We start from the raw sequence: 54,407 nt of genomic DNA, 5'->3' as shown, positions 1-54,407 counted from the left end.
GTAGACATCTCCGTCGACCGGGGTCTCACCGATCTCGACGAAGCCGTGCTTCGCGAAGAAGTCGACTTCGAAGGTCAGGCAGAATACCCGCCGCACCCCGAGCCATCGGGCGGTGTGCAACAACTTGTCCAGCACCTGATGTCCGACGCCGACGCCCTTGAAGTCGGGATCGACGGCGAGTGTGCGGACTTCCGCGAGGTCTTCCCACATCACGTGCAGAGCGCCGCAACCGACGACCGTGGCGTCCTCGTCGCGTTCCGCGACCCAGAACTCCTGGATGGACTCGTAAAGAGTCACGGTCGCCTTGTCGAGAAGGATGCCGCGCTGGACGAAAGGATCGACGAGACGGCGGACCGCGGCCACATCACTGGTGCGGGCCCTGCGTACGGTGACGGCTTTGGCGGAGGCCGCTGAAGCGGCCGGAGAAGCAGACGGCGACATGGGGGGGACGCTATCGCTCCCCGGCCTCGGATCCCTCGGCACCCTTGTCGACCACGGCCTCTTCGGGCGGGGCGGGAACCGGGTTGTCACGCTGGACGATACGGATGGCGTCGTTCAGCGCCTCGCGCTGGTCCTGCGACATCATGCCGAAGAAGGCGACGAGGGCGGCGGCCGGGTTGTCGCTCTGGGCCCAGGCCTCGTTCATCAGCGCGGCCGAGTAAGCGGCCCGGGTGGAGACCGCCGTATATCGATAGGCACGGCCGTCGACTTCCCGGCGCACCCAGCCCTTCTGATGGAGATTGTCCATGACGGTCATGACGGTGGTGTAGGCGATGGACCGTTCCTGCTGGAGGTCTTCCAGAACTTCCCGGACGGTCACCGGACGGTTCCATTGCCAGACGCGCGTCATGACGGCGTCCTCAAGCTCTCCCAATGGACGGGGCACAGTGCCACCATAGTTCGCAAAGAGTTGATAAGCGGCCATTTACGTGAGGAAACGCAACAACCAAAACAAAAAGGACGCGCGACCTCGGAAGGTCGCACGTCCCGGTGGTGCGGGGTGTCGCCGGCGCGGAGAGCGGGCCTCAGGAAGCGGGCGTGCCGTCCGACTGGCGGGTGGACTCGGCGCGGGCGAGGGCGGCGTCCACGACCGCGTCCTCCTTGGCCTTGTTCGGGCCGCCCTGGCTCTTGACGATCACGACGACGAGAGCGGTGAAGAACGCGGCCATCACGACGGGGGGCAGGAGCGCGGATACGTAGTCCATGCCGTCCAGAGTAGCTATCCGGCGACCCGCTCCTCGGGCGGGGGCGGCGGTACGGGGCGTCGGCGCGGCGGGAAGACCTCGGAGGGCTTGGGCACCGGGCGGTCGCCGGGCGGGGGGCCGGACGGCGGGTTCGGCTTCGGCTCGCCGGCTGCCGCGCGCCCGCCGGGGAGGGCGAGCAGCCGCGCCCGGGGGGCGAGCGCCGCGCCGACGCCGACGCGGGTGGCGGGGGCGGTGGAGCCCGTCGCCTGGGAGACCCGGGCGAGCCGGGCGCGTACGGAGCGCTCGGCGAGGATCTGGCAGCGGGCGAGCAGCTCGGCGGCGGCGGGGTTGGCGCGCAGGGCCCGCAGGGCGGCGAGGTCGTCGACCCCGGGGTCGTACCCGGCGGTCAGGGCGTCCCGGAGGAGGCCCAGATAGCCGGCGAGGGACCCGGGGAGGGCCTCGCGGTAGCGGGTCAGGTCGTCGAGGAGGAAGGCGCGCAGCCGGCCGGCCTCGCGTACCGCCTCGTCCACGGATTCGGCCAGGCGCAGGCAGTCCTGGACGTCCTCGTCCTGGAGGGGGGCAGGGTTGAGGGCGATGGCAAGGGCGCCTCGGAGCACACGCAGCTCGTCCGCACTGAATGCCATGCCGCCGCGAGATCCGTATGGCGTGGGCATGGGGCGACGATACGCGCTAATCGGACAATTTTCTCTTAGCGATCATTCCGGCGCGCCGGAATGATCGCCACCGGGAGAGCCGGGGACGGCCCGCCCCTCACATCCGGGAGACGTTCCGCTCGTACACCAGCCGCAGGCCGATCAGGGTCAGCCAGGGCTCGTGCTCGTCGATCTCCGTCGACTCGCCGAGGACCATCGGGGCGAGACCGCCCGTGGCGATGACGGTGACGTCGGAGGGGTCGCCGTTCGGGCCGACGAGTTCGCGCTTCATCCGGGCGACGACGCCGTCGACCTGGCCCGCGTAGCCGAAGATGATGCCCGACTGCATCGCCTCGACCGTGTTCTTGCCGATCACGTTCCGCGGACGGGCCAGCTCGATCTTGCGGAGCATGGCGCCCTTCACGCCCAGCGCCTCGACCGAGATCTCGATGCCCGGCGCGATCGCCCCGCCCGCGTACTCGCCGCGCGCGGTGACCGCGTCGTACGTCGTCGCCGTGCCGAAGTCGACGACGATCGCCGGACCGCCGTACAGCTCGACCGCCGCGGCCGCGTTGATGACGCGGTCCGCACCGACCTCCTTGGGGTTGTCGGTGATGACCGGGACGCCCGTCTTGACGCCCGGCTCCACCAGGACCGCCGGCACGTCCCCGTAGTACCGGCGGGTCACCTCGCGCAGCTCGTGCAGCACCGAGGGGACCGTCGCGCAGATGGCGATCCCCTCGATGCCGTCGCTCAGCTCGACGCCGAGCAGCGGGTGCATGCCCATGAGGCCCTGGAGCAGGACCGCCATCTCGTCGGCGGTCCGGCGCGGGTCCGTGGAGATCCGCCAGTGCTCGACGATCTCCTCGCCGTCGAAGAGGCCGAGGACCGTGTGCGTGTTGCCGACGTCGATGGTGAGCAGCATCAGGCCCGCACCTCGCGCAGGTCGAGGCCGATGTCGAGGATCGGGGAGGAGTGGGTGAGCCCGCCGACCGCCAGGTAGTCGACGCCGGTCGCCGCGTACGCCGCCGCGTTCTCCAGCGTCAGCCGGCCCGAGGACTCCAGGACGGCGCGGCCCGCGACGATCGCGACGGCCTCCTCTGTCTCGGCCGGGGTGAAGTTGTCCAGCAGGATCAGGTCGGCGCCCGCGTCCAGGACCTCGCGGACCTGGTGCATCGTGTCGACCTCGACCTCGATCGGCACCTCGGGGAACAGCTCGCGTACGGCCTTGAAGGCCTGCGCCACGCCGCCGGCCGCCACCACGTGGTTGTCCTTCACGAGGGCCGCGTCGGAGAGCGACATGCGGTGGTTGACGCCGCCGCCGCAGCGCACCGCGTACTTCTCCAGGGCGCGCAGGCCCGGGGTCGTCTTGCGGGTGTCGCGGACCTTGGCCTTCGTGCCCTCCAGGGCGTCCGCCCACGCGCGCGTGGCCGTGGCGATGCCGGAGAGACGACAGAGGATGTTGAGCGCGCTGCGCTCGCCGGTGAGCAGGTCACGGGTGCGGGCGGTGACGCTGAGGAGCGTCTGCCCGGCCTCGACGCGCTCGCCGTCCTCGACGTGCCGCTCGACCTCGAACTCGTCCGCGCACACGATCGACAGGACGGCCTCGGCGACCCGCAGACCGGCGACGACACCGGCCTCGCGGGCGGCGAAGTCGGCGGTGGCGACGGCGTCCTCGGGGACGGTCGCCACGGTCGTCACGTCCACGCCGCCGTCGAGGTCCTCGGCGATCGCGAGGTGGGCGATGTCCTCGACCTGTACGGGGTCGAGGCCGGCGTCCGCCAGCAGCTCGGCGAGCGCGGGGTCGAGCCCGCACTCGAACTCCTCGGCACCGCCGCAGCCGCAGCCGTCGCCGCAGCCGCCGGCCTCCGCGTCCGCGGTGGGGGCGCTGATCTGGATCAGAGGGACGTCCACGGGCTCGGGACGACTCTCCTCGGGCGTGCTCGGCGTGGTCACTTACGGCTCCCTGGGGCGTCGGCGGTCGGGGGGAAGTCAGCGGTGTCGGTGGTGCGGACGTCGAGGGTCCGCTCCGGGGTGAGGCGGACGACGAGGTGCCGCCGCCAGGCCGTGTCGTCCCGGTCGGGGTGGTCCTCGCGCCAGTGGCAGCCGCGGGTCTCCTCGCGGCGACGGGCGGCGGCGACCAGGACACGGGCGACGCACAGCAGGTTGGTGGTCTCCCAGGACTCCACGCCGGGCTCGGCCGACTTGGTGTCGTCGCTGCCGCCCGCCAGGGCGTCGCTGTGCAGGGCGTCGAGGGCCTCGGCGGCCTCCCGCAGGCTGCCCGCGGAGCGGAGCACGCCCGCGCCGGCCGTCATGACCCGCTGGATACGGGTGCGGGCACCGGCGACCGGCAGGGGCAGGGTCACCGGGACCGGGTGCGGCACGGCGGCACCGGGCACGCGCGGCGCGGCCGCCGTGATCTCCTCGGCGATCCGCTCGGCGAAGACCAGGCCCTCCAGGAGCGAGTTCGACGCGAGCCGGTTGGCGCCGTGGACGCCCGTGCAGGCGACCTCGCCGCACGCGTACAGACCCGGGACCGTGGTCCGGCCGCGCAGGTCCGTGCGGATGCCGCCGGAGGCGTAGTGCGCGGCGGGGGCGACCGGGATCGGCTCGGTCACCGGGTCGATGCCGTGGAGGCGGCAGGCCGCCAGGATCGTCGGGAAGCGCTCCGCCCACATCTCGGCGCCGAAGTGGCGGCCGTCGAGGTACATGTGCTCGGTGCCCTGCTCCTGCATCCGCCGCGTGATCGCCTTGGCGACGATGTCGCGGGGCGCGAGCTCGGCCAGCTCGTGCTGCCCGAGCATGAAGCGGACCCCGTCGGCGTCGACCAGGTACGCGCCCTCGCCCCGGACCGCCTCGGAGACCAGCGGCTGCTGGCCCTCGGCGCCGGCGCCGAGGAAGAGCACCGTCGGGTGGAACTGGACGAACTCCAGGTCGGAGACCTCGGCCCCGGCGCGCAGCGCGAGCGCGACCCCGTCGCCGGTGGAGACCGCCGGGTTGGTGGTGGCGGAGAAGACCTGGCCCATGCCGCCGGTGGCGAGGACCACGGCGGGGGCGTGGACGGCTCCGACGCCGTCGTGCTGGCCCTCGCCCATGACGTGCAGGGTCACACCCGCCGTCCGGCCCTCGGCGTCCGTCAGGAGGTCCAGGACGAGCGCGTGCTCGATGAAGCGCACTCCCCCGTCCCGTATCGCCTCGACCAGGGCCCGGGAGATCTCCGCGCCGGTCGCGTCGCCGCCGGCGTGCGCGATCCGGCGGCGGTGGTGGCCGCCCTCACGGGTCAGCGCGATCTCGCCCTCGGCGGTCTTGTCGAAGTCGGCGCCGGTCGCGATGAGGCGGCGCACGGCCTCGGGGCCCTCCGTGACGAGCAGCCGTACGGCCTCCTCGTCGCAGAGCCCGGCACCGGCGACGAGGGTGTCGTCGAGGTGCTGCTCGGGGGTGTCGCCCTCGCCGAGCGCGGCGGCGATGCCGCCCTGGGCCCAGCGGGTGGAGCCGTCGTCGAGCCGGGCCTTGGTGACGACGACGGTACGGAGCCCGGCGGCGGTGCAGCGCAGGGCGGCGGTGAGGCCCGCGACGCCCGAGCCGACCACGACGACATCGGCGTCGATGGCCCAGCCCGGCGCGGGCGCGTGCAGCCGTATTCCGGTCACTTGGTGGCTCCGAAGGTCAGGGGGATGTTGTCGATGAGCCGCGTGGTCCCCACCCGCGCGGCGACGGCGAGGACCGCCTCGCCGTCGTGGTCGTCGGCGACCTCGGTGAAGTCGGCCGGGTCGACCAGGGCCAGGTAGTCGAGGGTGAGCGGCGGCTCGGCCTTCGCCGCGTCGTCGAGGACGGTGCGGGCCGCGGCCCGGACGGCTTCGGCGCCGCCGCGCTCGGCCGCCTGCGCGACCGCGTGGGCGTCGGCGGCGGCCCGGGCCTCGCCGAGCCGCGAGAGCGCCTCCGCGCGGTTCTCGGCCCGGCCCTGGGCGCCCGGCAGGGAGGTGGCACGCGCGCGCAGCGCCTCCTGGGCGGCGAGCCGGTCACGGGCGGCGAACAGCGCGCCGGACAGCGCGAGGGCCGTACGGCGCTCCTCGGCCGACAGGTAGCGGTTACGGCTGGAGAGGGCGAGGCCGTCGGTCTCGCGGACGGTCTCCACGCCGACGATCTCGACCGGGAAGTTCAGGTCGCGGGCCATGCGGCGGATCAGGGCCAGCTGCTGGGCGTCCTTCTGGCCGAAGAAGGCCAGGTCGGGCGAGGTGAGGTGGAGGAGCTTGGCGACGACGGTCAGCATGCCGTCGAAGTGGCCGGGCCGGGAGGAGCCTTCGAGGCGCTCGCCCATGGGGCCCGCGGTGATCCGGACCTGCGGCTCGCCGCCCGGGTAGACCTCGTCGACGGAGGGCGCGAAGACGACGCTCGCACCGGCGTCGAAGGCCAGCTCCAGGTCGGCGTCGAGGGTGCGGGGGTAGCGGTCGAGGTCCTCGCCGGCGCCGAACTGCAGCGGGTTGACGAAGACGGTGACGACGACGAAGCCCCGGGCGCCGACGCGCTCGCGGGCGGCGCGGATCAGGGTGGCGTGGCCGTCGTGGAGGGCGCCCATGGTCATGACGACGGCGTTTCCGCCGGGCAGGCCGTGGTGGGCGGCGGCGTCCTCGAGGTCCTCGACCGTGGGCACCAGCTCGGCCGGCTGGTGGCGGACGGGCCTGCCGCCGTCGGCGCTCTTGCGGGCGAACAGGGTCATCACTCTTCTCCTCGCGGCCCGTCGGCTGCGGTGGTGCTGTCGGCGGCGAGCACGCCCAGCAGGTCCTCGGCCAGCTCGGGCTTGAGCAGGCCGTGCGCGAGCGCCCGGTCGGCGGTCGTGCGGGCCATCGCCAGATAGCCGGCGACGGTGCCGGGCGCGTGCTTGCGCAGCTCGGCGACGTGGGCGGCGACCGTACCGGCGTCACCGCGCGCGACGGGTCCGGTGAGGGCCGCGTCCCCGGACCGCAGGGCGTTGTCCAGGGCGGCGCCGAGGAGCGGGCCGAGCATCCGGTCGGGCGCGGCGACGCCGGCCTTGCGGAGCAGCTCCATCGACTGGGCCACCAGGGTGACCAGGTGGTTCGCGCCGAGGGCCAGGGCCGCGTGGTAGAGCGGGCGGGCGTCCTCGGCGATCCACTCGGGCTCGCCGCCCATCTCGATGACCAGGGCCTCGGCCGCGAGCCGCAGCTCCTCGGGCGCGGTCACCCCGAAGGAGCAGCCGGCCAGGCGCTGGACGTCCACGGCGGTGCCGGTGAAGGTCATCGCGGGGTGCAGGGCGAGCGGAAGGGCGCCGGCCCGGCGGGCGGGGTCGAGGACCCGTACGCCGTACCGCCCGGAGGTGTGGACGAGCAGCTGTCCCGGCCGTACGGCTCCGGTGTCGGCGAGGCCCTCGACCAGACCCGGCAGGGCGTCGTCCGGGACCGTCAGGAGGACGAGGTCGGCGAGCGCCAGGACGCGGGCGGGCTCGACGACCGGGACGTCGGGCAGGAGCTCGGCGGCGCGGCGCCGGGAGCGGTCGGAGACCGCCGAGACGGCGACGGGGCGGTGGCCCGCGAGCTGGAGCGAGGCGGCGAGGGCGGGGCCCACACGGCCCGCGCCGACGACTCCGACGGTGAGCCGGGCGGGACGGTCCTCGGGGCGGGGCTCTGGTCGCGGCTCTGGCGCTGCTGATGCGTTCACGATGGGGACGGCCTTCCGTTCCAGTCCTCGGCGGGTACCGGACGATTTCTGGTCATGCTACGCCAGCGTTTCGCGCTCCTCCCGTGGCTGTCCACAGGGTGTGGGCGGCGGTGTGATGATCGCCCCATGGACATGAACGCAGATGTGGATCCCGCGGATTCCGGGGATTCCGCGGACGAGGAAGCGCTCCGGCCGTACCGGGCGAAGCTCTGGGCCGGCGCCGAGCGGAGGCTGTGGCACACCTCCGTCGAAGGGACGGTCGGACAGCGGCTGCGCGAGCTCCTCGACTGGGCGGAGAGCGAAGGCCACGCGGACGACCCCGTCGACATGTACGGCAACGGGATCGTGGAGGAGGTCGAGCGGCGTGTGGCCGAGGAGCTCGGCCTGCCCGCCGCCGTGTTCTTCCCGACCGGCACGATGGCCCAGCAGGTCGCCCTGCGCTGCTGGGCCGGGCGCACCGGCAACCCCGTCGTCGGCCTCCACCCGCTCGCCCACCCCGAGGTCCACGAGGGCGGCGCGTTCGGGGCCGTCTCCGGGCTCCGTACGGTCCACCTGACCGACGCGCCGCGGCTGCCGACGGCCGAGGAGGTGCGCGACCACCCGGAGCCCTTCGGGACGCTGATGCTGGAGCTGCCGCTGCGCGACGCCGGCTTCGTCCTGCCGTCCTGGGACGAGCTGACGGAGGTGGTCGAGGCGGCCAGGGAGCGGGACGCGGTCGTCCACTTCGACGGGGCGCGCCTGTGGGAGTGCACGACGCTTTTCGGCCGTGGTCTGCCCGAGATCGCGGGGCTCGCCGACAGCGTGTACGTCTCGTTCTACAAGTCCCTCGGCGGCCTGTCCGGGGCCGCGCTCGCGGGTCCCGAGGACGTCATGGAGGAGGCGCGGGTCTGGCGGCACCGGTACGGAGGCCTGGTCGCCCAGCAGTACCCGGCGGCGCTCTCCGCGCTCCGCGGCCTCGCCGTCGAGCTGCCCCTGCTGCCCTCGTACGTGCGGCACGCGCGCGTGGTGGCCGAGGCGGTGCGGGAGGAGTTCGCGGCGGCGGGCGTCGTCTGGTCCCGGGTCCACCCGGAGGTCCCGCACACCCACCAGTTCCAGGTCTGGCTCCCGTACGACCCGGAGGTCCTGACGGCCGCGGCCGCCGCCCAGACCGAGGCCACCGGGACGGCCCTCTTCCGCCGCTGGTTCAGCCCCGGCGCGGGCGGCCCGCCGGGCGTCGCCGTGACGGAGCTGACGGTGACGCGGCCCGGGCTGGAGTGGGCGGCGGAGGACGTACGGGCGGCGGTACGGGACTTCCTGTCCCGGTTCGAGGGCTGAGCGGCCCCGTCAGCAGGAGCGGGGGCGCAGTCGGCGGCGCAGGGCGGTGAGAAGGGCCCCGCGGGCCGGGCGGCCCGCGAGCACCCGCTCGAAGCGGCGGCGGTCGCGGACGGAACGCAGGACGGCCAGGTCATGGGTGCCGGGCGCCGGCGGCAGCGGCTCGCCGAGCCGGTCGGCGCGGTACGTGTCGAAGAGGTACTGGTGCAGCGCGTTCATGACCTCACCGTGCGCCGCGCCCCGGCGGTCCGGCGCGCCGATTGACGGCACCCGTCAAACGGCGCGACACCACCCCCGCCGCACCCCGCACCATGGGGGCGTGAGCGTGACGATCGACATCACCGGACTGCCGCAGGAGCTCATCGTCTTCTGCCCCTCGCCCCTGGCCGAACTGGGCGCCGCCCTGCATGCCCTCTCCGAGCCCGCGCACCACCCCCGGCTCCACGCCTGGACGACCACGACCGCCGCCGCGCTCGAGCCCGAGCTGGCCGACCGGCTCCACGAGGCCGACTTCATGTGGAACTCCACCCGCGCGGACATCCTGCTGCCGGCGCGGCCCCGGGAGACCCTCACCGAGGAGCTGGACGACCTCGACCGCCTGGACGACGAGACGTTCGTGGGCGCGGCGCTGGAGATCTCCTGCAACAGCAAGTACAAGAACGGCGCGCCCTCTCCGCTCGTCGACGAGCGGATGCGCCGCCGCGCCCTCGACCTGGCCGCCGCGCGCGGGCCCCGGCAGGCCACCGTCGTGGAGCGGATGCTGGCCGACCCGCCCGGCACGCGCGCGTGGATCCGGCGGCTCCTGGAGGACTGCGACGAGGCGTTCTTCGCGGACACCTGGCGCCGGGTCAGCGTTCAGCTCGCCGCCGACGCCCGCCACAAGACCGAGCTGATGCGCCGCAAGGGCCTCGCCGAGGCCGTCTCCGCCGCCTCGTCGGCGATGACCCTGGAGGAGGACGAGCGGGGTTCCCGGATCGTCGTCGACAAGCTGGTCCAGGGGCGTACGAGCGCCGAGGGCGCGGGCGTGACGTTCGTGCCGACCGCCTTCGGCTGGCCGCACCTCTTCGCTCCGTACGCACCCGGCTGGCACCCGGTCGTCCAGTACCCCGTGCCCACCCGCGACCTCGGCGGCGCCGCCGCGACCGAGGACGTCAAACTGCGCCTGGAGGCCATCGCCCACCCGATGCGGATGCGGCTCTGCCGCAGCCTGGCCCGCAGCTCGCACACGACGAGCGAGCTGGCCGACGCGTACAACATCACCGCCCCGGAGGTCTCCCGGCACCTCGCCGTCATGAAGAAGGCCGGGCTGATCACCACCCAGCGCCGCGGCCGGTACGTCCTCCACCAGCTCGACGTGTCCGTCGTCGCCCGGCTCGGCAGCGACTTCCTGGAGAGCGTGCTGCGCTAGGGGGTGTCCGGCCCTGATCTGCCGGGAAGGCCCTGGCGGGACCGGCTCAGGCCGCGCCGCCGCCCGCGCGGACCAGGCCCGACTCGTAGGCGAGGACCACGACCTGGACCCGGTCGCGCAGGCCCAGCTTGGTCAGGATCCGGCCCACGTGGGTCTTCACCGTCGCCTCCGAGAGGACGAGCCGCGCCGCGATCTCGCCGTTCGACAGGCCCTGCGCGACCAGCATCATCACCTCGCGCTCCCGGTCCGTGAGGCGCGCGAGCGCGGTGTCGACGGCCCGCGTCTCCGTGCCCGTCGACGGCAGCATCGGCGAGAAGCGGTCGAGGAGCCGGCGGGTCGTCGAGGGCGCCACCACCGCGTCGCCGCTGTGCACCGAACGGATCGCGCCGAGCAGCTCCGCCGGCGGCACGTCCTTCAGCATGAAGCCGCTCGCGCCCGCCTTCAGGCCCGAGAACGCGTACTCGTCGAGGTCGAACGTGGTCAGGATCAGCACCTTCGGCGCGTCCGGCTGCGAGCAGATCCGCCGGGTCGTCTCCACCCCGTCCAGCTTCGGCATGCGCACGTCCATCAGGACGACGTCGACCGCCGTGGCGCGCAGCACCTCAAGGGCTTCGACCCCGTCGCCCGCCTCCGCCACGACCTCCATGTCCGGCTGGGCGGCGAGCACCATACGGAAACCGGTACGCAGCAGCACCTGGTCGTCGACGAGCATCACGCGGATGGACATGTCAGGAAGATCCTCTTCTAGTGAGCGGGCTTGAGGGGAAGCAGGGCGCTGATCCGGAAACCACCGCCGGGGCGCGGCCCCGCGTCCAGCGTGCCGCCGACCATGCCGACCCGCTCGCGCATCCCGATCAGACCATGGCCGCGCCCGTCGGCGCCGCCGTCCTCGTACATCTCCTGCGGAGCGCCGCGGCCGTCGTCCTCGACGAGCAGTCCGAGGCCGTCGTCGAAGTAGACAAGACGGACGCTCGCGCCGACGTCGGGACCGCCGTGCTTGCGCGTGTTGGTGAGCGCCTCCTGCACGATCCGGTACGCGGTGAGCTCGACGCCGCTGGGCAGCGGGCGCGGGCTCCCCTCGATCGCGAAGTCGACGGTGAGGCCGGCGCCCCGGACCTGCTCGACGAGGTCCTCGATCTGCTGGACGTCGGGCTGGGGCACGTACTCGCCGGCCTCCTGGTGCTCGCCGGTGCGCAGGATGCCGAGGAGGCGGCGCATCTCGGCGAGGGCCTGCCGGCCCGTGGTGGAGATCGTCTCCAGGGCCTGCTTGGCGGTCTCCGGGGAGGAGTCCATGACGTAGGCGGCGCCGTCGGCCTGGACGACCATCACCGACACGTTGTGCGCGACGACGTCGTGCAGCTCGCGGGCGATCCGGGCGCGCTCGGCGGCGACCGCGACCTTGGCCTGGGCCTCGCGCTCCTGCTCCAGGCGGGAGGCGCGCTCCTCCAGCTGCGCGAAGTAGGCGCGGCGGGTGCGGAGCGAGTCGCCGAGGACCCAGGCGAGCGCGAACGGCACGGTCATGATGACCGTGAAGAAGATCGTCGCCGCGACGGAGTCGATGCCGTCCATGGGCCATCTCAGCTGCGAGAGCGTGGAGGCGCTCAGTCCGCCGACGAGGGCGAGGCGGGAGGCCCAGCGGGGTCCGTCGTGCGCCGCGACCGTGAAGACGATCACGAGCATGGCGAAGTCGGCGATGAACGGTTCCAGGCCGAAGACGAGCTGGACGAGGCCGAGGGCGACCGTCAGCAGCAGCATCTTCTCCGGGGCGCGTCGGCGCAGGGCCACGACCAGGGAGAAGAGCACGGCGACCACCCCGAACGCGAGGGGGTTGCCGACCGCCGGGTAGGTCGTCCCCACCCACAGCAGGGAGAACCCGAGGAGGACGACGGCCCAGAAGGTGTCGACGCCCGTCGGGTGTCTGCGGATGAAGTCGTAGAGGCGCTGCACGTCACCCAGAGTAGGGAAAGCCGATAGGTGCAGGGATCAACCGTTGGGCCGATCCTTGACGACGGGCCCGTACTCCCCGAGGTGGAGACTGGGGCGCGTGACGGATGACGTGACGGGTGAGACGTGTCAGTGGCAGGGGTGGCGCGAGGCCACGGAACGGGCGCTGTACGGCCCCGGGGGCTTCTATCTGCGCCCTGAGGGGCCCGCAGGGCATTTCCGCACGTCGGTGCATGCCTCCGCGCTGTTCGCGGGGGCCGTGGCCCGGCTGCTCGGCGAGGTCGCGGAGGAGCTGGGGACGGCCGAGGTCGATCTCGTGGACGTGGGCGCGGGCCGGGGCGAGCTGCTGACGGCGGTGCTCGCGGCGACCGAGGGGGCCGCGGGGCCGGGCCTCGCCGTCCGGGCGTACGCGGTCGAGCGTGCTCCCCGTCCGGCGGGGCTCGACGAGCGGGTCGTCTGGACGGACCGGCTGCCGGAGCCGGGGAGCGTGCGCGGGCTCCTCTTCGCGAACGAGTGGCTCGACAACGTGCCGGTGGACGTGGCCGAGGCCGACGCGGCGGGCGTCGCCCGGTACGTGGAGGTCCGCGCGGACGGTACGGAGCGGCTCGGCGCGCCCGTCGCGGGCCCCGACGCGGAGTGGCTGGCCCGCTGGTGGCCGCTGCGGGAGCCCGGCGCGCGGGCCGAGATCGGGCGGCCCCGGGACGAGGCGTGGGCGGCGGCGGTGGGCTCGCTCGCGGCGGGCCGCGCGGTGGCCGTCGACTACGGGCACGTACGGGACTCCCGGCCGCCCTTCGGCACCCTGACCGGCTTCCGGGCCGGCCGCGAGGTGCCGCCGGTCCCGGACGGCGGCTGCGACGTGACGGCCCACGTGGCGGTGGACGCGTGCGCGGAGGCGGGCGCGAGGGCCGGGGGCTCGGGCGCGAGGGCCGGGGGCTCGGGCTCGGGGGGCGCGGGCTCGGGCTCGGAGCCCGCGGGCGGCGCAGGCGCGGGTGGCGGCGCGGAGCTGCTCACACAGCGGGACGTCCTGCAGCGGCTCGGGGTGTCCGGGGGGCGTCCGCCGCTCTCCCTGGCCTCGACGGATCCCGCCGGCTACGTCCGCGCGCTCGCCGCCGCCGGCGAGGCCGCCGAACTGACCGCCCGCGGCGGACTGGGCGATTTCCACTGGCTGGTCCAGCGGGTCCGGCCCGCCGCCGGGTGACCCGTGGGCGGGGGACGCGGGGCAGGGGATACTGTCCCGCATGACGGAGACGACGGTCGGAATCGGCGGCGCGGCGGAGAGCACCGACATGGTGCTGAACATCGGCCCGCAGCACCCCTCGACCCATGGCGTGCTCCGCCTCCGGCTCGTGCTCGACGGCGAGGTCGTCCAGCAGGCCGAGCCGGTGATCGGCTACATGCACCGCGGCGCCGAGAAGCTCTTCGAGGCGCGTGACTACCGGCAGATCATCATGCTGGCCAACCGTCACGACTGGCTCTCCGCCTTCTCCAACGAGCTCGGGGTCGTCATGGCCGTCGAGCGGATGCTGGGCATGGAGGTCCCCGAGCGCGCCGTGTGGACCCGTACGCTCCTCGCCGAGCTGAACCGGGTCCTCAACCACCTCATGTTCCTCGGCTCGTACCCCCTCGAACTGGGCGGGATCACCCCGGTCTTCCACGCCTTCCGGGAGCGCGAGGAGCTCCAGGCCGTGATGGAGGAGGTCTCCGGCGGCCGGATGCACTACATGTTCAACCGGGTCGGCGGCCTCAAGGAGGACCTGCCCGCCGGCTGGCTGGGGCGGGCGCGCCAGGCCGTCGCGGACGTCCGGTCGCGGATGGACGTGTACGACCGGCTGGTCCTCGGCAACGAGATCTTCCGGGGCCGTACGCGCGGGGTCGGCGTCCTGTCGCAGGCCGCGGTCCACGCGTACGGGGTGTCCGGGCCGATCGCCCGCGCCTCGGGCGTCGACTTCGACCTGCGCCGTGACGAGCCGTACCTCGCCTACGGGGAGCTCCAGGACACGCTGCGGGTCGCCGTACGCGAGGAGGGCGACTGCCTGGCGCGCTTCGAGTGCCTGCTCGACCAGACGCACAACGCCCTGGACCTGGCGGACGCCTGCCTGGACCGGATCGCCGATCTGCCGCAGGGCCCGATCAACCAGCGGCTGCCGAAGGTGCTGAAGGCGCCGGAGGGCCACACGTACGCCTGGACGGAGAACCCGCTCGGCGTCAACGGCTACTACCTGGTCTCCAAGGGCGAGAAGACGCCGTACCGGCTGAAGCTCCGCTCGGCGTCGTTCAACAACATCCAGGCGCTGGTCGAGCTGCTGCCTGGGACGCTCGTCGCCGACATGGTCGCGATCCTCGGCTCGCTGTTCTTCGTCGTCGGCGACATCGACAAGTAGGCGGGCCGACCTGGCGGGCCGGGCAGGTACGCCGGGCTCAGGCCCGGCGCATCACGACGTAGTCGCGCTCTTCCTTGCCGGGGCGCAGGCGGTCCACGACCTTCCAGCCCCAGCGCGTGTACCGGTCCGTCAGTTCCGGTACGTCGAGGGTCATGAGCAGGGCCGGTCCCGGCGACCCGACCACGAGCAGCCCGTCGTGGAGGGCGCGGCCGATGCCCAGCCCCTGGCTGCCGGGCGCGACGACCAGCTCGACGAGTTCGAAGGTGGGCTCGTCGCCGGACAGCGCGGTGTCGGTCCATCCGGCCGCGAAGCCGAGCAGGGCGGCGCCGGCATCGTCCGGGTCGTCCGCGGCGTACGCGGCGGCCGCGCAGAAGTCGTCCCTCCGCACGGCGTTGTCGAGCAGCCGGTCCACGGTCCGTACGGCGCCGAGCGGGGGCTCGTGCCAGGGGGAACCGCCGAAGGCCTGGGCGCACAGGGCGATCAGCTCCTCGCGGCGGCGGACCGCCTCGGCCGCCGTGAGGAGGGCGAGGCGGTACGTCACGAGTTGACCGCGCCGCGCAGCTCGGCCACGTCGAGCTGCTCCGTCTCGTCGTGCGCGGTCAGGTCGATGACCTCACCGATCGTCCGGGGCGCCGCCGGCGCCGGAGGCGCGAGCGGGGCGAGCGGGGCGAGCGGGACGAGGAACGGGGTCTCGGCGGCCAGGGCCTCTTCGAGGACCTCCTCGCCCACGACGTCGGCGAGGTCGGTGTTCTGCACGGCCTCGATGGCCGCCGCCACCTTCTGCGTACCGAAGAAGTCGAACCCGCCCTCGGGGCGCGGGACAGGCCTGCGGGCCGCGTACGGGACGATCGCCGCGGCCCGCGGGACGGCGGGCACGCGCGCGATCCCGGTGGGCGCGACGGGCACGGGGGCGGGGGCATCGGCGGGCGCGGAGGCACCATCGGCCGCGGGGTCCGCCGCCGAGTCCTCCGAGGAGGGCGCGGCGGTCAGTGCCGCCGGCTCCGGGGCGGGCCCGAGGGCGGGGGCGGCCGTACGGCTGTGCTGCTCGGTCCCGGCGGCCGCCGCGTGCTTCCCCTGCGGTTCCTCCGTCTCACGGGCCCGCTCGGCGAGGTCCCGCTCGCGGGCCGCCTCGGCGGTGCGCCGGGCGTGCTGGGCCGCGGCGTTGCGCGGAAGGTCCCGCAGGGCCTGGGCGGCCTTGCGGTACGCCTCCGGGGTGGGCGCGGACCCGGCGGCGGGCAGGGCCTTCGCCCCGGTGCCGGCCGCCTCGGCGGTGGTGGTCGCCTCCAGGGCGAGGACGCGGCGGCCCTCCAGGGCGCTCGCGCGCTCGGTCTCCGCGGTGGCGTACCGGCGGAGGAGGTCGGCGTGCTCGCCGCGCAGCCCGGCGAGCTCGACGCGCTTGGCGCGGAGCTTGGCGTCGAGCCGGGTCCGCAGGCCGCGGGACTCCTCCAGGTCGGACTCCAGCTCGGCGACCCGCTCCTCGGCCTTCCACTGGTCGGCGGTGCGGGCCCGGTTCAGCTCGGCGACGCGGGCGCCGGCGCTCCGGTCCCAACTGCGCATGAGGACGGCACCGGTGACGGCCGCGGCCGCGGCGGCGACCGCGAGCAGCCGCACGACCAGGAGGTCTCCGGGCAGCCAGACGACCGCGGCGCACACGACCGCGGCGCCTGCGACCGCGGAAGGCGGCAGCAACTTGTGCAGAGGCGGGGAATGGCGGTGGCGTCCACGTGGCATGGCCTGAAATTTACCGTGCGTAGGCGCCATGTGGGGTGTCGGCCCGGCAATCTCTTGGCCACTTCTCGCCAGAAGAAGTGGTGATGCACCCTTCCGGTTCCGTTTCGGGCCGACTCCCCTCACCCGGGACCTACTTGTTGAGCAGCCCCTTCGCCGTCAGATAGTCCTTGGCGACGTCTTCCGGCTTCGCCCGCTCGGCATCCACCTTGCGGTTGAGTTCGGCGAGATCCGCTGTCGTCAGGACCTTGGTGACCTTGTCGAGCGCGGCCGCTATCTCGGGTGCGCCGGCGTCCTTGGCGTTGACCACGGGCAGGACGTTGTCCGCGTTCTGCAGCTTCTTGTCGTCCTCCAGGAAGACGAGCCCGAAGGTGTCGATCGTGGCGTCCGTGGTGGTCGTCAGGACGAGCTGGTCCACCCCGTCCTTGACGGCCTGCTTGGCCTGCGGGGTCCCGACCCCCTTGGGGTCGATGCCGGCCACGTCGATCCCGTACGTCTTCTTCAGACCGGGCGCGCAGAACGGCCGCACCGCGCATTCGTCACCGGCCGCGATCTTCACCTTGAGCTTCGCGCGGCCGAGATCGGAAAGGGTCGTCAGCTTGTTCTTCTCGGCGAATTCCTTGGTCACCGCGAAGGCGTTCTGATCGACGGCACCGCCCACCGCGAGCACCTTCAGACCACGCGGTTCGGCGAGCTTCCGCAGCGCCTCGACCGTCGCGTCCGCGTCACCGGAAGCCACCGGCTTGTCCTCGGGTGCCTTCGGACCGTTCACCTTCGCGTTGAGGAATTCCGCGATCGTCGCCGCGTATTCCGGTACGACGTCGATCTCGCCGCTCTCCAGGGACGGCTCGTACAACTCGCGATTCTTCACGGTGGTGACCGATACGGAGTATCCGGCGGCCCGCAGCGACTGGGCGTACAGCTCGGCCAGCACCTTCGACTCGGTGAAGGCCGCCGCGCCCACGACCAGCGAGCCCTTCTCCCCGCCCGCGGACGCGCCGGAGCCGCCGGCGTCCTTCTTCTTGCCCCCCTCCAGGCTGTCGCCGCCGCACGCGGCGAGCGCGACGGCCAGCGCCGTCGTCCCCAGCACCGCACCCGCGATACGCGAGACCCTGTTCACAAGACCACCCATCTCCGTCATCAACTTCAGCAGGTCGTTCGGTCGTTCAGTCGTTCAGCTCTTCGGTCCGCGCGCACGGATCGCCGGGCCCGACAGGAGCCGGTCCGCTCCCGCGAGCACCGCCTCCACCAGGAGGGCGAGCAGGGCCACGAGCACGGCGCCCGCGACCACCTGCGCCGTGTCGTAGAGGGCGAAGCCGGCCGTGATGATCCGGCCGAGGCCGCCCTGACCGACCATCGCCGCGACCGTCGCCGTGGCGATGACCTGCACCGCCGCCGAGCGCACCCCGGTCATCACCACCGGCCGCGCCAGCGGCAGTTCGACGCGCCGGAAGACCTGGCCGCCCGTCATCCCCATGCCCCGCGCGGCCCGCACGGCGGACCGGTCCACCTCCCGCATCCCCACGTACGCGTTGGTGAGGAGCGGCGGTATCGCGAACAGCACGAGGGCGACGACGGTCGGCACATAGCCGGCGTTCCGCAGGGGCGAGACCATGAACAGCGCGAGGACCGCGAAGACCGGGACCGCGCGGCCCACGTTGGACACGTTCACCGCGAGCGCCCCGCCCCGGCCGAGGTGGCCGAGCCACAGCCCGAGCGGCAGCGCGACGGCCGAGGCGATCAGCAGGGCCGCCCCGCTCACGTACACGTGCTCCGCGAGCCGCTGCCCGATGCCCTCCTCACCGGTCCAGTGCGCGCCGGTGGTGAGCCAGGTCCAGGCGCCCGTGACGATCCCCATCTCAGGCACCCCCCGGCGCGGTCCGTATCCGGGCCCACGGCGTGAGGAGCCGCTGGAGTCCCAGGAGCAGCAGGTCGGCGGTGACGGCGAGCAGCACGCACAGCACGGAGGCGGCGAGCACCTGCGCCTTGAAGAAGGTCGGCAGCGCGTCCTCGATGAGATTGCCGAGCCCGCCGCGGCCGACGACCGAGCCGACCGTCGTCAGCGCGATCGTGGAGACCGTCGCCATCCGTATACCGGCCATCAGCACCGGCAGCGCCAGCGGGAGTTCGACCTGCCAAAGCAGGCGCCACGAGCCGTACCCCATGCCCCGGGCGGCCTCGCGCGTCTCGGCCGGCACGGCGTCGAGCCCGGCCAGGGTGTTCCGCACGAGGATCGTCAGCGCGTACAGCACGAGGCCGGTCACGACGAGCGCCGCCGAGAGCCCGAAGACGGGCAGGAGCAGAGAGAACATCGCGAGCGACGGCACCGTGTACAGCAGGGTCGTCAGCCCGAGGACCGGGCCCGCGAACCGCGGCTTCGCCCGCACGAGCAGCGCCAGCGGCACGGCGACGAGGAGCGCGAGGAGCACGGACACGACCGTGATTCCCACATGCTGGAGGGTCGCGTCCGTCAGTTCCTCGCTGCGCGTGCGCAGATACTCCCCGCATATCCAGTCGTTGGTGACCAGACAGTTCGGCGTGCTCATCCGCCCCTCCCCCCGGGTCGTCCGCTCGCTCCGAACGTATGTCTGACGACCCTAACCCCCGGCACCGACAATCACCGGGATCCGCCACAATGCGGCAACACGCCCTTCACACACCCCCGGCGGCCAGGGGCCAGAATGGGGAACCATGATCCGGTTCGAGCACGTGACCAAGCGGTACGCGGACGGCACCACGGCTGTCGACGACCTCTCCTTCGAGGTCGCCGAGGGCGAACTCGTCACCCTGGTCGGGCCGTCCGGCTGCGGCAAGACGACCACGATGATGATGGTCAACCGGCTCGTCGAACCGACCTCCGGCCGCGTCCTCGTCGACGGCCGCGACATCGCCGACGTCGACCCGGTCGCCCTGCGCCGCAAGATCGGCTACGTCATCCAGCAGGTCGGGCTCTTCCCCCACCGCACGGTCCTCGACAACACCGCGACGGTCCCCGCCCTCCTCGGCTGGAAGAAGGCCGCCGCACGCGCGCGTGCCGCCGAACTCCTCGACCTCGTCGGCCTCGACCCGGCCGTCCACGGCCCCCGCTACCCCGCCCAGCTCTCCGGCGGACAGCGCCAGCGCGTCGGCGTCGCCCGCGCGCTCGCCGCCGACCCGCCCGTCCTCCTGATGGACGAGCCCTTCGGCGCCGTCGACCCCGTCGTCCGCGAGCGTCTCCAGAACGAGTTCCTCGCGCTCCAGGCCACCGTCCGCAAGACCGTCCTCCTCGTCACCCACGACATCGAGGAGGCCGTCCGCATGGGCGACCGCATGGCCGTCTACGGGCAGGGCCGCATCGAGCAGTTCGACACCCCCGCCACCGTGCTCGGCTCCCCCGCCACCCCGTACGTCGCGGACTTCGTCGGCAGCGACCGCGGGCTCAAGCGGCTCGCCGTCACGCCCGTCACCGAGGCCGACCTCGACTCTCGGACAGAAAGCACCGAGCGGTACGCCGGGGGCCCCGAGGGATACGAGGGCGACGCCCAGGTACCCCTCGGGTCCTCCCTCAAGGACGCCCTCGCCCTGCTCCTCCAGCACGACACCGGCCGCCTCACGGTGACCGACGCCGCCGGCCGCCCCCTCGGCGTCCTCACCCCGGAGGGAGTGCACCGCGCCCTCCGCAGGGCCACGGTGGAGTAGACGTCAGGAGGGGCGGCGGGGCGTCGACTTCAGCAGGGGCGGCCGGGCGTCGGCGTCAGGCGGCGCTGAGCCGCCCTGCCATCCAGACCAGCCCCGGCGGGATCTCCCGGTTCCACGTGTTGAAGTTGTGGCCGCCGCTCTCCAGCGTGATCGACGAGACCCGCGCCGGGCTCTTCACCTTCTTGACGAAGTCGAGCGTCCCCTTCAGGTTGCCCTCGCCCTGCTTCGACGTCGTCACCAGGAACGACGACTTCCCCTGCGGCAGGTGGTCCAGGCTCCACAGCAGGTTCCCCCGCTTGCGCAGCTGGTCGTCGCCGTGGAAGAGGTCGCCCGTCGTCACGTCCTCCGCCGCCTTGTAGTACGCCGAGAACCCCGCCCCCGCCGCGTACCGGTCCGGGTGGTGCAGCGCGATCTTCAGCGCGCAGTACCCACCGGTCGAGTTCCCCATGAAGCCCCAGTTCCGGGCCTTCGTCCCCACCCGGTACGTCTCCGAGACCGCCTTCGGCAGGTCCTCCGCGAAGAAGGTCTCCGTCTGCGGGCCGCCCGGGATGTCCACGCACTCGGTGTCCCGCGGCGGCGCCACCGTCGGACGCAGCATCACCAGGATCATCGGCTGCATCTTCCCGGCCTTCGCCTGGGTGTACGCCGTCCTCGGGTACTTCAGCCCCTTGATCAGGTTCTCCGCGGTGCCCGGGTACCCGGTGAGGACCACCGAGGCCGGGAACGTGCTCTTCGCGTACCGCTTCTGGAAGTACTCCGGCGGCAGGTAGACGTAGGCCGGCGAGGTGATCCCCGACCGCTCCCCCGCGACGACGACCTTCTGTATCTGGCCGCCGACCTCCGGTCGGGACCCGCCCGGCACCTTCAGCCCCTGCTTCTCCAGCACCCGCACGTCCTTCGCGGCGGCCGAGTGGTCGACGACCACCCCCATGTCCTGCTCCTGCCCGAACAGGTCCGCCCAGGAGCCGTAGAAGAGGAAGGAACGGTTCGCCGCAAGACCCACGGCCGCGAACAGCGCCACCTGGGTCACGAGCAGTAGCCCTACCCGCCCCACGACCGCACGCCAGCCGCGCCGCGCGAGCCGCGGCCAGAGCCAGACCGTGACGAGGAACAGCGCCACGGCCAGCACGACGGCCAGCACGAGGACTTTGTTGCTGATGAGCCCCATGAGACGACCGAGCCTTCTTTCCAAGAATTTCCTGTGAACCGATGAACCCGGCTCCGCGCGACTCCGTCATAGAGAGCGCACCAGCCGGTACGGCCCGCCGAACGCGCCGCAGGGCCCGGCCGGAGTCAGAGACCCCTCGCAGGACCACGGGAAGTACGGGAAGCCATGTCTGTCACGGTAGATGGGGACAAATCGCGATTGGTTCCGGTTCAGGTACGCCGGATTCTGCGCGGCCCCCGCCCCGAGAAGGTCCCCGCCCTCGTCGGCACGGCCTGCACCCTCATCGGCCTGATCGACATCGCCGCCGGAGTCTTCCCCCGCTTCCGCGCCAGCCGCATGCACGCGGTCGCCGAAGTCCTCCCCGGCACCCTCGGCCCCCTCTCCGCCGCCCTCTCCCTCAGCGCCGGCGTCCTCCTCCTGCTCCTCGCCCACGGCCTCAAGCGGCACAAGCGCCGGGCCTGGCGCGCCGCCGTCGTCCTCCTCCCCATCGGCGCCGCCGCCCAGTTCGTCTGGCGCCACTCCGTCCTCGGCGCCCTCTTCTCCCTCGCGCTCCTCGCCCTCCTGCTGCGCCACCGCGACGAGTTCGCCGCCCTCCCCGACCCGCGCAGCCGCTGGCGGGCGCTCGCCAACTTCGTCGTCATGGGCGCCGGATCCATCGCCCTCGGCCTCGTCATCGTCAGCGCCCACCCCCGCCGCGTCGTCGGCGACCCCAGCCTCACCGACCGCCTCGAACACGTCCTCTACGGGCTCCTCGGCGTCGAAGGCCCCGTCGCCTACACCCGCGGCGTCGACTGGACCGTCGGCTACTCCCTCGGCGCCCTCGGCATGCTCACCGCCCTCACCACCATCTACTTCGCCTTCCGGCCCGAGCACCCGGCCGCCCGCCTCACCGACGACGACGAGACCCGGCTGCGCGCCCTCCTCGACCAGCACGGCGGCCGCGACTCCCTCGGCCACTTCGCCCTCCGCGACGACAAGGGCGTCGTCTTCTCCCCCAGCGGCAAGGCCGCCGTCTGCTACCGCGTCGTCTCCGGCGTGATGCTCGCCAGCGGCGACCCCATCGGCGACGTCGAGGCCTGGCCCGGCGCCATCGAACGCTTCATGGACGAGGCCAAGGCCCACTCCTGGACCCCCGCCGTCATGGGCTGCTCCGAGACCGGCGGCCAGGTCTGGACCCGCGAGACCGGCCTCGACGCCCTCGAACTCGGCGACGAGGCGATCGTCGACGTCGCCGACTTCTCCCTCTCGGGCCGCGCCATGCGCAACGTCCGCCAGATGGTCAAGCGCATCGAACGCAACGGCTACACCACCCAGGTCCGCCGCGTCCGCGACCTCGACGACGAGGAGCTGGAACGAGTCCGCCGCGCCGCCGCCGACTGGCGCGGCACCGACACCGAGCGCGGCTTCTCCATGGCCCTCGGCCGCATCGGCGCCCCCGGCGACGGAGACGCCGTCATAGCGACCGCCCACAAGGACGATCCCGACGACCCGGCCCACCCCGCCTCCCCCTACGGGGACCTGAAGGCGATCATCCACTTCGTGCCCTGGGGCCCGGACGGCATGTCGCTCGAACTCATGCGCCGCGACCGCTCCGCCGACCCCGGCATGAACGAACTCCTCATCGTCGCCGCCCTCCAGGCCTCCCCGGCCCTCGGCATCGAGCGCGTCTCCCTCAACTTCGCGATGTTCCGCTCCGCCCTCGCGCGCGGCGAGAAGATCGGCGCGGGACCCGTCCTCCGTGTCTGGCGCGGACTGCTCGTCTTCCTCTCCCGCTGGTTCCAGATCGAGTCGCTCTACAAGTTCAACGCCAAGTTCCGGCCCCGCTGGGAACCCCGCTTCGTCGTCTACCGCAACAGCCGCGACCTGCCCCGCATCAGCCTCGCCGCCATGCGCGCCGAAGGATTCGTCACCGTCTCCCTCCCGCGCCCCTTCCCCCGCCGCCGCCCCGTCCCGGCCCCGAGGCCCTGCGCCCACATCGTGCCCACGCTCCCCGCCCCCTCCCCGACGGCCACCAAGCACGAGGTCCACGCGGCCTGATCCACCCGCCTGATCCCGCCCCGGAAGGCCCTGGGCCCTACGCTGGACACATGAGTACGACGATCGACCGTGGCACGGCCCAGGGCCTTCCGGAGTGGGACCGCTGCGCGGTCATGGGCGTGGTCAACGTGACCCCCGACTCCTTCTCCGACGGCGGCCGCTGGTTCGACACCACGGCCGCCGTCAAGCACGGCCTCGACCTCGTCGCCCAGGGCGCCGACCTCGTCGACGTCGGCGGCGAGTCCACCCGCCCCGGAGCCAGCCGCGTCGACGAGGAGGAAGAGCTCCGCCGCGTCGTCCCCGTCGTCCGCGGCCTCGCCGCCGAAGGCGTCACCGTCTCCGTCGACACCATGCGCGCCGCCGTCGCCGCCCGCGCCGTCGAAGCCGGAGCCGTCCTCGTCAACGACGTCAGCGGCGGACTCGCCGACCCCGGCATGGTCCCCGCCGTCGCCGCCGCCGAGGTCCCCTTCGTCGTCATGCACTGGCGCGGCTTCAGCCAGGGCATGAACGACCTCGCCGTGTACGACGACGTCGTCGCCGAGGTCGTCGCCGAACTCCGCACCCGTCTGGACGCCGTAATCGCCGGCGGCATCGCCCCCGAGCGCATCGTCGTCGACCCCGGCCTCGGCTTCGCCAAGCTCGCCCCCCACGACCTGGCCCTCGTCGCCCACCTCCCCGAGCTCCGCGCCCTCGGCCGGCCCCTCCTCGTCGCCGCCTCCCGCAAGCGCTTCCTCGGCCACGTCCTCACCCGCGACGGCGCCACCCCGCCCCCCGCCCGCGAGCGCGACGCCGCGACCGCCGCCGTCTCCGCCATCGCCGCCCACGAGGGCGCCTGGGCCGTCCGCGTCCACGAGGTCAGGGCCACCGCCGACGCCGTACGCGTCGCCAGGGCCGTCGAGGGAGCCGCGTGAGCCGGCCGGACGAAAGGGGAGCCGCGGGCCGCGCCGCCGACGAAGCCGCCGTCGAAGCCGCCAACACCGCCTTCTACGAGGCGATGGAGACCGGCGACTTCGAAGCCGTCTCCGCCCTCTGGCTCGACGACGGGGCCACCCCCATCACCTGCGTCCACCCCGGCTGGCCCGTCCTCACCGGCCGCGGCGAGGTGCTCCGCTCGTACGCCCTGATCATGGCCAACACGGAGTACATCCAGTTCTTCCTCACCGACCTCAGGATCTCCCTGGCCGGCGCGACCGCCGTCGTCACGTGCACCGAGAACATCCTCAGCGGCGGACCGGCCGAGGACGGGGCCGAGCTCGGCCCCCTCGTCGGTCAGCTCGTCGTCGCGACCAACGTGTTCCGCGACACACAGGACGGCTGGAAGATCTGGTCCCACCACGCCTCCCCCGTCCTCACGGAGACCGAGGACACGGACAGCGAGGGCCCCGGCGTGGACGGCACGGAACCCACGGCCTGACCCACCCTTGGCCCCCCGACGGCAAGCGCTGTCGGTCCCCGCAGGTAGATTCGAAGTGGACACCCGGCCGTCCGCACCCGGCTGCGTGGCCACCCGAACTACGACAGCAGGAGTGATTCGCGTGGATCGTGTCGCGCTGCGCGGCCTCAAGGCCCGGGGCCACCATGGCGTCTTCCCCAAGGAGCGCGAGGAGGGCCAGACCTTCATCGTGGACCTGGTCCTCGGCCTGGACACGCGCCCGGCGGCCGCCGACGACGACCTGGCGAAGACCGTGCACTACGGCATCGTCGCCGAGGAAGTCGTCGACGTCGTCCAGGGCGAGCCCGTCGACCTCATCGAGACCCTGGCCGAGCGCATCGCCCAGCAATGCCTCAGCCACGCCGGGGTACAGGAAGTGGAAGTCGTCGTCCACAAGCCGGACGCCCCCATCACCGTGCCCTTCGACGACGTGACCATCACGATCACCCGGAGCCGACGATGAAGCCGACACAGAGCGACCCCACCGTCCAGCCCGTACCGGCCTCCGTCGTCGCCACCGTCGACGCGGCCGACACGACCCTGTCCAACCCCCGCTGGGCCGTCCTCGCCCTCGGCGCCAACCTCGGCAACCGCCTGGAGACCCTCCAGGGCGCCGTCGACGCCCTCGGCGACACCCCCGGCCTCCGGGTCAAAGCCGTCTCCCCGGTCTACGAGACGGCCCCCTGGGGCGTCGAGCCGGGCACCCAGCCCTCGTACCTCAACGCCGTCGCCCTCGTGAAGACGACGCTGCCGCCCTCCTCCCTCCTGGAGCGGGCCCACGCCGTCGAGGAGGCCTTCCACCGCGTCCGCGAGGAGCGCTGGGGCGCCCGCACCATCGACGTCGACATCATCACGTACGCCGACGTCGTCTCCGAGGACCCCGTCCTCACCCTCCCGCACCCCCGCGCCCACGAGCGCGCCTTCGTCCTCGCCCCCTGGCACGACGTGGACCCCGCCGCCCAGCTCCCCGGCCGCGGCGCCGTCGCCGATCTCCTCGCCGTCCTCGGCAGTGCGGGCGTCACTCCCCGTGTCGACCTGGAACTCCGTCTGCCCGAGTAGTCGTTAGGCTCGTGGCAGACCGCCCCGCGACCACGTGAAGGACACCCGGTGAAACAACTGCGGCTGAAGGTGCTCACCGGACTGTTCCTCGTGGCGGGCATCCTCTCCTGGGGCGCCGCCCGCCTCTGGGACTCCGTCGGCACCCTCCCCAGCGTGCCGATCGCCGCACCGATCGTCCTCGCCGTGATCGCGGTCGTCCTCACCGCGACCGCCCTCTCGATCCGCATCCGCCTCAAGGCCCAGCGCGAGCGCCGCCCCGGCGCCAAGGGCGTCGAGCCCCTGATGGCGGCCCGCGCGGTGGTCTTCGGCCAGGCGAGCGCCCTGGTGGCCGCCCTCGTCGCCGGCATGTACGGCGGCACGGGCGTCTTCCTCCTCGGCTCCCTCGACGTCCCGGCCCGCCGCGACCAGGCCCTCTACGCGGCCCTCGCGGTCGTGGCGGGCATCGGCGTCATCGCGGCGGCCCTCTTCCTGGAGCGCGTCTGCAAGCTCCCGGAAGACTCCGACGGCAACGGCGAAGGCCCGGGCAAGGCCCGGGCCTGAAGGCTCCAGCTCAGCGGCAGAGCTCGTCGAGATCGTCGGAGAAGGTCGCGAACTCGACCTGCGCCTCAGTGATGATCTCCCGGGCGGTACGACGCGGAGAGGTCGCGTGCCGCTCTGCGAGCTCGGCCAGGGCCGCGTCCGGCCGAGCTTCCCGCTCCAGGTACAGCGCCGCCTCCGCCGGTCCGAAGCCATCGGCCAGCACCCACAGGAAGTCGGACAGATTCCGGGCGACCACCCCGCGCTCGCCCTCGGAGCCCATGAACACCACGGGCTGCTCTGCCAGCGGTCGCCCCGGCCGCACACACCAGATCGCGGCGAGGCCGCCGGTCCCGTCCTGCCCGAAGACGCGGTAGTCACCGCCGTCGAGCTCGTGGTTGCCGGTCCAGTGTCGGAGCCAGTCCGTGGTCTCCTCGGCGGAGTCGAAGGCGTCGTACGGCTCGAAGTCGACGCCCTCGCCCTCGTCGCCGTAGACGAACTCGGCTCGGGCGACATCGGCAAGCGCAGCGGGAAAACGGCGGTCGTCGCAGATCGTCTCCATCATCCGCGCAGGCTAGCCGCCCGCACCGACATATCCGCGCTGCGGGCTCCACGAGGCCCTACCAGGGCTCACGCACGAGATGCCCGTTCACCAGGAAGGTGGGGTGGGGGGCGCCCCAACACGTCCGCCGCGTGCGTCCAGCCGTCCGGCGTGGCCAGCAGCAGATCCGGACTGGCAGTGAACGCCATGTGGTCCGTGACCACCTCGACGGCTTTACGGGCTTTCACCGCCGCCACGTCGACGACCGTGGTCTGCACCGTCCGGTCGCCGTCGAGCGTCCACATCGCGCGCCCAGGAGCCACGTCCTTCGCCTGGACGCAGCTGTCCACCAGGTTCACCAGCATCTTGCTGGTCAGCCCGTACCCCATACCGGTCCCCCTTGATCAGCGATCGACTCCACTGATCGGGGGACGGTATGGAGCAACGCGGACAGCCCGCTACGAACGGGCCAGTATCAGGGACATTGCCTCGGATCGTGTAGTAGCGTCACGAAGTTGCCCACGTACCGCCGAGGTCGTCGTCTTCGCGCCCGGCTTACGGACACCACGCAGAGCCATGCACATGTGCTCCGCCTCGATGACGACGATCGCACCACGAGCATCGAGGATCCGCATCAGCGAGTCGGCGATCTGCGTCGTCAGGCGCTCCTGGACCTGCGGACGGCGGGCAAAGACGTCGACGAGGCGAGCCAACTTGGACAGCCCGGTAATTTTGCCCGATTCAGCTGGAATGTAACCGATGTGAGCTACGCCATGAAATGGCAGCAAATGATGTTCACACTGAGATACCAGTTCGATGTCCTTCACCAGGACCATCTCGTCGTGCCCGAGGTCGAACGTCGTTGTCAGGACATCCTCGGGCGTCTGCCACAGCCCTGCGAAAAGCTCCTTGTACGCCCGCGCCACCCGCGCCGGCGTCTCGCGCAGGCCCTCACGGTCCGGGTCCTCGCCGACCGCGATGAGGAGCTCTCGTACGGCGTTCTCGGCGCGCTTCTCGTCGAACTCGCCGATCGTGCCCTCGCCGTCCAGCGTCACCGGGTCGGTCATCTCTGTGCCTCGTTCCGTCTGACAGGTGTGCGCGAAAAGCCGCGCCCCCACAGGCTAAAACCTGTGGGGGCGCGGCATCCATTCCGGGGTCTCCGGCTGGTCACTCCTCGGGGGTGTCCACCGGGGCGATGTCGATGCCCTTCGTGGTGTCGACCGCGGGGGTCGCCGTGCCGTTCGCGCTGTTCGTCAGGGCCAGCTCCTTGGGGGAGAGGACCGGCGGACGCGTGGAGGGCGTGCGGCGGGAGGAACCGGTCCAGGCCGGGCGGGCCGGACGCTTGACGATGGGGGCGAAGATCTCGGCGATCTCCTCCTTGCCCAGCGTCTCCTTCTCGAGCAGCGCGAGGACCAGGTTGTCGAGAAGGTCACGGTTCTCGACGAGGATCTCCCAGGCCTCGTTGTGCGCGGTCTCGATGAGCTTCTTGACCTCTTCGTCGACCAGCGCCGCGACCTCTTCCGAGTAGTCCCGCGGGTGCGACATCTCGCGCCCCAGGAAGGGCTCGGTGTTGTCGCCGCCGAACTTGATCGCGCCGAGACGCTCGGTCATGCCGTACTGGGTGACCATCGCGCGGGCCGTGGCCGTGGCCTTCTCGATGTCGTTCGCCGCGCCCGTGGTCGGGTCGTGGAAGACGAGCTCCTCCGCCGCGCGCCCGCCCAGCATGTAGGCCAGCTGGTCGAGCATCTCGTTGCGCGTGGTGGAGTACTTGTCCTCCTCCGGGAGCACCATCGTGTAGCCCAGGGCACGGCCGCGGGACAGGATGGTGATCTTGTGGACCGGGTCGGAGTTCGGCGAGGCCGCCGCGACCAGGGCGTGACCGCCCTCGTGGTACGCGGTGATCTTCTTCTCCTTGTCCGACATGATCCGGGTCCGCTTCTGCGGGCCCGCGACCACTCGGTCGATCGCCTCGTCCAGAGCCTTGTTGTCGATCAGCTTCTGGTCGCCGCGGGCGGTGAGGAGCGCCGCCTCGTTGAGGACGTTGGAGAGGTCCGCACCGGTGAAACCGGGGGTGCGGCGGGCGACGGCGCCGAGGTCGACGTCCGGCGCGACCGGCTTGCCCTTCTGGTGGACCTTGAGGATCTCCAGTCGGCCCAGCATGTCCGGACGGTCGACGGCGATCTGCCGGTCGAATCGGCCGGGGCGCAGGAGGGCGGGGTCGAGGATGTCGGGACGGTTCGTGGCGGCGATCAGGATGACGCCGCCCTTGACGTCGAAGCCGTCCATCTCGACGAGCAGCTGGTTGAGCGTCTGCTCGCGCTCGTCGTGACCGCCGCCGAGGCCGGCGCCGCGGTGGCGTCCGACGGCGTCGATCTCGTCGACGAAGACGATGGCGGGCGCGTTGGCCTTGGCCTGCTCGAAGAGGTCGCGGACGCGGGAGGCGCCGACGCCGACGAACATCTCGACGAAGTCGGAGCCGGAGATCGAGTAGAACGGCACCCCGGCCTCGCCGGCGACGGCGCGCGCGAGGAGCGTCTTGCCGGTTCCGGGCGGGCCGTAGAGAAGGACGCCCTTCGGGATCTTGGCGCCCACGGCCTGGAACTTCGCGGGCTCCTGGAGGAATTCCTTGATCTCGTGGAGTTCCTCGACGGCCTCGTCCGAGCCTGCGACGTCGGCGAAGGTGGTCTTGGGCGTGTCCTTGGTGATGAGCTTCGCCTTGGACTTGCCGAACTGCATGACGCGGGAGCCGCCGCCCTGCATCTGGTTCATCAGGAAGAGGAAGACGACCACGATGAGGACGAAGGGGAGGAGCGAGAGCAGGATCGAGACGAAGGGCGACTGCTTCGTCGGGGAGACGGTGTAGCCCTTCTCGATCTGCCCGGCCTCGAACTTCTCCTGCAGCTTGTCCGCGACGTCGACGCCCTGGGAGCCGATGTAGCTGGCCTGGACCTTGCTGCTGTTGTCGATCTTCTGACCGTCGACGAGCTCGATCTTGATGATCTGCTCGTCACCGGTGGTGACCTTTGCCTGCTTGACCTGGTTCTTGTCGATCGCCTGGACGACCTTGCCGGTGTCCACCGTCTTGTAGCCCTCGGACGAGCCGACGACCTGCATCAGCACGACCACGGCGAGGACGGCCAGCACGATCCACATGACCGGCCCACGGAAGTATCGCTTCACGTCCATCCATACGGAGCGAGAACGCCCCGTCCCTCCTGCCCGTAGGAAAATGCTGCTGTGAGAGCTGCTGTGTGAAAAAGCTGTTCTTCGGACGGTACCTCAGCATCGTCGCCCGCGACCGCCTTCCCGTGGTTCAACGGGGGGAAGGCGGTGCGGGTTCCCCGTCCGGCCGGTTGTTCAGCCGCCGTAGACGTGCGGGGCGAGCGTGCCGACGAACGGAAGGTTCCGGTACTTCTCCGCGTAGTCGAGGCCGTAGCCGACGACGAACTCGTTCGGAATGTCGAAGCCGATCCACTTGACGTCGATGGCGACCTTGGCGGCCTCGGGCTTCCGCAGGAGGGTGCAGACCTCCAGGGAGGCGGGCTCGCGGGAGCCGAGGTTCGACAGCAGCCAGGACAGGGTCAGGCCGGAGTCGATGATGTCCTCGACGATCAGGACGTGCTTGCCCTTGATGTCGGTGTCGAGGTCCTTGAGGATCCTGACGACTCCGGAGGACTGGGTGCCGGCTCCGTAGGAGGAGACGGCCATCCAGTCCATGGTGACGGGGGTGGACAGGGCGCGAGCCAGGTCCGCCATCACCATCACCGCGCCCTTGAGGACACCGACGATGAGCAGGTCCTTGCCCGCGTATTCCGCGTCGATCTTCGCGGCCAGCTCTGCCAGCTTGGCGTCGATCTCTTCCTTGGTGATGAGCACCGACTGGAGGTCGGTGCCCATGTCCTTCTCGTTCACCCGGGTCACTTTCGTTGCAGCGTGCGTCAGCCTTGCCGGATGACAAGTCTGCCACCCTGACGGCGGGCTTCGACGCGACCGGGCAGGTTGATGGCGCCTTGGCCGCGCCAGCCGGTGATGAGCCGGTCGACTTCCTCGATGTGGCGGGCGAAGAGGGAGCCGGCGGGGGCGCCCTCGGCGATGACGGCGCGGCGCAGGACGCGGCGGCGTACGGCGGGGGGCAGGCCGAAGAGCTTGGCGCACTCTAGGGCGCCCGCCTCGTCGCGTACGGCGGTCTCGGCGTCGGCGGCCCAGGTGTCGAGGGCGTCGGCGTCGTCCCGGGAGAGCTGGGCCGTCCGGGCGAGGGCTTCGACGACGCCCTTGCCGAGGGCCTTCTCGAGGGCGGGGAGGCCTTCGTGGCGGAGGCGGGAGCGGGTGTAGGCGGGGTCGCTGTTGTGGGGGTCGTCCCAGACGGCGAGTTCCTGCGCGATGCAGGCCTTGCGGATCGTCTGGCGGTCGAGCTGGAGGAAGGGTCGCCGGTAGCGGCCGGCGGCGCCGGAGACGGCGGCCATGCCGGACAGGGAGCGGATGCCGGAGCCGCGGGCGAGGCCGAGGAGGACGGTTTCCGCTTGGTCGTCGCGGGTGTGGCCGAGGAGGATCGCGGCGGCGCCGTGGCGCTCGGCGGCGGCGTCGAGGGCGGCGTAGCGCGCGTCGCGGGCCGCGGCCTCGGGTCCTCCTTCGCGGCCGACGGTGACGGTGACGGCCTCGACGGGGGTGAGGCCGAGGGCGGTCATGCGTCCGGCGACCTCGGTGGCCCGGGTGTCGGAGCCGTCCTGGAGGCCGTGGTCGACGGTGATGCCGCCGGCGCGTACGGGGAGTTTGCGGGTCTCGAAGGCGAGTGCGGAGGCGAGCGCCATCGAGTCGGCGCCGCCGGAGCAGGCGACGAGGACGAGTGGCTCGTCCGGGGTGGTGGGGTCGGTGGTGTGGTCGGTGAGGACGTCGTGGAGTACGCGGCGGACCGCCAGGCGTATCGCCGCGACCGCAGGATGGGGACCCATGTCCGGTGCCCTTCGTGATGGGGTGGGGTGCCTCGGTCGGAGTCTTAACGGTCGGAAAGGGGGGTTCGGTCACTCAGAGTGCGTCGATGGTGACAGAAACCCGGCCGTTACCCGAGCATTGCACGCCTCACCCCATGCCCAGGGTCCCTCGGATGGGTGATTGGCGGGTTGTTCTCCCGTGTCACTGCGCCGTCCGGCGCTCCTGTCTCACGAGTCTGCCTTACGGTGCACCCTCGCGATCCAGTCGGCGGGGGCGGCGATCTCGGACTTGGTGGGGAGCGTGTTGGGGGAGGTCCACACGCGGTTGAAGCCGTCCATGCCGACCTGGTCGACGACGGCGCGGACGAAGCGCTCGCCGTCGCGGTACTGGCGCAGTTTGGCGTCGAGGCCGAGGAGCTTGCGCAGGGCGAGGTCGAGGCGGGACGCGCCGCGGGCCCGGCGCTGCTGGAACTTCTCGCGGATCTCCGCGACGGAGGGGACGACCTCGGGTCCGACGCCGTCCATGACGTAGTCGGCGTGGCCTTCGAGCAGGGACATGACGGCGGTGAGGCGGCCGAGGATCTCGCGCTGCTCGGGGGTCTGGACGATCTCGACGAGGGAGGGGGCGGGTTCGCCCACCTCGCCCTCGGGGCGGCCGCCGGCGAGGGCCTGGGCGGCTTCGCGGAGGCGTTCGACGAAGGTGCCGGGGTCGACGTCGGTGGCGGCGAGGAAGGACTGGATCTCGCCCTGGAGGTGGTCGCGGAGCCAGGGGACGGCGGTGAACTGGGTGCGGTGGGTCTCCTCGTGGAGGCAGACCCAGAGCCGGAAGTCGTGGGGCGTGACGTCGAGTTCGCGTTCGACGTGGACGATGTTGGGCGCGACGAGGAGGAGTCGTCCGCCGCCGTTGGCGCCGGCGGGGAGTTCGCGGGTGGCGGGGGCGAAGGTCTCGTACTGGCCGAGGATGCGGGAGGCGAGGAAGGACAGGAGCATGCCGAGTTCGACGCCGGTGACCTTGCCGCCGACGGCGCCGAGGACGGCGTTTCCGGGGGTGGTCGCGCGGCGTTCCTGCATCTTGTCGAGGAGCGGGGTGAGGAGTTCGCGGAAGCCTGCGACGTTGGCCTTGATCCAGCCGGCGCGGTCGACGACGAGGACGGGGGTGTCGTGGACGTCGGCGCCCTCGGGGAGCATCCGGGTGTAGGCGCGGACGTGTTGCTCGGAGGCTTTGGCGTGCTTGCGGAGTTCGGCGACGACCTCGCGGGCCTCGTCGCGGCTGACTTCGGGTCCGGGCCGCACGAGGCGGGTCGCGGTCGCGACCGCGAGGTTCCAGTCGACCATCCCGGATGTGCCTGCGCCACCGATGCTCGTCATGCGTCAACCGTACGGTCTCGGCGCCCGATCGGTGCGGGTTCGGAGCGGGTCGGGCGTCGGTGGGGTGCGGGTCGGGCGTGGGTCGGTCGGTGCTCAGCGCCGGCCGGCGAGGGCGGCGGAGAGTCGGTCGAGGGCGGGCTGTGCCTCGTACGGGGAGAGGGTGCGGCCGGCGAGGAACGCGAAGGCGAGGAGCCGTCCGTCGGCGGTGACGACCGTCCCGGCGAGGGTGTTGACGCCTGTGAGGGTGCCGGTCTTGGCGCGGACGAGTCCGGCGCCGGCGGTGGCGGGCGCCGTGTCGAAGCGGCCGGCGAGGGTGCCGGTGAAGCCGCCGACGGGCAGGCCGGTGAGGACGGGGCGGAGGGCGGGGTGTGCCGGGTCGGCCGCGCGGGTGAGGAGGGCGGTGAGGAGGGCGGCGGAGACGCGGTCGCGGCGGTCGAGTCCGCTGCCGTCGGCGAAGCGGGCGCCGGTGAGGGGGAGGTCGAGCCCGGCGAGTTCGTCCCGTACGGCCTGGCCGGCGCCTTCGAAGCTCGCGGGCAGGTCGTGGGCGAGGGCGGTCTGCCGGGCGAGGGCCTCGGCGAGGTCGTTGTCGCTGAGGGTGAGGGTGCGCTCGGCGAGGTCGGCGAGGGGGGCGGAGTACGTACGGGCGAGGGGGGCGGCCTTCGGGGCGGGGCCGGCGCCGGGGGTGGTGGCTTCGGCGGTGGCCTTGGCGGGCCGGCCCGTGTCCTCGGTGGCCTTGGTGGCCTTGGTCGGTGCTCCGGTGACCTTGATGCCGGCGTCGGTGAGGAGGGCGGCGAAGGCGGTGGCGGTGTCGCCGGCCGGGTCGGCGGTGCGGGGCGCGGGGCCGCTGCCGCTCGTGTCGAGGCGTCCTTCGCGGGTCATGAGGGCGGTGACGGGGGCGAGGTTCTCGTTGGGTCCGATGGGGTGGAGCTCGGTGCCCTCGTAGAGGCTCGTGTCGTAGGCGAGCCGTACGGAGGTGTGGCCGCGGGTCTTGAGGGCGCGGGCGGTGTCGGCGGCGAGGCGCTCGAGGCGGGCCGGGTCGAGGGTGGGGTCGCCGCCGCCCGTGAGGGTGACGGTGCGGCCGTCGGCGGAGGCGGTGACGGTGGTGGGGATGCGGTGGTCGGGGCCGAGGGCGGAGAGCGCGGCCGCGACGGTGGCGATCTTGACGGTGGAGGCGGGCGTCATGGGGGTGCCGGCGCCTTCGCCGTACAGCTGGGTACCGGTGGCGGTGTCGACGACGGAGGCCGTGCGGAGCGGGCCGAGGCCGGGGTCGGCAAGGAGCGGTACGAGGGTGGCGGCGAGGTCCGCGGGGCGGGCCGCGGGGCGGCCGGCGGCGGCCGGGGCGTGGAGCGCGGGCAGGACGCCGGGGGCGCTGGGGGCGGGCGCGGGGCGGTGGGGCTTGGCCTTGGCGGGGGGCGGGGGCGGGGCGTGATGTGCGCCACCTGCCGCGGGGGCGGCGGCGCGGGCCCGCTCGGCCGTACGCTGGCCCGAGTCCCACGGGCCTGCTGCGGTCACCGCCACGGCGGCCAGGGCCAGTCCGAGGGCGGCGGAGCCCGCCGTGAGCTGCCACAGCCTCGGCTCGGGCATTGCTGACCAGCCCCTTTCGCGATCACGGTCGTCCGTGAGGGACACTTAATCACCGCGCGTCGTCGCGAGCATTCACTTGTGTTGATTCAGGAGGAGCCACCCGTGGAGTTCGACGTTCTCATCGAGATCCCCAAGGGATCGCGTAACAAGTACGAGGTCGACCACGAGACCGGTCGCATCCGTCTGGACCGTCGCCTCTTCACGTCGACGGCCTACCCGACCGACTACGGCTACGTCGAGAACACCCTCGGTGAGGACGGCGACCCGCTGGACGCGCTCGTCATCCTCGACGAGCCCACGTTCCCGGGCTGCCTGATCAAGTGCCGCGTCATCGGCATGTTCCGCATGACGGACGAGGCGGGCGGCGACGACAAGCTGCTGTGCGTCCCGGCCACCGACCCGCGCATGGAGCACCTGCGGGACATCCACCACGTGTCGGAGTTCGACCGCCTGGAGATCCAGCACTTCTTCGAGGTCTACAAGGACCTGGAGCCGGGCAAGTCGGTCGAGGGCGCCGACTGGGTCGGTCGCGCCGAGGCCGAGGAAGAGATCGAGAAGTCCTACGCGCGCGCCAAGGAGCAGGGCGGCCACTGAGCCCCGCGTCCTGATGGCCCCGACGGGCTGATCTTCTGATCGTGCGAAAGGCGGTGCACCCCTCCGGGTGTACCGCCTTTCGCACGTCTGTCGCACCTTCGTACCTTCGGACCTTCATACTGGAATCCACGATTCCCTGGGGATGAGGCGGAAAGAGTGGTGGCGGAGCCGGAGGGCCCCGAAGAGGCTCCGGAGGACCGGAAGCCTCAGTCGGACGAGGCGCGGAGCGCGTTCGTCCCGCCGGCCGGGGTGGAGCAGCCGGCACCGCCCGAGGAGGAGCATCCGACCTCCGAGTTCTCCCTGCCGTCCGGTCTGACCCCGGAGCCGCCGCCGGAGCAGGAGGGTTCGGCGTTCGCGACGCCCGCCACGTACTCGGCGAAGAGCTCGCCGCCGGTGTTCACCCCGGCGTACGGGGTGCCGATGGTGCGGCTCTCGCAGGACGCGCCGTGGCAGGACCGGATGCGGACCATGCTGCGGCTGCCGGTGCACGAGCGGCCGGTGCCGGAGGCGGCCCGCAAGGAGGACGAGTCCGGTCCTTCGGTGCCGCGCGTCCTCGACCTGACCCTGCGTATCGGCGAGCTGCTGCTCGCGGGCGGGGAGGGCGCGGAGGACGTCGAGGCGGCGATGTTCGCGATCTGCCGCTCGTACGGTCTGGACCGGGTCGAGCCGACGGTCACCTTCACCCTGCTGTCCGTCACGTACCAGCCGTCGCTCGTGGACGACCCGGTCACGGCGAACCGGACGGTACGGCGGCGGGGCACGGACTACACGCGGCTCGCGGCGGTGTACACGCTGCTCGCGGACATCAACGCGCGGGCGCACGAGGTGACGCCCGAGGAGGCGTACCGCAGGCTCGCGGAGATCCGGCGGAACCGGCACCCGTATCCGGGGTGGGTCCTCACGGCGGCGGCGGGAGTGCTGGCGGGTGCCGCCTCGGTGCTGCTCGGCGGCGGGCCGACGGTCTTCTTCGTGGCCGCGCTGGGCGCGGTGCTCGGCGACCGGCTGGCCTGGCTGTGCGCGGGACGCGGGCTGCCGGAGTTCTACCAGTTCCTGGTGGCGGCGATGCCGCCGGCGGCGATGGGTGTGCTCCTGACGCTGCTCCACGCGGACCTGCGGCCCTCGGCGGTGATCACCGGTGGTCTGTTCGCGCTGATTCCGGGGCGGGCGCTGGTGGCGGCCGTGCAGGACGGTCTGACGGGCTTCTACATCACGGCCTCGGCCCGGCTCCTGGAGGTCGCGTACTTCTTCGTCGCGATCGTGGTGGGCGTGCTGTCCGTGCTGTACGTCGCCGTGCAGTTCGACGCGCAGCTGAACCCCGAGGGGGCGCTGCGGGCGGTGGAGCGGCCGGTGACGCAGATCCTGGCGTCGATGGTGCTGTGCGCGACCTTCGCGATCCTGTTGCAGCAGTCGCGGGCGACGGTGCTCTTCGCGACGCTGAACGGCGGGGTGGCGTGGGTGATCTACGCGTCGATCGCGGTGACGGCGGAGGGGTCGACGGTGATGGCGACGGCCGTGGCGGCCGGCCTGGTGGGGCTCTTCGGGCAGCTGATCGCCCGGTACCACCACACGTCGTCGCTGCCGTACGTGACGGCGGCGATCGGGCCGCTGCTGCCCGGTTCGGCGACGTACTTCGGGGTGCTCGCGATCGCCCAGAACAACCTGGACCAGGGCTTCGCCTCACTGGCGAAGGCGGCGGCCCTGGCCCTGGCGATCGCCATCGGGGTGAACCTGGGGAGCGAGCTGGCGCGCCTCTTCATGCAGGCCCCCGGTGCGGCGGCGGCCCGCAGGGCCGCGAAGCGCACCAGGGGCTTCTAGAACCTGTCTAGCGCTTGGCGTGGCGGCCGCGGGAGGACGGGGGGTTGGGGGTGCCGGGGGCGTCGTGGCCGCCGTGGGTCCCGTGGCCGCTCGGGTCTCCGTGCTCGCCCTCGGCCTTGGCCTTCTTGGACTGGGAGCGGGCCCGGAGGAACTCGATCACGATCGGGATCACGGAGATCAGGACGATCCCGACGAGGATCATCTCGATGTGCTGGTGCACGAAGTCGATCTTGCCGAGGGAGGCCCCGAGCAGGGTCACGCCCGCGCCCCACAGCACGCCGCCGATGATGTTGAACGTGATGAACGAGCGGTAGTTCATCCGGCTGACGCCGGCGATGATCGGCGTGAACGTCCGCACGATGGGGACGAAGCGGGCCAGGATCAGCGACTTCGGGCCGTGCTTCTCGAAGAACTCGTGCGCCTTCGCGACGTTCTCCTGCTTGAAGAGCTTGGAGTCGGGTCGCTTGAAGAGGGCCGGGCCCACCTTTCGGCCGAACAGGTAGCCCACCTGGTCGCCGATGATGGCGGCGGCCACGATCAGGGTGCACACCAGCCACAGCGGCTTGTCGAGCTTCTCGGTGGTGACGAGCAGCCCGGTGGTGAAGAGCAGCGAGTCGCCGGGCAGGAAGAAGCCGATGAGGAGTCCGGACTCGGCGAAGACGATGACGAGGACACCGATCAGACCGAACTCTCCGATCAGATAGTCCGGGTCCAGCCAGCTCGGTCCGAGGGCAAGCGTGTTCACGGGTTCCGGGCTCCTGCGGTCAGTGGGGGCATGGGGGCATGGGGGGACGGCTCGCCCCAAGCTATCAACGTGGACGGCAGGCGACCGGTTCCACCTGGCGCCCACGGGATGCGGAGCGGGCCCCCGGGCCCGAGGGTGGGGGGCCAGGAGGTGTATGCCGATGGGCATCGAGGAGTACGGAGGCGGCCAGGAGCCGCATCCCGACGTGCTGGTCGTGACGACGAACGACGTGCCGGGCTTCGAGGTCAGACAGGTCATCGGTGAGGTCTTCGGGCTCACCGTGCGCTCGCGCCATCTGGGCAGCCAGATCGGCGCGGGCCTGAAGTCGATGATCGGCGGCGAGCTGAAGGGTCTGACGAAGACCCTGGTGCAGACCCGGAACCAGGCGATGGAACGTCTGGTGGAGCAGGCCCAGTCGCGCGGCGCGAACGCCGTGCTGATGTTCCGCTTCGACGTCACGGAGGCGGCGGACGTGGGCACGGAGGTGTGCGCCTACGGAACGGCCGTGGTGATCGCCCCACGCGCCTAGCCGGGCGGGTCCGCCCGGGTCCACGGGTCGTCCGTGGACCCGGGCAGCACGTCCGTACGGATCCGCCTCGCGTGGATTTCGGGATGTTGTGCGGCATTTGCTCACTTATGGTGGGCCGGTGGCCACTGATCATTCTTCGCCCGCGCCGTCACCCTCCCCCGCGGAGACGCAACTTCAGGTGCTGTTGCCGCAGGTCCTGCCCTCGCTCGTGGTCGGTGTGGCGGCGAGCCTCATGTTCCTCGGGATCGAGTACGTCTCCGAGGAGTTCCAGGTCGTGCTCTGGGAGGACCTGCCGGACGCGCTCGGCATCGGCCGGTACTCCTCCCTCTGGATGATCAGCATGCTCACGGCGACCGGTATCGCCGTGGGGCTCGTCGTGTGGAAGGTGCCGGGACACTCCGGACCCGACCCGGCCTCCGAGGGCCTCGGCGGCGCTCCGCTGGCCCCGACACTGGTGCCCAGCCTGCTGCTCGCGACCGCGCTCGGGCTGGCCGGCGGCGTCAGCCTCGGCCCCGAGAACCCGATCATCGCCGCCAACATCGCCCTCGTCTACTGGATCGGCCACCGGCTCCAGCCCTCGCTGCCGGGGGCCGCCTGGGTCGCCCTGGCCTCGGCCGCCACCATCGGCGCCCTCTTCGGTACGCCGGTGGCCGCCGCCCTCGTCCTCTCCGAGGCCCTGGCGTCGCAGCAGCCGGGCCGCGGCTCCCTCTGGGACCGCATCTTCGCCCCGCTCGTCGCCGCCGGAGCCGGGGCGCTGACCACCCAGCTGCTCGCCGAGCCCAGCTTCGACATCGGGCTGCCGCCGCTGACCGACCCCGGCTGGACCGACCTCCTCGCCGCCCTCGTCATCGCCCCCGCCGGCGCGGTCTTCGGCCTCTTCGCCTGCTACCTCTTCCCCTACGTCCACAGGGCCTTCCAGCGGCTGCGGCACCCGATGGTGATGCTGCCGCTGGGCGGGCTCGTCCTCGGCCTCCTCGGCGCCCTCGGCGGGCAACTGACCCTCTTCAAGGGTCTGGAGGAGACCAAGGAGCTCGCCGCCTCCGTCGGCAGCTGGTCCTCCGGCGAGCTCGCCAAGCTGGCCGTCGTCAAACTGCTCGCCCTCCTCGTCGCCGCCTCCTGCGGCTTCCGTGGCGGCCGCATCTTCCCCGCCGTCTTCATCGGCTCCGCCTTCGGGCTGCTCGCCCAGGCCCTGGTCCCCGAGGTCCAACCCGCCGTCGCCGTCTCCTCCGCCGTCCTCGGCGTCCTGCTCGCCACCACCCGGCAGGGCTGGATCAGCCTCTTCACCGGCGCCGCCCTCGCCGCCTCCACACCGGTCATCGCCCTCCTCTGCGTCGCCTCCCTCCCGGCCTGGCTGATCGTCACCGGCCGCCCCCAGCTCGAACTCGACCACGAGGGCAAATCCCTGCACTGACCCCGCACCACGCACCACGCCCCACGCACCCCGCCCCAAGCGCCCCACCCGGACCGAAGGAGTCCCCCATGCCGCTGCACCAGGGTCCCGACGCCTCCCAGCCCGAGCACGAACGCCGGCTCGCGCTCAACCCCTTCTACGGGGCGGCCGACCCGATCGGCGGCATGACCGAGGCCCCACCGCGCCACCAACTCCCCGACGGACCGCTGCCCCCGATGAGCGCCTACCAGCTCGTCCACGACGAGCTGATGCTCGACGGCAACTCCCGGCTCAACCTCGCCACCTTCGTCACCACCTGGATGGAGCCCCAGGCCGGTGTCCTGATGAGCGAGTGCCGCGACAAGAACATGATCGACAAGGACGAGTACCCGCGCACCGCCGAACTGGAGCGCCGCTGCGTCGCCATGCTCGCCGACCTGTGGAACGCCCCGGACCCGGCCGCGGCCGTCGGCTGCTCCACCACCGGCTCCAGCGAGGCCTGCATGCTCGCCGGCCTGGCCCTCAAGCGCCGCTGGACCAAGCGGAACGCCGACCGCTATCCGGCCAGCGCCCGCCCCAACCTGGTGATGGGCGTCAACGTCCAGGTCTGCTGGGAGAAGTTCTGCGAGTTCTGGGAGGTCGAGCCCCGGCTCGTCCCCATGGAGGGCGACCGCTTCCACCTCGACGCCGAGACCGCCGCCGCCCTCTGCGACGAGAACACCATCGGCGTCGTCGCCGTCCTCGGCTCCACCTTCGACGGCTCCTACGAACCCGTCGCCGAGATCTGCGCCGCCCTGGACGCCCTCCAGGAACGCACCGGCCTCGACATCCCCGTCCACGTCGACGGAGCCTCCGGCGCCATGGTCGCCCCCTTCCTCGACGAGGATCTGGTCTGGGACTTCCGCCTCCCCCGCGTCTCCTCGATCAACACCTCCGGTCACAAGTACGGCCTGGTCTACCCGGGCGTCGGCTGGGCACTGTGGCGCTCGCCCGTCGAACTCCCCGAGGAGCTCGTCTTCCGGGTCAACTACCTGGGCGGCGACATGCCCACCTTCGCCCTCAACTTCTCCCGGCCGGGCGCCCAGGTCGTCGCGCAGTACTACACCTTCCTGAGGCTCGGCCGGGAGGGCTACCGGGCGGTGCAGCAGACCTCCCGGGACGTCGCCCGCGGCCTCGCCGAACGCATCGAGGCCATGGGCGACTTCCAGCTCCTGACCCACGGCAACCAGCTGCCCGTCTTCGCCTTCACCACCGCGCCCGACGTCACCTCCTTCGACGTCTTCGACATCTCGCGGCGGCTGCGCGAACAGGGCTGGCTGGTCCCCGCCTACACCTTCCCCGCCAACCGCGAGGACCTGTCCGTCCTGCGCGTCGTCTGCCGCAACGGCTTCTCGGCCGACCTCGCCGGGCTGCTCATCGAGGACCTGAGCCGACTGCTGCCCGAACTACGCCGCCAGTCCCGTCCGTTCACCCACGACAAGGCCGCGGCGACCTCCTTCCACCACTGAGCCAGGCCCGGGCCCGCCCTCAGGAGTCCTCGTCCTCGCAGGCCAGCAGGAACTCCGACCACCGCACCCCGTCCGCCGTCAGCGCGTACCGGCAGGGGGCCGACTCCCGCAGCAGTCCCAGCGGGGTGCGGCGGGTGTAGTGCGAGCCGTCGCCGAGCCGGGCGAACGTGCGCCCGCCGTCCCCGCTCGCGTACCCCGCCAGCTCCCCGCCGATCTCCACCCGGCCACCGGGGCCGGGGACCGGCAGCCCCAGCAGCGTCCGGGGCTCCCGCTCCGGCCCCGTCGTCCACATCCGCTGCCACGTCCGGCCGCCGTCCACGGAGCGGTGCAGCGCCCGCATCGGGTTCTTGACGGGATCACCGCCCGTCAGCTCCCCCATCTCCGCTGCGTACACCGCGTCCTGACCGACCGCCACCGCCGTGTACCACCCGGGACCCGTGGCCGGACTCGGCAGCCGGCTCACCGACCAGCTGCGGCCCGCGTCCCGGGAGACGGCGACCGCCGCACGCCCCGAGAGCGGATCCGTCCCCGAGACCCACCAGGACCCGTCGGGCTCCGGCTGCTCCGCCGGCCGCGGGTGCGCCCCGAGAAGCGGCACCCGGGCCAGCGCCCTGCGCCGCCCGTCCTGCGGCGAGACCACGACGACACGCGTCCTCGCGCAGTCGTCCGGCGAAGCCCCCGCCGGCGCCGGGCAGTCGGTGGTGAGGACCGCTCCGACCGGTATCTCCGGGGTCGTGCCGACCGTCCGCCGGTCACCCGCACGCCAGCTCCTGCCCCCGTCCCTCGTGAACCAGGTCCGGGCGCCCGGCCCGGCGCCGCCGTCCTCGACGAGCGCCCGGCCCGGCCCGAGGACCAGCAGATTCGCCGAGACTCCCGCCGTCAGCGGTATCTCGGGCAGCGGCGACCGCCGCAGCACCCACTCCTTCGCCCCCGCGTCCCGCACGGCCACGTGCTGCCGGCAGAAGCCGCCCTCCGGCGCCGCCCGGTCGCCCACGCACTCGGCGAGCAGGGCGAACCCGCTGCCGTCGCGCGCGAGACCCAGACCGTGCGGCCGGCCGGGCAGCCCCGGCGACGAGGGCAGTCGGGGCGCCGCCCCGAGCACCCCCGCCGGGCGCGGGGAGGACGACCCCGAGCCCCCTGGAGCCCCGTCCCCGGGCGGGCCGTCGCTCCCGCCCGGGCCCGAACACCCCGTCAGTACAACCAACACCAGCGCCACGACGGCGCCGGCCGCTCCCACGAGCCTGCGCATCGCACGATCCCCCTTGCCCCTCGGGCGGTTCGCGGTGAACCACTGCCTTCAATACACCGCTCACCGCCTTCGGGTTCCCACCTCCGCACGGCTACTTCCCGAGCCGCCCGAACCTCCGCACCGCCAGCGGGAAGAAGACCGCGAGCAGCACCAGCGGCCACACCACCGCCGCCACGACGTGCCCCGGTTCGCCGCCCGGATTGCCGAAGAGCTCGCGCACCGCCGTCGCGGTCGCCGACATCGGGTTCCACTCCACGACCGTGCCGAGCCAGCCCGGCATCGAGTCCGGCGAGGCGAAGGCGTTGGAGAGGAAGCCGACGGGCCAGACCAGGATCTGCACCGCCTGCACCAGCTCCGCCCGGCCCGCGACCAGGGCGAGGAAGATCCCGATCCACAGCATCGCGAAACGCAGCAGGAGCAGCAGCCCCAGCGCCCCCAGGGTGCTCCCCGCACCACCGGTCGCCCGCCAGCCGATCGCGTACCCCACGCCCACCATCACGAGCAGCCCGGTGGCCGACTGGAGCATGTCGGCGGCGGCCCGCCCGACGAGGACGGCCCCGTCGGTCATCGGCATCGCCCGGAACCGGTCGATCACGCCCTTGTTCAGGTCCTGCGTCACGGCCGTCATGGTGCCTTCGAGCCCGAAGACCATGGTCAGCGCGAGCATCCCGGGCACCAGGTAGTCGACGTAGTCGCCGTCGACGGTCCGTCCGCCTCCGACGAGGTAGCCGAACATCAGCAGCATCATCACCGGGAACACGAGCCCGACCAGGACCTGCACGGGCTGACGCGCCCAGTGGGCCAGCTCGCGGCGGGTCATCGTCCAGCAGTCGCTCACCACGTACGCGACGCTCATGCCGCCACCTCCTTCTCCTGCTCGCGTTCGGTGAGCCTCAGGAAGGCCTCGTCCAGCGTCGGCCTGCGCAGCGCGATGTCCTCCGCCTCGATCCCCGCCTCCCCGAGCACCCGGACGGTCTCGGTGAGCGAGGCCATCCGGTCCGCCACAGGTGCGCTGAGCAGCCGCCGGTCGGCGTCCACGCTCACCTCCGCCCGCGCCGCCGGCAGCAGCCGGGCCGCCTCGTCGAGCCGCGCCGCGTCCCGTACGACCACGTCGATGCGGTCGGCACCGACCTTCGCCTTGAGCTCGTCGGCCGTGCCGTCGGCGACGACCCGCCCGCGGTCCACGACCGAGATCCGGTCGGCGAGCCGGTCGGCCTCCTCCAGGTACTGCGTCGTGAGCAGGACCGTCGTGCCCCCGCCGACCAGGGAGCGCACCGACTCCCACACCTCGCCGCGGCCGCGCGGGTCGAGCCCGGTCGTCGGCTCGTCGAGGAAGAGCACCTCGGGGTCGGTGATCAGCGAGGCGGCCAGGTCGAGCCGGCGTCGCATGCCGCCGCTGTACTGCTTGACGGGTTTGCGGCCGGTGTCGTCGAGGCCGAAGCGCTCCAGGAGCTCGTCCGCCCGCGCCCCGGCGCCCCGCGCGCCCAGGTGGTGGAGCCTGCCGAACATCTCCAGGTTCTGCCGGCCGCCCAGTTCCTCGTCGAGGGCGGCGTGCTGCCCGAGCAGCCCGATCCGCCGGCGCACCTCCCGCGCCTCGGTCCGTACGTCGTGCCCCGCGACCCGCACCAGGCCCTCGTCGTGGCGCAGGAGCGTGGCCAGGATGCGTACGGTCGTGGTCTTTCCCGCGCCGTTGGGTCCCAGCAGGCCGTGGACGGTGCCGCGGCCCACGGTCAGGTCGAGCCCGGCGAGGGCGTCCTTCTCCCCGTACCGCTTCCGTGCGCCCTCCACGAGGATCGCTTCCCTGTCCATTCCGATTCCTCCCGAAAACGCCTTAGTCAAATTTGACCACTTGCCACCGACGAAGGAAGGTACGCCCCCGCGGGGCGGCTAGTCAAGCTTGATTAGCCGCGGGGATCCTCGAGATCCTCATCGCCGGATCCCGTCGCGAACGGGTTCTCCTCGCCCTCGGCGAGCACGCCCACGAAGGGGTCGCCCTCCCCCGCGAACACGTACGCCCCGCCCTCGATCCGCTCGATCAGGCCGAGCGTCCACTCCTTGCCGGCGTCCGCCGAGTGGATCCACAGGTGCATGATCTCGCCGATGTGCCCGAGCTGACCCGGGCCACCCTCCGGCGTGTAGTACTCGGTGACCGCCGCGCGCCACTCGTCGAGCGCCCGCACCCGCCGGCGCAGCAGCTCCGCCGCCTCCACCCTGGGGAGGTCCACGATGAAGCCGATGCCCGCCGACAGGACGTCCATCTTCTGGTCGTACGTGGTCAGGGCCTCACGGAGCAGCGTGAAGTACTCCTCCGTGCCCTGCTCCGTCAGCTCGTACTCGACGCGCGGCGGCCCGCCGACCGCGCTCGGCGCGATCTCGTGGGCGTGCAGCAGTCCCTGCTTCGCCATCTGCTTGAGCGCGTGATAGATCGAGCCGGGCTTGGCGTTGGACCATTCGTGCGCGCCCCAGAACTCCAGGTCGTTGCGCACCTGATAGCCGTGGGCGCGGCCGTGCTGCTTCACCGCGCCCAGGACGAGCAGCCGGATCGCCGACATCCCCGGTACCTCCCTAGTCAATTTTGACCAGGGTACGGGGTCACCCCCAGCCCTGCTCCTGCTTGATCAGGTCGAAGGAGCCCTTGCCGTCCAGGGACTCGCGGATGACGTCCGCGTGCCCGGCGTGCCGCCCCGCCTCCTGGACGAGGTGCATCAGCATCCAGCGGACCGACACCCGGCCGTCCTTCGGGAACCACGGCGCCTCCGGCAGCGGGAAGGTGTCGTCCAGGCTCGGCACCGAGCGGGCGAACTCCTCGGTCTCCTTGGCCACGCCCGACCAGAACTCCATGATCTCCGGGATCGTCTCGTCCCCGACGAGCTTGAAGCCCTCGCCCCAGGTCTCCTCGGTGCGCTGCTTCTCGTTGGGCCGCTGCTGCGCGAGGCGGAGCCAGTTCAGCTCCACCTCCGCGACATGCTTGAGCAGGCCGGACAGGGTCAGCTCACTGACGCTGGGACGGCTCGCCGCCTGCTCCTCGGTGAGACCGAGGAGCGAGCGGCGGATCGCGGCGCGCTGGGCCTCGATGAAGTTGAGGAGCGCGCCGCGCTCGTCGCCGTGGGCCTCGGTGGGAACGAGAGCAACCATGGGGTCCGCCTTCCGTACAACTACGCCGATGGGTGCCGGGGAGGCCTTGCCCCTTCCCGACACCCATCAAGTTACGGGCCCTTGCGGACAGCTTCTGTCCTCAACGAGGCCCACTGGACGAGAAATCAGAAGGGGAACCGGCTCCGGCCGTGCTGGATGGAGATCCACTTCTGGGTGGTGAAGGCGTCCACCATCGCGTCGCCGTTGAGCCGCCCGATGCCCGAGTGCTTCTCGCCGCCGAAGGGCACGATCGGCTCGTCGTGCACGGTGCCGTCGTTGATGTGGATCATGCCGGTGTGGATGCGCTGGGCGACCCGTACACCCCGCTCGACGTCCCCGGTGTGGACGGCGCCGCTCAGCCCGTACGGGGTGTCGTTGGCGATCCGCACGGCCTCCTCCTCGCCGTCGAAGGGGACGATGAGCGCGACCGGGCCGAAGATCTCCTGGCTCAGCACGGGCGAGTCGGCAGGGATGCCGGTCAGGACGGACGGGGAGACGACGTTCCCGTCGGCCGAGCCGTGCAGCAGCGCCGTCGCGCCGGCCGCGACGGTCTGGTCGACGAGCGAGGAGACGGCCTCCGCCTGCTGGGAGTTGATCAGCGGACCGATGTGGGTGGCGGGGTCGGCGGGGTCGCCGACGCGGAGCGTCTTCACCTTCGCCACGAACTTCTCGGTGAACTCCGCCTCCAGGCGGCTGTCCACCAGGATGCGGTTGGCGGCCATGCAGACCTGGCCCTGGTGCACGAAGCGGCTGAAGACGGCCGCGTCCACCGCGTAGTCGATGTCGGCGTCGTCGAGGACGATCAGGGCGCTGTTGCCGCCGAGTTCGAGGACGGCGTGCTTGAAGTTCTGCGCGCAGACCGTGGCGACGTGCCGGCCGACCCTGTCGGAGCCGGTGAAGGAGATGACCTTCGGGACGGGGTGGGTGAGGAGCGCGTCGCCGATCTCGGCGATGTCGGTGACGACGACGTTCAGCAGGCCCTTCGGGAGGCCGGCCTCCTCCAGGACCTTGGCGACGAGGGTGCCACCGCAGATCGGGGTGTTCTGGTGGGGCTTGAGGACGACCGCGTTGCCGAGGGCGAGCGCGGGCGCCACCGACTTGATCGAGAGGAGGAAGGGGAAGTTGAACGGGGAGATGACGCCGACGACACCGACCGGGAGGCGGTAGACGCGGTTCTCCTTGCCGTCGACCGGGGAGGGCAGGATGCGGCCCTCGGGACGCAGCGCCAGCTGCACGGCCTCGCGCAGGAACTCCTTGGCGAGGTGCAGCTCGAAGGCCGCCTTGAGGCGGGTGCCGCCGAGCTCGGCGACGATCGTCTCGGCGATCTCCGCCTCACGGTCCTCGACGATCCGCAGCGCCCGCTCGAAGACGAGCCGGCGCGTGTACGGGTTGGTCGCGGCCCACTCGACCTGCGCGCGCTCGGCCGCCCGGTAGGCGCGGTCGACCTCACCGGCGGTCGCGACGGTGATCGACGCGAGCTTCTCCCCCGTGTACGGATTGAAGTCGATGATGTCCCACGAGCCGCTGCCCGGCTTCCACTCGCCGTCGATGTACTGGTGGGCCAGGTCGGTGAAGTGCGACATGGTGGAGACCCCTCTAACCGCTACCCGTGATCAGACTGATGTGGCGTCATCGTACTGATGTGTCACGAGAGTTGAAGAAGGCCACGGAGAAGGTCCCGGCTTTCGGCCGGATCCGGACTGTCCTTCTGGAGGCGCTCCATCACGCGCTGGTACTGGGCGACCTCCTCGCGCTTGTCGACGTAGAGGGCGCTGGTCAGCTGCTCCAGGTAGACGATGTCGGAGAGGTCGGACTCGGGGAAGCTCAGCATCGTGAAGGCGCCGCTCTCGCCGGCGTGGCCGCCGAAGCTGAAGGGCATGACCTGGAGCGTGACCCCGGGGTGCTCGGAGATCTCGATCAGATGCTTCAACTGCCCCCGCATGACGGCACGGTCGCCGTACGGACGGCGCAGCGCGGCCTCGTCGAGGACGGCGTGGAACTGCGGGGCCCGCTCGGAGACGAGGACCTTCTGGCGCTCCAGGCGGAGGGCGACACGGCGGTCGATCTCGGCACGCGGCGCCTCGGGCATGCCGCGGGTGACGACCGCCTGGGCGTACGCCTCGGTCTGCAACAGGCCGTGGATGAACTGGACTTCGTAGACGCGGATGAGGGAGGCCGCGCCCTCCAGGCCGATGTAGGTGGGGAACCAGCCGGGCAGGACGTCGCCGAAGCTGTGCCACCAGCCGGTGACGTTGGCCTCGCGGGCGAGCCCGAGGAGCGAGCCGCGCTCGGTCTCGTCGCCGACTCCGTAGAGCGTGAGCAGATCCTCGATGTCTCTGGCCTTGAAGCTCACCCGCCCCAACTCCATACGGCTGATCTTGGATTCGGACGCGCGGATCGAGTAGCCGGCCGCCTCGCGGGTGATACCGCGCGACTCGCGCAACCTCCTCAGCTGGGAGCCCAGCAGGATGCGCCGGACCACACTCCCGCTCGCTCCACCGGATTCGCCTGCGGTCACGGCTCTCAGCCTCCCCTTTACGGTGTCGAGCCCCCGTCGAGCCCCGGATTCTGCCACCAAACGCTTCAGCGCGTACACATTCGATTACGGAAAGAGGGCGACTTCCGGGCACCTGCTCGACGAACGGGGGCGCACGAGGGGGCGTAAGCGCGCCGATTCGCCCGTCAACCCGCAGAAGATATGCACAGATTCGCCACAGGCACGGACAGGTCCGGCGCGTGCACGTGCATCTGCCCTTGCATCCAGTGGGCGCATTCGGAACCATGGACCCCGCGCAGCCGCGTACTCGTTCGTGTTGTCGTGTTGTCGCACCACAGTCGCGATTCCCGGGAGTGCCTCGCATGGGGACGAATGGATCGACCGTGCTCGAGCCGTTACGGCAGGGCCTTCCGCCGATCGATCCCGGCGCCGTCTCCACCTCCGCCTCCTGCGCCCTGCCCGCCCGGTACGAAGCCGTGCGCGGGGCCCGGAAGTTCACCAGCGCGACCCTCGACCGCTGGGACATGACCGACCGCTTCGACGACGTGGCCCTGGTCGTCTCCGAGCTCGTCACCAACGCGCTGCGACACGCGGTGCCGGCCGACGCGCCCCAGGAAGACGGCCAGAACCCGCCCGTGAGGCTGCACCTCATGCGCTGGGCCTCGCGCCTCGTGTGCGCCGTGCGCGACCCGAGCGGGGAGAGCCCGGAGGCACGCTGCAGCGAGGAGGACTTCGCCGCGGAGTCGGGGCGCGGGCTGTTCCTGGTCGAGGCGTTCAGCGACAGCTGGGGCTGGCACCCGCTCGCCGGGACGCTCCGGGGCAAGGTCGTGTGGGCGCTGTTCCGGGTCGGCCCGGAGCAGCAGCAGTAGCTGCGGGCGGTATCCGTACGCATGAAGGAAGGGCCCCGGCGGATACCGCCGGGGCCCTTCCTTCATGCCGCCGCCGGGACGGCTCTCCCTGCCCTCGGCTCACACGAGGTGGTCGAACTCCCCGTCCTTGACGCCGAGCAGGAGCGCCTCTATCTCCGCCGGCGTATAGACGAGTGCGGGCCCGTCGGGGTGGCGCGAATTGCGTACGGCAACGTTTCCCCCCGGAAGTTTCGCGAACTCCACGCAGGAACCCTGGGAGTTGCTGTGCCTGCTCTTCTGCCACACGACGCCTCGCAGCTCCGTGGCCGCCATGCCGTTGTACGCACGATGCGCATGATGCACTGGTAGCTCCCCGAGTTGCTTGGTGCAGGTGTCAACTTCCTCGGATCATAGCTGTGTTCATATGCCAATGCATGAGCAGATGCACGTGCACGGGGGGTGGCGTAGCGGCTACGCGACTCAGCGTGCTACCGCCGAGTACGGCGCAAGCGCCCTCCCGTTCACCCTACGACTCCCGATCTTGCTCCGGTCGGGCACGGGCCGTCAGACCTCCAGAAACGTGTCGAACGCGGAGGCGATCCCCCGCCAGGACTCGCGCCCCGCGGCGTACTCGGCATCCGTGAGCAGACAGGAGCCGAGGAGCTCGGCCAGACCGTCGCGGTCCAGGCCGGGCGAGGTGAAGACCAGGTGCTGGCAGCGGTCGCCGTGCTCCGGGTGCCAGTCGAGGGCCGCGGCGGCCCGCCGCACCGGCGGGACCAGCTCCCAGGCCGCGTCGGGCAGCGAGGCCAGCCATGGGCCGGCGCTCTCCACGCTGAGCGCGCCGCCCGCCGCCTCCCACGCGAGCAGGGTGTCGGGCCGGTCGGCCAGATAGAAGCGGCCGCGGCTGCGGGCGGCGGCGCAGGTCAGGCCCTCCAGCGCGGCGTAGAGCCGCTCGGGGTGGAAGGGCCGGTGGTGACGCCAGACGTAGGTGGCGACGCCGTGCTCGTCCGCCTCCTGCGGCAGCAGCGCGCAGGCCGGGTGCTGGGCGGCAGCAGCGGCCTCCACGTCGAATCCCGCGAAGACGGCCGCGGCGAGCCCGCCCCCCTCGACGGGGATCCGCCGGGCGGTGGGGTGGAGCTGGTCGAGCAGGGCCCGGTCCTCGGAGTCGGCCTCGGGACTCTCGGCGACGGCGAGGACGGGCGCGTACTCCAGCTGGCGCGCCCAGGTGTCGGCGACGGTGCGCCGGTCGGTCGCGGCCGCGGCGAGCCCGACGTCGGCGAGGTCGTCGCCGTTGCCGAGGTACGACAGGAGGAGCGCCGGGTCGACGGCGGTGACGACGGCGCCGATCCGGAACCCGGCGGCGGCGACGACCTCGGCCATCACCTTGGGCTCGACGGAGTCCCAGAGCTCGACGACCGCGAGCCGGGTGAGGCCGGAGTCGCGCAGCCGCTCCAGCTCGGGGACGAGGTCCTCGCGCAGGGCGCAGCAGGCGCAGTCGTTCACCAGCGGTGTCTCGCCCGCGGACAGGACGCCCGTGGCGTCCCGGACGGTACGGGCGACGGTCCCGGTCTCCGGGGCCGTCGCGAGGTCGTGGTGGAGCGCCACACTGCCGTGGACGTCGGCCAGGAGCCGGTCCACGGCAGCGCGGCGGGCGTCGGAGTGCAGGCCTCCGACCAGGGCGACGGAGAACATCAGCGGGCTGCCCCGGGGGCGTCGGGACGCCCGTACCGCTTCTCGAAGCGCTCCACGCGGCCGGCGGTGTCCAGGACGCGCGCGGTGCCGGTGTAGAAGGGGTGGCTCGCCGAGGAGATCTCGACGTCGACGACGGGGTAGGTGCGCCCGTCCTCCCACTCGACGCTCTTGTCGCTGGTGAGCGTGGACCGGGTGAGGAAGGCGAAGCCTCCCGCCTTGTCACGGAAGACGACGGGCTCGTACGGGGGGTGGATTCCGGGCTTCATGGGGTGGTTCAGCGCTCCTCTCGGAAGTCGACGTGCCGGCGGGCGACCGGGTCGAACTTGCGCAGGGTGAGGCGGTCGGGGTCGTTGCGGCGGTTCTTGCGGGTGACGTAGGTGAATCCGGTGCCGGCGGTGGACCGGAGCTTGACGACGGGGCGGAGTTCGTTGCGGGCCATGGTGTGTAGAGTAAATGAAAATGGTTCCCATTTCCAATGTCTCCATGGAGAGGTAGGTCACCCTTGTCCGCCCACTGCCAGCTGACCGGCGCACAGCCCGGATTCGGCAACCGGATCTCGCACTCCCACCGGCGCACCTCGCGCCGCTTCGACCCGAACATCCAGCGCAAGCGGTACTGGCTCGCCGGCGAGGGCCGGCACGTCCGGCTCACGCTCAGCGCCCGCGCGATCAAGACCGTCGACGTGATCGGCGTCGAGGCCGCCGTGGCCCGCATCCGGGCGCGCGGGGAGAAGGTCTGATGGCCAAGCGCGGCAAGATCGCACGCAACGAGCACCGGAAGGCGGTCGTCGCGCGGTACGCCGAACGGCGGGCCGAGCTGAAGGAGCTCGTCCGCCGCCCCTCCACCCCGGCCGCCGACCGCGAGGCGGCGGTACGGGAACTGGGCCGCCAGCCCCGGGACGCCAGCGCGACCCGGGTGCGGAACCGGGACGCGGTGGACGGCAGACCCCGGGGCCACCTGCGGAGGTTCGGCCTGTCCCGGGTACGGACGAGGGCGCAGGCCCACGCGGGCTTCCTGCCGGGGGTGCGGAAGGCGTCGTGGTGACGGCACCCGACGGTCAGCCCGGGAAGCCCGGGAGTTCCGTGAGGAGCTTGCCCGCGCGGTCGTAGACCGCGACGGAGACCTCCGAGCCCTTCGGCCCGGTGTGCGCGTACCAGACGCCCCAGCCGGGCCGGCCCGGCAGTTCGAGCAGGGTGGCGACGGTCTTCTGCCCCTTGGGTCCCGTGAGCTCGACGCTGCCCACCGAGCGGGTCCCGTAGTACAGGCCCGAGTGGAAGCCGCCCGCCGGGGACGTACTGGCCTGGTGGCTCACACCGGGGGTGGTCGTGTCGATGTTGCCGTCGGTGACGCTGCGGCTGTTCTCCATGCCGTCCGGATCCGTCCAGTGCTTGCCCCCGGCCGTCAGCCAGATCTTCCATCCCTTGCCCGCGTCCACCCGCTCGCCGGAAGCCACGACCCGGACCGGCGTCGGCGTCCGTGCCGGCTCGGGCGAGGACGTGGGCGACGGGACCCGGGGGGTGACGGTGGCCGGCGGCGCGGCCACCGGGGCGGAGGCCGACGGGGACGGCGCCGTGTACGTCACGCCGACCACCACCGCCGCCACGACCGTCGCGGCGCCGAGCACCGAGAGCGCCGAGAAGGTCGCCGTGCGGCGGCGTCGGAACGACCGGCCCGCGCGCCGCACGGCCGCCAGCGGCACCGGGCTCGGAGTGACGCCGAAGGCCTCTCGCGCGAACGCCTCACGGATCCGGTCGACTTCGGCCCGGGTCGCGGCGTCGGATGCGTCGTCGGGGGCGGGGGCAGGGGCGGCGTGGGGATCGCGGGCGTTCTCGGGCCCCGCGTCGGGATCGGGGGCGGTTCCGGGGGCGGTTCCGGGGGTGGTCATCGGCGGGCTCCGGACGGGGCGAGGGCGTACGGGACGGGCGCGGCTGCGATCCGCGGATGGGTGCGCAGCGCCGCCAGGCCGCGTCTGGCGTGCGTCTTGACCGTGCCGATCGAGCAGTTGAGCACGCTCGCGATCTCCTGCTCGGTCAGGTCCTCCCAGTAGCGGAGCACCATCACCGCGCGCTGGCGGGCCGTGAGGTCCGCTAACGCCTCCTGGAGCGCGGTGCGCTGTTCGACGGCCTCGGCATGTCCCGCGTACGTGTGCCGGAGCGACTCGGGCAGTACGGGCGTGAGGAGCAGCGCGACCCGCTTGCGGCGGATGCGGCTGAGGTTGTTGTTGACGAGGGCCCGGCGCACGTAGAGGTCGATCTCGCTCCGGGGGACGCGCCGCCATCGCCCGTACACCTTGGCGAGCGTCGTCTGGACCAGGTCCTCCGCCTCGTGGAAGTCGCCGGTCAGGAGCTGGGCCGTGCGTACCAGCCGGGGCCAGGCGGCGACGGCGAAGGCGGCGAAGCCGTCGTCTGCGTTGTCGGCGTCGTCGCCGTCTACGCCGTGTTCGCCGTGTTCGCCGTGTTCGCCGTCCACGGCATCGGCGGAGGCAGCTTCGACGGAGGCGTCGGCGGCCTCGGCGGCGGGCTCGTGCGGCACGGTGTCGGACCTCGTGATCGTTCGGTGGTGGAGAGCGGCGGGGCCAGCCCCGTGCCGGGCCCCGCCGCGTTCATGGGTGCGGCCGCTCAGAAGTCCCAGGCCGGCAGGTCTGCCAGGAGCTTGCCTGAGCGGTCGTACAGCGCGACGGCCGGGCTGCCGCCCTGGGTCGGCGCGGTGTGGACGTACCAGACGCCCCAGTCGGAGCGGCCCGGCAGCGCGACGAGGGTGGCGAGGGTCTTGCGGCCGTCCGCGTCGGTCAGTTCGACGCGGCCCGCGGCACGGGTCCCGTAGTAGAGGCCGGAGTGGAAGACGCCGCTCTCGCCGCCCTCGCTCTGATGGCTGACCCCGGGCCGGGTCCGGTCGATGTTGCCGTCGACCACGCTGCGGAAGTTCTCGTAACCGTCCGGCCCCGACCAGTACTTGCCCTGCTTCGTCAGCCACACCGTCCAGCCCTGCCCGGCGTCGACGCGCTCACCGGGGCGGACGGTGCGGATGGGGGTGTTCGGGACGGTGGCCTTGGAGGGGGTGGTCCTCGTCTCCGCGGCCTGGACGGTGGCAGTGGCGGCGGTGGCCGCGAAGGTCTCGGTGGGCTTCGTCTCGGCGGTCGCCGACGCCGGGGCGGCGAGGGTCGCCGCCGCCGCCACGGCGACGACGGCCGACAGGTACTTCTTCTTCATCCGGTTGCTCCTCCTGAGGTCTCCACTCCTTTCAACTCCGTTCGGACCGCAGCCGGATGACACAGCCTCGGAATTCGGGTCGAGGATTTCCCGAGACATCCCCTAGCGGCGCTGCGGGGTGGCGGGCGCCAGTGCCGCCGTGAGGTCGTCCAGGGCTTCGAGGAGCAGCCGGGCGCCGTTCTCGAGGAGGAAGTGGTCCGGCGGGTCCGCCGACCAGGTGGCGACGGTCTCCCGGAGGTCGTCCCAGTGCGGCTCCCTCCGTTCGCGCACGTCCTTCGCGCCCCGCTCCGTCGACCGGCGCAGGGCCTCCGCGAGGGCCGCGGCGGCGGGCAGCGGCGCGGCGCCGCGGTCCGGCAGGTGCGCCTCCAGGAGCATCGCCGCCCGGCCGAACTCCGCCACGGCGTACCCGGCCTCCTCCGCCGTCGCGTGCGAGAGCCCCCGGTGGCGTACCGGCTCGTGGGTCGCCCGGGACACCGCCTCCTGCCAGGCCACGCGGGAGGCCCGGGCGGCGAGGAGCGCCTCCCGGACGTCGGGGCAGGACTGGCCGGCGGGTGCGGCGTACCGGGCGGCGACGGCGGCGGCGTACCGGCCGGACGCCGCCAG

The 54,407-nt window shown here is 72.3% G+C and carries 60 protein-coding genes and 1 pseudogene (1 of these 61 running past the window's edge); 19 read left to right on the top strand and 42 right to left on the bottom strand.

Annotated features, from left to right (window positions below; genetic code table 11):
- The 9 genes from SGA01_RS30890 to SGA01_RS30850 form a co-directional block, all read right to left on the bottom strand.
- Window positions 1-441, bottom strand: the 5' portion of a protein-coding gene (locus SGA01_RS30890) for an amino-acid N-acetyltransferase (protein ID WP_141300579.1). It extends 105 nt beyond the left edge of the window; the window shows 441 of its 546 coding nt (coding positions 1-441); its start codon is at window positions 439-441; its stop codon lies beyond the left edge, outside the window.
- Window positions 442-451: 10 nt separating this feature from the next.
- The gene (locus SGA01_RS30885) at window positions 452-886 is read right to left on the bottom strand and encodes a BlaI/MecI/CopY family transcriptional regulator (protein WP_141300624.1); all 435 of its coding nucleotides are present in this window, start codon (window positions 884-886) and stop codon (window positions 452-454) included.
- A gap of 139 nt (window positions 887-1,025) precedes the next feature.
- Window positions 1,026-1,205: a hypothetical protein gene (locus tag SGA01_RS30880; RefSeq protein WP_055642793.1), complete on the bottom strand. Its 180-nt coding sequence runs from the start codon at window positions 1,203-1,205 to the stop codon at window positions 1,026-1,028.
- Between the two features lie 14 nt (window positions 1,206-1,219).
- Window positions 1,220-1,828, bottom strand: a complete 609-nt coding sequence (locus tag SGA01_RS30875; RefSeq protein ID WP_167534225.1) for a hypothetical protein — start codon at window positions 1,826-1,828, stop codon at window positions 1,220-1,222.
- Between the two features lie 127 nt (window positions 1,829-1,955).
- Window positions 1,956-2,762 carry a type III pantothenate kinase gene (locus tag SGA01_RS30870; protein ID WP_055642791.1) on the bottom strand — a complete coding sequence of 269 codons (807 nt, stop codon included), beginning with the start codon at window positions 2,760-2,762 and terminating at the stop codon, window positions 1,956-1,958.
- Complete coding sequence (gene nadC / locus SGA01_RS30865) at window positions 2,762-3,793, bottom strand: carboxylating nicotinate-nucleotide diphosphorylase (RefSeq protein WP_141300575.1); 1,032 nt, start codon at window positions 3,791-3,793, stop codon at window positions 2,762-2,764. Before nadC ends, SGA01_RS30870 begins: the two co-directional genes overlap by 1 nt.
- Window positions 3,790-5,487, bottom strand: coding sequence for an L-aspartate oxidase (locus SGA01_RS30860; protein ID WP_141300573.1), 1,698 nt, complete (start codon window positions 5,485-5,487; stop codon window positions 3,790-3,792). Before SGA01_RS30860 ends, nadC begins: the two co-directional genes overlap by 4 nt.
- Window positions 5,484-6,554, bottom strand: a complete 1,071-nt coding sequence (gene panC, locus SGA01_RS30855; RefSeq protein WP_141300571.1) for a pantoate--beta-alanine ligase — start codon at window positions 6,552-6,554, stop codon at window positions 5,484-5,486. The genes SGA01_RS30860 and panC overlap by 4 nt, the downstream gene beginning before the upstream one ends.
- Window positions 6,554-7,510, bottom strand: coding sequence for a Rossmann-like and DUF2520 domain-containing protein (locus SGA01_RS30850; RefSeq protein WP_141300569.1), 957 nt, complete (start codon window positions 7,508-7,510; stop codon window positions 6,554-6,556). The genes panC and SGA01_RS30850 overlap by 1 nt, the downstream gene beginning before the upstream one ends.
- A gap of 126 nt (window positions 7,511-7,636) precedes the next feature.
- On the opposite strand from SGA01_RS30850, the gene SGA01_RS30845 reads away from it, so the two are divergent.
- A complete protein-coding gene (locus SGA01_RS30845; RefSeq protein WP_141300567.1) occupies window positions 7,637-8,824 on the top strand; it encodes a threonine aldolase family protein in 1,188 nt (395 codons plus the stop codon).
- Between the two features lie 9 nt (window positions 8,825-8,833).
- Here the strand turns inward: SGA01_RS30845 and SGA01_RS30840 are convergent, their stop codons facing one another.
- On the bottom strand, window positions 8,834-9,040 hold the full coding sequence (locus SGA01_RS30840) for a hypothetical protein (RefSeq protein ID WP_141300565.1): 207 nt from the start codon (window positions 9,038-9,040) through the stop codon (window positions 8,834-8,836).
- Window positions 9,041-9,146: 106 nt separating this feature from the next.
- Between SGA01_RS30840 and SGA01_RS30835 the strand changes: the two genes are divergently transcribed.
- Complete coding sequence (locus SGA01_RS30835) at window positions 9,147-10,229, top strand: DUF5937 family protein (protein WP_229918260.1); 1,083 nt, start codon at window positions 9,147-9,149, stop codon at window positions 10,227-10,229.
- 46 nt (window positions 10,230-10,275) lie between these two features.
- Here the strand turns inward: SGA01_RS30835 and SGA01_RS30830 are convergent, their stop codons facing one another.
- Window positions 10,276-10,956 carry a response regulator gene (locus SGA01_RS30830; RefSeq protein WP_141300561.1) on the bottom strand — a complete coding sequence of 227 codons (681 nt, stop codon included), beginning with the start codon at window positions 10,954-10,956 and terminating at the stop codon, window positions 10,276-10,278.
- Between the two features lie 17 nt (window positions 10,957-10,973).
- Complete coding sequence (locus SGA01_RS30825) at window positions 10,974-12,176, bottom strand: sensor histidine kinase (RefSeq protein ID WP_141300559.1); 1,203 nt, start codon at window positions 12,174-12,176, stop codon at window positions 10,974-10,976.
- Window positions 12,177-12,273: 97 nt separating this feature from the next.
- Here SGA01_RS30825 and SGA01_RS30820 point away from each other — a divergent pair, with 97 nt between their 5' ends.
- Together SGA01_RS30820 and SGA01_RS30815 are read left to right on the top strand one after the other, a co-directional pair.
- A complete protein-coding gene (locus tag SGA01_RS30820) occupies window positions 12,274-13,371 on the top strand; it encodes an SAM-dependent methyltransferase (RefSeq protein WP_229918249.1) in 1,098 nt (365 codons plus the stop codon).
- A 40-nt stretch (window positions 13,372-13,411) separates the two neighbouring features.
- Window positions 13,412-14,554, top strand: a complete 1,143-nt coding sequence (locus SGA01_RS30815; RefSeq protein ID WP_141300557.1) for an NADH-quinone oxidoreductase subunit D — start codon at window positions 13,412-13,414, stop codon at window positions 14,552-14,554.
- Window positions 14,555-14,591: 37 nt separating this feature from the next.
- Here SGA01_RS30815 and SGA01_RS30810 read toward each other — a convergent pair whose 3' ends face one another.
- From SGA01_RS30810 to SGA01_RS30790, 5 genes are all read right to left on the bottom strand, one after another.
- Window positions 14,592-15,095, bottom strand: a complete 504-nt coding sequence (locus SGA01_RS30810; protein ID WP_141300555.1) for a GNAT family N-acetyltransferase — start codon at window positions 15,093-15,095, stop codon at window positions 14,592-14,594.
- Entirely contained in the window at window positions 15,092-16,285 is a 1,194-nt protein-coding gene (locus SGA01_RS30805; RefSeq protein WP_141300553.1) for a hypothetical protein, read from the bottom strand. Before SGA01_RS30805 ends, SGA01_RS30810 begins: the two co-directional genes overlap by 4 nt.
- Window positions 16,286-16,415: 130 nt before the next feature.
- Window positions 16,416-17,414 carry an ABC transporter substrate-binding protein gene (locus tag SGA01_RS30800; protein ID WP_174867557.1) on the bottom strand — a complete coding sequence of 333 codons (999 nt, stop codon included), beginning with the start codon at window positions 17,412-17,414 and terminating at the stop codon, window positions 16,416-16,418.
- Window positions 17,415-17,456: 42 nt separating this feature from the next.
- Window positions 17,457-18,140 carry an ABC transporter permease gene (locus SGA01_RS30795; protein ID WP_141300549.1) on the bottom strand — a complete coding sequence of 228 codons (684 nt, stop codon included), beginning with the start codon at window positions 18,138-18,140 and terminating at the stop codon, window positions 17,457-17,459.
- Between the two features lies 1 nt (window position 18,141).
- The gene (locus tag SGA01_RS30790) at window positions 18,142-18,828 is read right to left on the bottom strand and encodes an ABC transporter permease (RefSeq protein WP_024761371.1); all 687 of its coding nucleotides are present in this window, start codon (window positions 18,826-18,828) and stop codon (window positions 18,142-18,144) included.
- 145 nt (window positions 18,829-18,973) lie between these two features.
- On the opposite strand from SGA01_RS30790, the gene SGA01_RS30785 reads away from it, so the two are divergent.
- A complete protein-coding gene (locus SGA01_RS30785) occupies window positions 18,974-19,960 on the top strand; it encodes an ABC transporter ATP-binding protein (protein WP_141300547.1) in 987 nt (328 codons plus the stop codon).
- Between the two features lie 55 nt (window positions 19,961-20,015).
- Here the strand turns inward: SGA01_RS30785 and SGA01_RS30780 are convergent, their stop codons facing one another.
- A complete protein-coding gene (locus SGA01_RS30780) occupies window positions 20,016-21,128 on the bottom strand; it encodes an alpha/beta hydrolase (protein ID WP_141300542.1) in 1,113 nt (370 codons plus the stop codon).
- Between the two features lie 165 nt (window positions 21,129-21,293).
- Here SGA01_RS30780 and SGA01_RS30775 point away from each other — a divergent pair, with 165 nt between their 5' ends.
- The 6 genes from SGA01_RS30775 (at window position 21,294) to SGA01_RS30750 (ending at window position 26,196) form a co-directional block, all read left to right on the top strand.
- A complete protein-coding gene (locus tag SGA01_RS30775) occupies window positions 21,294-23,165 on the top strand; it encodes a phosphatidylglycerol lysyltransferase domain-containing protein (RefSeq protein ID WP_174867555.1) in 1,872 nt (623 codons plus the stop codon).
- A gap of 50 nt (window positions 23,166-23,215) precedes the next feature.
- Window positions 23,216-24,076 (top strand): dihydropteroate synthase, encoded by an 861-nt coding sequence (gene folP / locus SGA01_RS30770; protein WP_141300538.1) that lies wholly within the window; start codon window positions 23,216-23,218, stop codon window positions 24,074-24,076.
- Entirely contained in the window at window positions 24,073-24,579 is a 507-nt protein-coding gene (locus SGA01_RS30765; RefSeq protein ID WP_141300536.1) for a nuclear transport factor 2 family protein, read from the top strand. The genes folP and SGA01_RS30765 overlap by 4 nt, the downstream gene beginning before the upstream one ends.
- A gap of 121 nt (window positions 24,580-24,700) precedes the next feature.
- Window positions 24,701-25,060: a dihydroneopterin aldolase gene (folB, locus tag SGA01_RS30760; RefSeq protein WP_017240053.1), complete on the top strand. Its 360-nt coding sequence runs from the start codon at window positions 24,701-24,703 to the stop codon at window positions 25,058-25,060.
- The gene (gene folK / locus SGA01_RS30755; protein WP_141300534.1) at window positions 25,057-25,656 is read left to right on the top strand and encodes a 2-amino-4-hydroxy-6-hydroxymethyldihydropteridine diphosphokinase; all 600 of its coding nucleotides are present in this window, start codon (window positions 25,057-25,059) and stop codon (window positions 25,654-25,656) included. The genes folB and folK overlap by 4 nt, the downstream gene beginning before the upstream one ends.
- Before the next feature lie 48 nt (window positions 25,657-25,704).
- The gene (locus tag SGA01_RS30750; RefSeq protein WP_141300532.1) at window positions 25,705-26,196 is read left to right on the top strand and encodes a DUF3180 domain-containing protein; all 492 of its coding nucleotides are present in this window, start codon (window positions 25,705-25,707) and stop codon (window positions 26,194-26,196) included.
- A gap of 10 nt (window positions 26,197-26,206) precedes the next feature.
- On the opposite strand, the gene SGA01_RS30745 is transcribed toward SGA01_RS30750, so the two are convergent.
- The 8 genes from SGA01_RS30745 to dacB all read right to left on the bottom strand — a co-directional run bounded on the left by SGA01_RS30745 (window position 26,207) and on the right by dacB (window position 34,593).
- Window positions 26,207-26,737: an SMI1/KNR4 family protein gene (locus SGA01_RS30745; protein WP_141300530.1), complete on the bottom strand. Its 531-nt coding sequence runs from the start codon at window positions 26,735-26,737 to the stop codon at window positions 26,207-26,209.
- A 65-nt stretch (window positions 26,738-26,802) separates the two neighbouring features.
- Window positions 26,803-27,102 carry a hypothetical protein gene (locus SGA01_RS30740; protein ID WP_174867553.1) on the bottom strand — a complete coding sequence of 100 codons (300 nt, stop codon included), beginning with the start codon at window positions 27,100-27,102 and terminating at the stop codon, window positions 26,803-26,805.
- A gap of 69 nt (window positions 27,103-27,171) precedes the next feature.
- Window positions 27,172-27,780: a GTP cyclohydrolase I FolE gene (folE, locus tag SGA01_RS30735; RefSeq protein WP_141300528.1), complete on the bottom strand. Its 609-nt coding sequence runs from the start codon at window positions 27,778-27,780 to the stop codon at window positions 27,172-27,174.
- 100 nt (window positions 27,781-27,880) lie between these two features.
- Window positions 27,881-29,899 (bottom strand): ATP-dependent zinc metalloprotease FtsH, encoded by a 2,019-nt coding sequence (gene ftsH / locus SGA01_RS30730; RefSeq protein WP_055642771.1) that lies wholly within the window; start codon window positions 29,897-29,899, stop codon window positions 27,881-27,883.
- Between the two features lie 171 nt (window positions 29,900-30,070).
- Window positions 30,071-30,610 (bottom strand): hypoxanthine phosphoribosyltransferase, encoded by a 540-nt coding sequence (gene hpt / locus SGA01_RS30725; protein WP_030219931.1) that lies wholly within the window; start codon window positions 30,608-30,610, stop codon window positions 30,071-30,073.
- A 41-nt stretch (window positions 30,611-30,651) separates the two neighbouring features.
- Window positions 30,652-31,662 carry a tRNA lysidine(34) synthetase TilS gene (tilS, locus tag SGA01_RS30720; protein WP_141300526.1) on the bottom strand — a complete coding sequence of 337 codons (1,011 nt, stop codon included), beginning with the start codon at window positions 31,660-31,662 and terminating at the stop codon, window positions 30,652-30,654.
- 207 nt (window positions 31,663-31,869) lie between these two features.
- Entirely contained in the window at window positions 31,870-33,009 is a 1,140-nt protein-coding gene (locus SGA01_RS30715) for an Rv3626c family coenzyme F420 biosynthesis-associated protein (protein WP_141300524.1), read from the bottom strand.
- A gap of 93 nt (window positions 33,010-33,102) precedes the next feature.
- Window positions 33,103-34,593: a D-alanyl-D-alanine carboxypeptidase/D-alanyl-D-alanine endopeptidase gene (gene dacB, locus SGA01_RS30710; protein ID WP_141300522.1), complete on the bottom strand. Its 1,491-nt coding sequence runs from the start codon at window positions 34,591-34,593 to the stop codon at window positions 33,103-33,105.
- A 102-nt stretch (window positions 34,594-34,695) separates the two neighbouring features.
- Here dacB and SGA01_RS30705 point away from each other — a divergent pair, with 102 nt between their 5' ends.
- Together SGA01_RS30705 and SGA01_RS30700 are read left to right on the top strand one after the other, a co-directional pair.
- Complete coding sequence (locus SGA01_RS30705) at window positions 34,696-35,187, top strand: inorganic diphosphatase (RefSeq protein ID WP_141300520.1); 492 nt, start codon at window positions 34,696-34,698, stop codon at window positions 35,185-35,187.
- A 156-nt stretch (window positions 35,188-35,343) separates the two neighbouring features.
- Window positions 35,344-37,002, top strand: coding sequence for a threonine/serine exporter family protein (locus SGA01_RS30700; protein WP_141300518.1), 1,659 nt, complete (start codon window positions 35,344-35,346; stop codon window positions 37,000-37,002).
- 7 nt (window positions 37,003-37,009) lie between these two features.
- Here the strand turns inward: SGA01_RS30700 and SGA01_RS30695 are convergent, their stop codons facing one another.
- Entirely contained in the window at window positions 37,010-37,747 is a 738-nt protein-coding gene (locus SGA01_RS30695) for a DedA family protein (protein ID WP_141300516.1), read from the bottom strand.
- A gap of 160 nt (window positions 37,748-37,907) precedes the next feature.
- Here SGA01_RS30695 and SGA01_RS30690 point away from each other — a divergent pair, with 160 nt between their 5' ends.
- The 3 genes from SGA01_RS30690 to gad all read left to right on the top strand — a co-directional run bounded on the left by SGA01_RS30690 (window position 37,908) and on the right by gad (window position 41,174).
- Window positions 37,908-38,276, top strand: coding sequence for a YbjQ family protein (locus SGA01_RS30690; protein ID WP_055646205.1), 369 nt, complete (start codon window positions 37,908-37,910; stop codon window positions 38,274-38,276).
- A gap of 118 nt (window positions 38,277-38,394) precedes the next feature.
- Complete coding sequence (locus SGA01_RS30685) at window positions 38,395-39,687, top strand: ion channel protein (protein WP_141300514.1); 1,293 nt, start codon at window positions 38,395-38,397, stop codon at window positions 39,685-39,687.
- A 68-nt stretch (window positions 39,688-39,755) separates the two neighbouring features.
- The gene (gene gad / locus SGA01_RS30680; RefSeq protein WP_141300512.1) at window positions 39,756-41,174 is read left to right on the top strand and encodes a glutamate decarboxylase; all 1,419 of its coding nucleotides are present in this window, start codon (window positions 39,756-39,758) and stop codon (window positions 41,172-41,174) included.
- 19 nt (window positions 41,175-41,193) lie between these two features.
- On the opposite strand, the gene SGA01_RS30675 is transcribed toward gad, so the two are convergent.
- The 7 genes from SGA01_RS30675 to SGA01_RS30645 all read right to left on the bottom strand — a co-directional run bounded on the left by SGA01_RS30675 (window position 41,194) and on the right by SGA01_RS30645 (window position 48,076).
- On the bottom strand, window positions 41,194-42,423 hold the full coding sequence (locus SGA01_RS30675) for a beta propeller repeat protein (protein ID WP_141300510.1): 1,230 nt from the start codon (window positions 42,421-42,423) through the stop codon (window positions 41,194-41,196).
- Between the two features lie 91 nt (window positions 42,424-42,514).
- Entirely contained in the window at window positions 42,515-43,279 is a 765-nt protein-coding gene (locus tag SGA01_RS30670) for an ABC transporter permease (protein WP_141300509.1), read from the bottom strand.
- A complete protein-coding gene (locus SGA01_RS30665) occupies window positions 43,276-44,232 on the bottom strand; it encodes an ATP-binding cassette domain-containing protein (protein WP_141300507.1) in 957 nt (318 codons plus the stop codon). The genes SGA01_RS30670 and SGA01_RS30665 overlap by 4 nt, the downstream gene beginning before the upstream one ends.
- Before the next feature lie 92 nt (window positions 44,233-44,324).
- A complete protein-coding gene (locus SGA01_RS30660; protein ID WP_141300505.1) occupies window positions 44,325-44,975 on the bottom strand; it encodes a PadR family transcriptional regulator in 651 nt (216 codons plus the stop codon).
- A gap of 40 nt (window positions 44,976-45,015) precedes the next feature.
- The gene (locus SGA01_RS30655; RefSeq protein ID WP_024758455.1) at window positions 45,016-45,558 is read right to left on the bottom strand and encodes a DinB family protein; all 543 of its coding nucleotides are present in this window, start codon (window positions 45,556-45,558) and stop codon (window positions 45,016-45,018) included.
- A 125-nt stretch (window positions 45,559-45,683) separates the two neighbouring features.
- Complete coding sequence (locus SGA01_RS30650; RefSeq protein ID WP_141300503.1) at window positions 45,684-47,141, bottom strand: aldehyde dehydrogenase family protein; 1,458 nt, start codon at window positions 47,139-47,141, stop codon at window positions 45,684-45,686.
- A 62-nt stretch (window positions 47,142-47,203) separates the two neighbouring features.
- Entirely contained in the window at window positions 47,204-48,076 is an 873-nt protein-coding gene (locus SGA01_RS30645; RefSeq protein WP_141300501.1) for a Sco1979 family transcriptional regulator, read from the bottom strand.
- 341 nt (window positions 48,077-48,417) lie between these two features.
- Between SGA01_RS30645 and SGA01_RS30640 the strand changes: the two genes are divergently transcribed.
- Entirely contained in the window at window positions 48,418-48,924 is a 507-nt protein-coding gene (locus tag SGA01_RS30640; protein ID WP_141300499.1) for an ATP-binding protein, read from the top strand.
- 99 nt (window positions 48,925-49,023) lie between these two features.
- Here the strand turns inward: SGA01_RS30640 and SGA01_RS30635 are convergent, their stop codons facing one another.
- From SGA01_RS30635 to rpmG, 4 genes are all read right to left on the bottom strand, one after another.
- Window positions 49,024-49,236 carry a DUF397 domain-containing protein gene (locus tag SGA01_RS30635; RefSeq protein ID WP_030219358.1) on the bottom strand — a complete coding sequence of 71 codons (213 nt, stop codon included), beginning with the start codon at window positions 49,234-49,236 and terminating at the stop codon, window positions 49,024-49,026.
- A gap of 231 nt (window positions 49,237-49,467) precedes the next feature.
- The gene (locus SGA01_RS30630) at window positions 49,468-50,595 is read right to left on the bottom strand and encodes a CobW family GTP-binding protein (RefSeq protein ID WP_141300497.1); all 1,128 of its coding nucleotides are present in this window, start codon (window positions 50,593-50,595) and stop codon (window positions 49,468-49,470) included.
- Window positions 50,595-50,861, bottom strand: coding sequence for a type B 50S ribosomal protein L31 (locus tag SGA01_RS30625; RefSeq protein ID WP_141300495.1), 267 nt, complete (start codon window positions 50,859-50,861; stop codon window positions 50,595-50,597). Before SGA01_RS30625 ends, SGA01_RS30630 begins: the two co-directional genes overlap by 1 nt.
- A gap of 8 nt (window positions 50,862-50,869) precedes the next feature.
- Complete coding sequence (rpmG, locus tag SGA01_RS30620) at window positions 50,870-51,034, bottom strand: 50S ribosomal protein L33 (protein WP_141300493.1); 165 nt, start codon at window positions 51,032-51,034, stop codon at window positions 50,870-50,872.
- Window positions 51,035-51,097: 63 nt separating this feature from the next.
- Here rpmG and rpmB point away from each other — a divergent pair, with 63 nt between their 5' ends.
- Both rpmB and rpsN read left to right on the top strand, forming a co-directional pair.
- Window positions 51,098-51,334: a 50S ribosomal protein L28 gene (gene rpmB / locus SGA01_RS30615; RefSeq protein WP_141300485.1), complete on the top strand. Its 237-nt coding sequence runs from the start codon at window positions 51,098-51,100 to the stop codon at window positions 51,332-51,334.
- Window positions 51,334-51,639, top strand: coding sequence for a 30S ribosomal protein S14 (rpsN, locus tag SGA01_RS30610; RefSeq protein ID WP_055642755.1), 306 nt, complete (start codon window positions 51,334-51,336; stop codon window positions 51,637-51,639). The genes rpmB and rpsN overlap by 1 nt, the downstream gene beginning before the upstream one ends.
- Before the next feature lie 13 nt (window positions 51,640-51,652).
- Here the strand turns inward: rpsN and SGA01_RS30605 are convergent, their stop codons facing one another.
- The 4 genes and pseudogenes from SGA01_RS30605 to SGA01_RS42625 all read right to left on the bottom strand — a co-directional run.
- A complete protein-coding gene (locus SGA01_RS30605) occupies window positions 51,653-52,480 on the bottom strand; it encodes a hypothetical protein (RefSeq protein WP_174867551.1) in 828 nt (275 codons plus the stop codon).
- Entirely contained in the window at window positions 52,477-52,959 is a 483-nt protein-coding gene (locus SGA01_RS30600; RefSeq protein ID WP_229918256.1) for a SigE family RNA polymerase sigma factor, read from the bottom strand. The genes SGA01_RS30605 and SGA01_RS30600 overlap by 4 nt, the downstream gene beginning before the upstream one ends.
- A gap of 254 nt (window positions 52,960-53,213) precedes the next feature.
- Window positions 53,214-53,804 carry a hypothetical protein gene (locus SGA01_RS30595; RefSeq protein WP_141300483.1) on the bottom strand — a complete coding sequence of 197 codons (591 nt, stop codon included), beginning with the start codon at window positions 53,802-53,804 and terminating at the stop codon, window positions 53,214-53,216.
- A gap of 102 nt (window positions 53,805-53,906) precedes the next feature.
- Window positions 53,907-54,407 (bottom strand): annotated as a pseudogene (locus tag SGA01_RS42625) (FUSC family protein); the annotation flags it as partial.

Origin of the sequence: Streptomyces gardneri (genome assembly GCF_006539185.1) — a bacterium.
GTDB classification, from domain to species: domain Bacteria; phylum Actinomycetota; class Actinomycetes; order Streptomycetales; family Streptomycetaceae; genus Streptomyces; species Streptomyces gardneri.
Note: the sequence above shows the minus strand (reverse complement) of the source record. Positions and strands in the feature narration are given on the sequence as shown.

Bases quoted from the DNA above. Each gene is read 5' to 3' on its own strand.
- SGA01_RS30880 (WP_055642793.1), bottom strand. From the start codon at position 1,205: ATGGACTACGTATCCGCGCTCCTGCCCCCCGTCGTGATGGCCGCGTTC.
- SGA01_RS30875 (WP_167534225.1), bottom strand. From the start codon at position 1,828: ATGGCATTCAGTGCGGACGAGCTGCGTGTGCTCCGAGGCGCCCTTGCC.
- SGA01_RS30870 (WP_055642791.1), bottom strand. From the start codon at position 2,762: ATGCTGCTCACCATCGACGTCGGCAACACGCACACGGTCCTCGGCCTC.
- panC (WP_141300571.1), bottom strand. From the start codon at position 6,554: ATGACCCTGTTCGCCCGCAAGAGCGCCGACGGCGGCAGGCCCGTCCGC.
- SGA01_RS30845 (WP_141300567.1), top strand. From the start codon at position 7,637: ATGGACATGAACGCAGATGTGGATCCCGCGGATTCCGGGGATTCCGCG.
- SGA01_RS30840 (WP_141300565.1), bottom strand. From the start codon at position 9,040: ATGAACGCGCTGCACCAGTACCTCTTCGACACGTACCGCGCCGACCGG.
- SGA01_RS30830 (WP_141300561.1), bottom strand. From the start codon at position 10,956: ATGTCCATCCGCGTGATGCTCGTCGACGACCAGGTGCTGCTGCGTACC.
- SGA01_RS30815 (WP_141300557.1), top strand. From the start codon at position 13,412: ATGACGGAGACGACGGTCGGAATCGGCGGCGCGGCGGAGAGCACCGAC.
- SGA01_RS30805 (WP_141300553.1), bottom strand. From the start codon at position 16,285: ATGCCACGTGGACGCCACCGCCATTCCCCGCCTCTGCACAAGTTGCTG.
- SGA01_RS30800 (WP_174867557.1), bottom strand. From the start codon at position 17,414: ATGGGTGGTCTTGTGAACAGGGTCTCGCGTATCGCGGGTGCGGTGCTG.
- SGA01_RS30795 (WP_141300549.1), bottom strand. From the start codon at position 18,140: ATGGGGATCGTCACGGGCGCCTGGACCTGGCTCACCACCGGCGCGCAC.
- SGA01_RS30790 (WP_024761371.1), bottom strand. From the start codon at position 18,828: ATGAGCACGCCGAACTGTCTGGTCACCAACGACTGGATATGCGGGGAG.
- SGA01_RS30785 (WP_141300547.1), top strand. From the start codon at position 18,974: ATGATCCGGTTCGAGCACGTGACCAAGCGGTACGCGGACGGCACCACG.
- SGA01_RS30780 (WP_141300542.1), bottom strand. From the start codon at position 21,128: ATGGGGCTCATCAGCAACAAAGTCCTCGTGCTGGCCGTCGTGCTGGCC.
- SGA01_RS30775 (WP_174867555.1), top strand. From the start codon at position 21,294: ATGTCTGTCACGGTAGATGGGGACAAATCGCGATTGGTTCCGGTTCAG.
- folP (WP_141300538.1), top strand. From the start codon at position 23,216: ATGAGTACGACGATCGACCGTGGCACGGCCCAGGGCCTTCCGGAGTGG.
- folK (WP_141300534.1), top strand. From the start codon at position 25,057: ATGAAGCCGACACAGAGCGACCCCACCGTCCAGCCCGTACCGGCCTCC.
- SGA01_RS30745 (WP_141300530.1), bottom strand. From the start codon at position 26,737: ATGATGGAGACGATCTGCGACGACCGCCGTTTTCCCGCTGCGCTTGCC.
- SGA01_RS30740 (WP_174867553.1), bottom strand. From the start codon at position 27,102: ATGGGGTACGGGCTGACCAGCAAGATGCTGGTGAACCTGGTGGACAGC.
- folE (WP_141300528.1), bottom strand. From the start codon at position 27,780: ATGACCGACCCGGTGACGCTGGACGGCGAGGGCACGATCGGCGAGTTC.
- ftsH (WP_055642771.1), bottom strand. From the start codon at position 29,899: ATGGACGTGAAGCGATACTTCCGTGGGCCGGTCATGTGGATCGTGCTG.
- hpt (WP_030219931.1), bottom strand. From the start codon at position 30,610: ATGGGCACCGACCTCCAGTCGGTGCTCATCACCAAGGAAGAGATCGAC.
- tilS (WP_141300526.1), bottom strand. From the start codon at position 31,662: ATGGGTCCCCATCCTGCGGTCGCGGCGATACGCCTGGCGGTCCGCCGC.
- SGA01_RS30715 (WP_141300524.1), bottom strand. From the start codon at position 33,009: ATGACGAGCATCGGTGGCGCAGGCACATCCGGGATGGTCGACTGGAAC.
- dacB (WP_141300522.1), bottom strand. From the start codon at position 34,593: ATGCCCGAGCCGAGGCTGTGGCAGCTCACGGCGGGCTCCGCCGCCCTC.
- SGA01_RS30690 (WP_055646205.1), top strand. From the start codon at position 37,908: ATGGGCATCGAGGAGTACGGAGGCGGCCAGGAGCCGCATCCCGACGTG.
- gad (WP_141300512.1), top strand. From the start codon at position 39,756: ATGCCGCTGCACCAGGGTCCCGACGCCTCCCAGCCCGAGCACGAACGC.
- SGA01_RS30675 (WP_141300510.1), bottom strand. From the start codon at position 42,423: ATGCGCAGGCTCGTGGGAGCGGCCGGCGCCGTCGTGGCGCTGGTGTTG.
- SGA01_RS30670 (WP_141300509.1), bottom strand. From the start codon at position 43,279: ATGAGCGTCGCGTACGTGGTGAGCGACTGCTGGACGATGACCCGCCGC.
- SGA01_RS30665 (WP_141300507.1), bottom strand. From the start codon at position 44,232: ATGGACAGGGAAGCGATCCTCGTGGAGGGCGCACGGAAGCGGTACGGG.
- SGA01_RS30660 (WP_141300505.1), bottom strand. From the start codon at position 44,975: ATGTCGGCGATCCGGCTGCTCGTCCTGGGCGCGGTGAAGCAGCACGGC.
- SGA01_RS30655 (WP_024758455.1), bottom strand. From the start codon at position 45,558: ATGGTTGCTCTCGTTCCCACCGAGGCCCACGGCGACGAGCGCGGCGCG.
- SGA01_RS30650 (WP_141300503.1), bottom strand. From the start codon at position 47,141: ATGTCGCACTTCACCGACCTGGCCCACCAGTACATCGACGGCGAGTGG.
- SGA01_RS30640 (WP_141300499.1), top strand. From the start codon at position 48,418: ATGGGGACGAATGGATCGACCGTGCTCGAGCCGTTACGGCAGGGCCTT.
- SGA01_RS30635 (WP_030219358.1), bottom strand. From the start codon at position 49,236: ATGGCGGCCACGGAGCTGCGAGGCGTCGTGTGGCAGAAGAGCAGGCAC.
- SGA01_RS30630 (WP_141300497.1), bottom strand. From the start codon at position 50,595: ATGTTCTCCGTCGCCCTGGTCGGAGGCCTGCACTCCGACGCCCGCCGC.
- SGA01_RS30625 (WP_141300495.1), bottom strand. From the start codon at position 50,861: ATGAAGCCCGGAATCCACCCCCCGTACGAGCCCGTCGTCTTCCGTGAC.
- rpmG (WP_141300493.1), bottom strand. From the start codon at position 51,034: ATGGCCCGCAACGAACTCCGCCCCGTCGTCAAGCTCCGGTCCACCGCC.
- rpsN (WP_055642755.1), top strand. From the start codon at position 51,334: ATGGCCAAGCGCGGCAAGATCGCACGCAACGAGCACCGGAAGGCGGTC.
- SGA01_RS30605 (WP_174867551.1), bottom strand. From the start codon at position 52,480: ATGACCACCCCCGGAACCGCCCCCGGAACCGCCCCCGATCCCGACGCG.
- SGA01_RS30595 (WP_141300483.1), bottom strand. From the start codon at position 53,804: ATGAAGAAGAAGTACCTGTCGGCCGTCGTCGCCGTGGCGGCGGCGGCG.